Annotated in this window: 44 protein-coding genes and 1 pseudogene (2 of these 45 cut by a window edge); 14 read left to right on the top strand and 31 right to left on the bottom strand. The window is 40.9% G+C overall.

The window, feature by feature from the left end:
* From BVC89_RS01225 to BVC89_RS01215, 3 genes are all read left to right on the top strand, one after another.
* On the top strand, nt 1-1368 hold the 3' portion of the coding sequence (locus BVC89_RS01225) for an NAD(P)/FAD-dependent oxidoreductase (RefSeq protein ID WP_158657734.1). The gene continues 69 nt to the left of window position 1, outside the view; only the last 1368 of its 1437 coding nucleotides appear in the window; the start codon falls outside the window, past its left edge; it ends in the stop codon at nt 1366-1368.
* Complete coding sequence (locus BVC89_RS01220) at nt 1361-2629, top strand: NAD(P)/FAD-dependent oxidoreductase (protein WP_086929482.1); 1269 nt, start codon at nt 1361-1363, stop codon at nt 2627-2629. The genes BVC89_RS01225 and BVC89_RS01220 overlap by 8 nt, the downstream gene beginning before the upstream one ends.
* Before the next feature lie 477 nt (nt 2630-3106).
* Nucleotides 3107-3985: an AraC family transcriptional regulator gene (locus tag BVC89_RS01215; protein ID WP_086929481.1), complete on the top strand. Its 879-nt coding sequence runs from the start codon at nt 3107-3109 to the stop codon at nt 3983-3985.
* A 135-nt stretch (nt 3986-4120) separates the two neighbouring features.
* Here the strand turns inward: BVC89_RS01215 and BVC89_RS30665 are convergent, their stop codons facing one another.
* The 7 genes and pseudogenes from BVC89_RS30665 to BVC89_RS01180 all read right to left on the bottom strand — a co-directional run bounded on the left by BVC89_RS30665 (nt 4121) and on the right by BVC89_RS01180 (nt 9766).
* On the bottom strand, nt 4121-4348 hold the full coding sequence (locus BVC89_RS30665) for a diguanylate cyclase domain-containing protein (RefSeq protein ID WP_425428405.1): 228 nt from the start codon (nt 4346-4348) through the stop codon (nt 4121-4123).
* Nucleotides 4349-4509: 161 nt separating this feature from the next.
* Nucleotides 4510-4953: a MarR family winged helix-turn-helix transcriptional regulator gene (locus BVC89_RS01205; RefSeq protein WP_086929479.1), complete on the bottom strand. Its 444-nt coding sequence runs from the start codon at nt 4951-4953 to the stop codon at nt 4510-4512.
* Between the two features lie 96 nt (nt 4954-5049).
* Nucleotides 5050-5289: pseudogene (locus tag BVC89_RS01200) on the bottom strand (GNAT family N-acetyltransferase); the annotation flags it as partial.
* Between the two features lie 291 nt (nt 5290-5580).
* Nucleotides 5581-5865 (bottom strand): hypothetical protein, encoded by a 285-nt coding sequence (locus BVC89_RS01195; RefSeq protein ID WP_086929478.1) that lies wholly within the window; start codon nt 5863-5865, stop codon nt 5581-5583.
* A gap of 26 nt (nt 5866-5891) precedes the next feature.
* Nucleotides 5892-7007: a methyltransferase domain-containing protein gene (locus BVC89_RS01190; RefSeq protein WP_086929477.1), complete on the bottom strand. Its 1116-nt coding sequence runs from the start codon at nt 7005-7007 to the stop codon at nt 5892-5894.
* An 87-nt stretch (nt 7008-7094) separates the two neighbouring features.
* A complete protein-coding gene (locus BVC89_RS01185; protein ID WP_245929274.1) occupies nt 7095-9227 on the bottom strand; it encodes a vWA domain-containing protein in 2133 nt (710 codons plus the stop codon).
* Nucleotides 9224-9766, bottom strand: coding sequence for an RNA polymerase sigma factor (locus BVC89_RS01180; protein WP_086929476.1), 543 nt, complete (start codon nt 9764-9766; stop codon nt 9224-9226). Before BVC89_RS01180 ends, BVC89_RS01185 begins: the two co-directional genes overlap by 4 nt.
* Before the next feature lie 462 nt (nt 9767-10228).
* Between BVC89_RS01180 and BVC89_RS01175 the strand changes: the two genes are divergently transcribed.
* Complete coding sequence (locus BVC89_RS01175) at nt 10229-10765, top strand: outer membrane beta-barrel protein (protein WP_086929475.1); 537 nt, start codon at nt 10229-10231, stop codon at nt 10763-10765.
* A 95-nt stretch (nt 10766-10860) separates the two neighbouring features.
* Here BVC89_RS01175 and BVC89_RS01170 read toward each other — a convergent pair whose 3' ends face one another.
* A complete protein-coding gene (locus BVC89_RS01170) occupies nt 10861-12498 on the bottom strand; it encodes a S41 family peptidase (RefSeq protein ID WP_086929474.1) in 1638 nt (545 codons plus the stop codon).
* Between the two features lie 178 nt (nt 12499-12676).
* Nucleotides 12677-13159 carry a DUF4265 domain-containing protein gene (locus tag BVC89_RS01165; protein WP_086929473.1) on the bottom strand — a complete coding sequence of 161 codons (483 nt, stop codon included), beginning with the start codon at nt 13157-13159 and terminating at the stop codon, nt 12677-12679.
* Nucleotides 13160-13372: 213 nt separating this feature from the next.
* Here BVC89_RS01165 and BVC89_RS01160 point away from each other — a divergent pair, with 213 nt between their 5' ends.
* A complete protein-coding gene (locus BVC89_RS01160; RefSeq protein WP_086929472.1) occupies nt 13373-14653 on the top strand; it encodes a M48 family metalloprotease in 1281 nt (426 codons plus the stop codon).
* Between the two features lie 57 nt (nt 14654-14710).
* On the opposite strand, the gene BVC89_RS01155 is transcribed toward BVC89_RS01160, so the two are convergent.
* Nucleotides 14711-14932 carry a hypothetical protein gene (locus BVC89_RS01155; RefSeq protein WP_086929471.1) on the bottom strand — a complete coding sequence of 74 codons (222 nt, stop codon included), beginning with the start codon at nt 14930-14932 and terminating at the stop codon, nt 14711-14713.
* Nucleotides 14933-15873: 941 nt separating this feature from the next.
* Here BVC89_RS01155 and BVC89_RS01150 point away from each other — a divergent pair.
* Nucleotides 15874-23301 (top strand): filamentous hemagglutinin N-terminal domain-containing protein, encoded by a 7428-nt coding sequence (locus BVC89_RS01150; protein WP_086929470.1) that lies wholly within the window; start codon nt 15874-15876, stop codon nt 23299-23301.
* A 74-nt stretch (nt 23302-23375) separates the two neighbouring features.
* The gene (locus BVC89_RS01145; RefSeq protein WP_086929469.1) at nt 23376-25280 is read left to right on the top strand and encodes a ShlB/FhaC/HecB family hemolysin secretion/activation protein; all 1905 of its coding nucleotides are present in this window, start codon (nt 23376-23378) and stop codon (nt 25278-25280) included.
* A 33-nt stretch (nt 25281-25313) separates the two neighbouring features.
* On the opposite strand, the gene BVC89_RS01140 is transcribed toward BVC89_RS01145, so the two are convergent.
* The 6 genes from BVC89_RS01140 to BVC89_RS01115 all read right to left on the bottom strand — a co-directional run bounded on the left by BVC89_RS01140 (nt 25314) and on the right by BVC89_RS01115 (nt 31856).
* Nucleotides 25314-25874: an ECF-type sigma factor gene (locus BVC89_RS01140; protein WP_086929468.1), complete on the bottom strand. Its 561-nt coding sequence runs from the start codon at nt 25872-25874 to the stop codon at nt 25314-25316.
* 79 nt (nt 25875-25953) lie between these two features.
* Nucleotides 25954-26670: a phosphate signaling complex protein PhoU gene (gene phoU / locus BVC89_RS01135; protein ID WP_086934458.1), complete on the bottom strand. Its 717-nt coding sequence runs from the start codon at nt 26668-26670 to the stop codon at nt 25954-25956.
* A gap of 299 nt (nt 26671-26969) precedes the next feature.
* Complete coding sequence (gene pstB, locus BVC89_RS01130; protein WP_086929467.1) at nt 26970-27800, bottom strand: phosphate ABC transporter ATP-binding protein PstB; 831 nt, start codon at nt 27798-27800, stop codon at nt 26970-26972.
* A gap of 44 nt (nt 27801-27844) precedes the next feature.
* A complete protein-coding gene (gene pstA, locus BVC89_RS01125) occupies nt 27845-29152 on the bottom strand; it encodes a phosphate ABC transporter permease PstA (RefSeq protein WP_086929466.1) in 1308 nt (435 codons plus the stop codon).
* Between the two features lie 8 nt (nt 29153-29160).
* Nucleotides 29161-30558: a phosphate ABC transporter permease subunit PstC gene (gene pstC / locus BVC89_RS01120; RefSeq protein WP_086929465.1), complete on the bottom strand. Its 1398-nt coding sequence runs from the start codon at nt 30556-30558 to the stop codon at nt 29161-29163.
* A 251-nt stretch (nt 30559-30809) separates the two neighbouring features.
* Nucleotides 30810-31856 (bottom strand): substrate-binding domain-containing protein, encoded by a 1047-nt coding sequence (locus tag BVC89_RS01115; RefSeq protein ID WP_086929464.1) that lies wholly within the window; start codon nt 31854-31856, stop codon nt 30810-30812.
* Nucleotides 31857-32140: 284 nt separating this feature from the next.
* On the opposite strand from BVC89_RS01115, the gene BVC89_RS01105 reads away from it, so the two are divergent.
* From BVC89_RS01105 to BVC89_RS01095, 3 genes are read left to right on the top strand one after another with little or no spacing between them, the layout of a single operon-like run.
* Nucleotides 32141-32689: a TRAP transporter small permease subunit gene (locus BVC89_RS01105; RefSeq protein ID WP_086929462.1), complete on the top strand. Its 549-nt coding sequence runs from the start codon at nt 32141-32143 to the stop codon at nt 32687-32689.
* Nucleotides 32690-32747: 58 nt separating this feature from the next.
* Nucleotides 32748-34064: a TRAP transporter large permease gene (locus BVC89_RS01100; protein ID WP_245929451.1), complete on the top strand. Its 1317-nt coding sequence runs from the start codon at nt 32748-32750 to the stop codon at nt 34062-34064.
* Nucleotides 34065-34111: 47 nt separating this feature from the next.
* The gene (locus BVC89_RS01095; RefSeq protein ID WP_086929460.1) at nt 34112-34504 is read left to right on the top strand and encodes an acyl-CoA thioesterase; all 393 of its coding nucleotides are present in this window, start codon (nt 34112-34114) and stop codon (nt 34502-34504) included.
* Between the two features lie 111 nt (nt 34505-34615).
* On the opposite strand, the gene BVC89_RS01090 is transcribed toward BVC89_RS01095, so the two are convergent.
* On the bottom strand, nt 34616-35047 hold the full coding sequence (locus BVC89_RS01090; RefSeq protein ID WP_086929459.1) for a hypothetical protein: 432 nt from the start codon (nt 35045-35047) through the stop codon (nt 34616-34618).
* Between the two features lie 449 nt (nt 35048-35496).
* On the opposite strand from BVC89_RS01090, the gene BVC89_RS01085 reads away from it, so the two are divergent.
* Together BVC89_RS01085 and BVC89_RS01080 are read left to right on the top strand one after the other, a co-directional pair.
* Entirely contained in the window at nt 35497-36108 is a 612-nt protein-coding gene (locus BVC89_RS01085; RefSeq protein WP_086929458.1) for an AHH domain-containing protein, read from the top strand.
* Complete coding sequence (locus tag BVC89_RS01080) at nt 36108-36713, top strand: imm11 family protein (RefSeq protein ID WP_086929457.1); 606 nt, start codon at nt 36108-36110, stop codon at nt 36711-36713. Before BVC89_RS01085 ends, BVC89_RS01080 begins: the two co-directional genes overlap by 1 nt.
* Nucleotides 36714-36749: 36 nt before the next feature.
* Here BVC89_RS01080 and BVC89_RS01075 read toward each other — a convergent pair whose 3' ends face one another.
* The 8 genes from BVC89_RS01075 to BVC89_RS01040 all read right to left on the bottom strand — a co-directional run bounded on the left by BVC89_RS01075 (nt 36750) and on the right by BVC89_RS01040 (nt 47251).
* Nucleotides 36750-38024, bottom strand: a complete 1275-nt coding sequence (locus tag BVC89_RS01075; protein WP_086929456.1) for an inorganic phosphate transporter — start codon at nt 38022-38024, stop codon at nt 36750-36752.
* Nucleotides 38025-38070: 46 nt separating this feature from the next.
* Entirely contained in the window at nt 38071-38751 is a 681-nt protein-coding gene (locus tag BVC89_RS01070) for a TIGR00153 family protein (protein ID WP_216825144.1), read from the bottom strand.
* Between the two features lie 222 nt (nt 38752-38973).
* A complete protein-coding gene (locus BVC89_RS01065; RefSeq protein WP_086929454.1) occupies nt 38974-40128 on the bottom strand; it encodes a TRAP transporter substrate-binding protein in 1155 nt (384 codons plus the stop codon).
* Between the two features lie 232 nt (nt 40129-40360).
* Nucleotides 40361-42547: a DNA helicase II gene (gene uvrD / locus BVC89_RS01060; RefSeq protein ID WP_086929453.1), complete on the bottom strand. Its 2187-nt coding sequence runs from the start codon at nt 42545-42547 to the stop codon at nt 40361-40363.
* 129 nt (nt 42548-42676) lie between these two features.
* Nucleotides 42677-44404 carry a carbohydrate-binding protein gene (locus BVC89_RS01055; RefSeq protein WP_086929452.1) on the bottom strand — a complete coding sequence of 576 codons (1728 nt, stop codon included), beginning with the start codon at nt 44402-44404 and terminating at the stop codon, nt 42677-42679.
* Between the two features lie 193 nt (nt 44405-44597).
* Nucleotides 44598-45365: a TlyA family RNA methyltransferase gene (locus tag BVC89_RS01050; protein ID WP_086929451.1), complete on the bottom strand. Its 768-nt coding sequence runs from the start codon at nt 45363-45365 to the stop codon at nt 44598-44600.
* Between the two features lie 51 nt (nt 45366-45416).
* Nucleotides 45417-45989, bottom strand: a complete 573-nt coding sequence (locus BVC89_RS01045; protein WP_245929273.1) for a response regulator transcription factor — start codon at nt 45987-45989, stop codon at nt 45417-45419.
* Nucleotides 45989-47251 (bottom strand): sensor histidine kinase, encoded by a 1263-nt coding sequence (locus BVC89_RS01040; protein ID WP_086929450.1) that lies wholly within the window; start codon nt 47249-47251, stop codon nt 45989-45991. The genes BVC89_RS01045 and BVC89_RS01040 overlap by 1 nt, the downstream gene beginning before the upstream one ends.
* 253 nt (nt 47252-47504) lie before the next feature.
* Here BVC89_RS01040 and BVC89_RS01035 point away from each other — a divergent pair, with 253 nt between their 5' ends.
* A complete protein-coding gene (locus tag BVC89_RS01035; protein WP_086929449.1) occupies nt 47505-48410 on the top strand; it encodes an alpha/beta hydrolase in 906 nt (301 codons plus the stop codon).
* 111 nt (nt 48411-48521) lie between these two features.
* On the opposite strand, the gene BVC89_RS01030 is transcribed toward BVC89_RS01035, so the two are convergent.
* On the bottom strand, nt 48522-48971 hold the full coding sequence (locus tag BVC89_RS01030) for an acyl-CoA thioesterase (RefSeq protein ID WP_173780718.1): 450 nt from the start codon (nt 48969-48971) through the stop codon (nt 48522-48524).
* Between the two features lie 309 nt (nt 48972-49280).
* Nucleotides 49281-52118: an FAD-binding and (Fe-S)-binding domain-containing protein gene (locus tag BVC89_RS01025; protein WP_086929447.1), complete on the bottom strand. Its 2838-nt coding sequence runs from the start codon at nt 52116-52118 to the stop codon at nt 49281-49283.
* Nucleotides 52119-52449: 331 nt separating this feature from the next.
* Between BVC89_RS01025 and BVC89_RS01020 the strand changes: the two genes are divergently transcribed.
* Nucleotides 52450-53355, top strand: a complete 906-nt coding sequence (locus tag BVC89_RS01020) for a LysR family transcriptional regulator (RefSeq protein ID WP_086929446.1) — start codon at nt 52450-52452, stop codon at nt 53353-53355.
* A gap of 58 nt (nt 53356-53413) precedes the next feature.
* Here BVC89_RS01020 and BVC89_RS01015 read toward each other — a convergent pair whose 3' ends face one another.
* The 4 genes from BVC89_RS01015 to BVC89_RS01000 all read right to left on the bottom strand — a co-directional run.
* Nucleotides 53414-54541: a DcaP family trimeric outer membrane transporter gene (locus BVC89_RS01015; protein WP_086929445.1), complete on the bottom strand. Its 1128-nt coding sequence runs from the start codon at nt 54539-54541 to the stop codon at nt 53414-53416.
* A gap of 149 nt (nt 54542-54690) precedes the next feature.
* Nucleotides 54691-55971 (bottom strand): TRAP transporter large permease, encoded by a 1281-nt coding sequence (locus tag BVC89_RS01010; protein WP_086929444.1) that lies wholly within the window; start codon nt 55969-55971, stop codon nt 54691-54693.
* A 2-nt stretch (nt 55972-55973) separates the two neighbouring features.
* Complete coding sequence (locus BVC89_RS01005) at nt 55974-56495, bottom strand: TRAP transporter small permease subunit (RefSeq protein WP_173780717.1); 522 nt, start codon at nt 56493-56495, stop codon at nt 55974-55976.
* Nucleotides 56496-56598: 103 nt separating this feature from the next.
* Nucleotides 56599-57671 carry the 3' portion of a TRAP transporter substrate-binding protein gene (locus tag BVC89_RS01000; protein ID WP_086929443.1) on the bottom strand. The gene runs 13 nt beyond the window's last position, so the window shows 1073 of its 1086 coding nt (coding positions 14-1086); its start codon lies off the right edge, out of view; the stop codon is at nt 56599-56601.

Genomic DNA, 57671 nt, shown 5'->3' with positions numbered 1-57671 from the left:
TTAAATGCTGCTATTCAACTAGCAAGAAGAGGGGTTAGCTCTGCTATTGTGGATGAAAACCCAAAACTTGGTGGCGTCGTTTATCGAGGTGCACCGCGGCAATCAAATATCAACTATCAACATTTAGAGAAAACAACACACGACAAAATTTATCAATTTCAAGCACTATATAAACAGTATCAAGACTACATTAATTTATACAATCAAACACAAGTATTAGGCCCACTGCAAAAACATAATGAACTTGGTTTGCTTACCCGCAATGGCTTTTGCGAGCTGAACTATAAAAGGCTGATAGTAGCAACGGGTTGTTACGAAAGAGCTGTTCAATTCCCAGGCTGGACATTACCGGGTGTCATTACCATTGGTTGTGCTCAACTTCAAGTGAAAAGCGGCCTACTCAAGCCAGGAAAAAGCATTGTATTAGTAGGCACGGGGCCCCTATTGCCTATCGCAGCAAAGCAGTTACACCTTTCAGGTGTAAGGGTTTTAGGTGTTTACGAAGCTGGGCATTTTAGCACCCTAGCGAAAGAAGCCTATAAGCTCATGCATAATCCCAAGCTACTGTTGCAGGGCCTGCATTGTATGGCATTTTTGAAAATGGCTAAAATACCATTTCATTACGGATGGGGCATTGTGGAAGCCAAGGGCGATGATAAGGTTAACGATGTTACAGTGGCACCTTATGATGAACAGTGGAATGCAGATTTAAGCAGAGCTAAAACAATAAGCGTCGATAGTTTGGCAACAGGGTATGGTTTTATTCCAAGAACAGAATTAACACAACTTCTTGGACTTGAGCATAGAAATAATCCTTTCACCGGTTACCAAACTGCTGTGGATGAGAATTATCGAACCTCCGTTTCCAATATTTATGCTGCGGGTGATAGTACCGGATTTTACGGATCCCAAGTAGCAGCTGAGAGCGGCAAACTTGCCGCGATATCTTGCTTAGTAGATATGGGGAAAATGCTCACATCAGAAGCTGCAGAGCTTTCAAGCACAATAAAAGGGAAAATTAAGCGATATAAAACTTTTCAATCTTCCTTTCATAAGTTTTCCAGCATTAAAGAGGGTATTTTACAGTTGCCCAATAGTGATACTACGATTTGCCGCTGTGAAAATGTGAACAAAATGGCGGTAGATAAGGCATTAGCCGATGGCGTAAAAGATTGCACCTCATTAAAGATGAAAACTCGTATAGGTATGGGAGATTGCCAAGGCAAAATGTGCTCCGCATTTTGTTACGATTATTTGAAAAAAAACCTACAAAAGAAACCTACCGAAATTGGTCGCTTAAAACCTCGTTTTCCATTAGTACCTCTGCCATTTAGTGCCACTATTGAACAGGAAGAAACCCATGACTAAGAAAAATTACGACATTATTATTATTGGCGGTGGCGTTATTGGCTCATGTGTCGCTTATTACCTTTCTAAAGATAAAGACTTGTCAGTAGCATTGGTAGACTATAAAAAGCCCGGTAATGCAACTAGAGCTTCAGCGGGAGGACTTTGGGCGGTAGGTGAGTCCGTCGGTTTAGGGTGTGGCGTGATTTTTTTTCGTACACTTTCTCAAAAAATGGCTGAAAACAGTTCAGCTGAAGTACCTTTAGAAAATGCCCATCAACTGCCAGATCATTTTTTAAACTTTGCGCTAAAAAGTAAATACCTAATTGATGATTTATACCCACATTTTAAAAGTGATTACGGCGTAGATTTTAAGCATGAGAAAACCGGGCTAAAGTTTGTCATGTATGACAAATACGACAAAATATATGCTGAAGAAATCGCCAGAGGCATCCCTCAACTTTCTCATCAATTGGAATGGCTAGATAAAGAAGAGCTACTGAAGCAGGAGCCCTACATTACACCTGATAATATCGGGGCTCTAATGTTCAAAGATGATGATCAGGTGAACCCCTATCTTATTCAACAAGCCTATCTAGAAGTGGCAAAATGTAATGGTGTAGATACCTTTTTACAAACCACTGTTACTGATGTAATAAAACAGGGAGATAAAATAAGTGGCGTAGTGCTCGACAACAACAATACTTTGCATTGCAATACGGTAATTAATGCTGCCGGTGCCTGGGCATCGGATATTACATCGATGGCTCTAGGTTATGAAATACCAGTTTCACCTGTTAAAGGCCAAATTATATTGTCAGAGCGGCTACCAAAAATTTTGAAGTCTTGTATTAGCACAAGTGACTGCTATATTGCTCAAAAAGATAACGGTGAAATTCTGATAGGTAGTACAACCGAGGAAAAAGGTTTTAATATAGATTGTACATTCCCAGAGTTACAAACACTCAGCCGAGGTGCAAGTAAATGCATCCCTTACCTTAAAACATCTAATATTAAGCGTTCATGGGCTGGCTTAAGACCTGGCACACCAGACGAATTACCTATTCTAGGGCCAGTGGATGGTGTTGAAGGTTATCTCAATGCATGTGGACATTTTAGAACAGGAATTGTGACATCCGCCATTACTGGCCAAATACTCTACGACGTAGTTCATGGCAATACACCTCCTGTTGATATTACACCTTACTTACTCAGCCGCTTCGACAACAAAGGTGGGAAGAATTTATCGAAGAAATATTTGGGCGAAAAGGAGATTGCTTAAACTTTATTAGTTCAAACTAGAATAGACACTATTAATAGTGTCTATTCTAATATTCTGAATTACGATATTGCTTACTTTTCTTTTAACAAATCAATATTATGATTTTCTATTTTCGGTCATCAATTGTATTTTCTAAGTTCTTCTACCCAACCTAATATTTAATTCTTCATTTATTTTAATATCATACAAAAGCTATTGATAACGTGAACTATAAGTGATCTGGGGCTTGTTCACACTAATTGCTATATGGTGTTATTTAAATTTTATATTTATAAATGTGCCGAATTTAGTTTTTCTTTAATAAAAAACTAATGCAATAACCACTAGACTCGTTATTGAACCCTCATTATGAGCATCTCTTGACGTAGCCTCCCCGTGGATGGCCAACTCTTCCTTTGTGTGATTACAGGCTAGAATGGGCAAAAATGACAAACATTATCAAATAGAGCGGTCTACTATGGCGAAAGAGGTAGAGATATGAAAAAGAGCACCGGACTGAGTTATCGAAAAAGGCTTACTGCCGTGATCGACTATATATACAGTCATCTTGATGGCGACCTGGATGTCAATCGCTTGGCAGATGTGGCAACTATGTCACCCTACCACTTTCATCGCATTTACCGCGAGATAGCACAGGAGCCAGTAAACGTTACCGTCAGGCGTTTACGCCTACAGCACGCAGCTTCGGAGCTCATTCGTACTCAACTATCTCTCCAAACCATTGCACGAAATGTTGCTTATGGCAGCCTTGAAGCCTTCAGCCGAGCATTCACCAAACAGTTTGGTGAAACACCGAGTGAATATCGTCAAAGCCGCCACCTTTCCAAAATAAGGCTTGAGCCATTTGTTGCAATACTCCCAGAAACAGAAACGGAGACCGTTGCTATGTACGACGTCGAAGTAATAACAAACAATGAAATCAATTTAATCGGTTACGAACATGTCGGCGATTATATGGAAATTGGAAAAGAATTTGAGCGTATAGCTCACTACGCCTGCAGCCATAACTTGTTTAACCAGAATACACGCTCAATCGGTATTTATTATCATGACCCAAAGTCTATTGAAAAAGAAGATTTACGGTCAATAGCCGGATTGAGTGTCCCTAAAAGCCCACAGCTCGATGAAGAGGATGCGCCCAAATACTACACGATACCGTCGGGTAGATGCGCACGCTTAGTCTTTAAGGGTTCCTATGCCGAGTTAGAAAAACCCTACGACTGGCTGTTCGGCAAATGGCTCCCGGCAAGTGGATATGAAGCTGCAGATTTTCCCCCATTTGAAGAGTATCTTAATGACCCAAGAACAACACCTCCGAATGAGTTACTCACGCGTATACACTGTCTACTAGCATAGTCCACGGCATTATTGTTCCGACACTCACGGCTCACAATACGGAACAAGCGACTGTAAATTCTGCCCATTTGATCTTTCTCAATAGCAAAGGATTGTTTGGGGAAGAGTTCGACCTACGCGAGAATGCGATGTCCGCTAGTTTGATTGGGTGCGATAGCTACGCACCCTTAGCACCCTTATAATAAGACTAATACGACGGTTTCTTCTTATACATACGTTGATCAGCATCCTATCGCCATCATCATGGCCATGTTGATCATTTATTCTTTTCAGGCGCTTGACATCAATCACAAAAATACCAAAGTGACTACGATCTTCCAGATGTGAAAACTTGTTGATACTCTCTTGAAATTTTTGGTCGATTCGATAAATTATGTGTAGTATTTCGATTCTTTATTAACTTTTCATTGATAGCCAACAGAATAATTAGTGCTAACAGGCCCTAGCATCTTTATCAAAGATCGAATCATTTAGTAAAATAATACTATTAGTGATAGACAAATCGCCATAAATATATATCAGTATCAAATGGTATTTAGTAGATTCAAAAAAGTATTGGCCTTTTTACTATCAATGTTTTTGAGTAAGGTTTCCGATTTTGCATCCACAGTAATAGATGCATTTTTAAATAGTTCTTCACCTGCAGGCGTTACTTTAACAAGACTAACTCTTGCATCTCGTTGATTTATCTCTTTTTCAACAAGGCCAATTTTCTCCATAGGCATGAGTAGGCGGGTAATACCTGAAGCAGTGCGGGCTAGAGCATCTGCGATATCTATACGACGAAGAGCATGATTTGGCGCCTTCATTAGGTGGAGTAATACCATGTATTCCGTTAGCCCGATACCGTGAATTGCCCCTAAGCTGTTGTCTAAATGCTTAGAGATAATTGCCGTATTGAACCAAAGGCTTTTTGTGATCGCGCCGTATTTGGATTGTTGTGTGTCTTGTATGGATTCCTTGGTCATTGATGTATACCTGAATAATACTTGATTAATCAAGTATATATCAACAGGTACTCCTGTCAACAATCAATTAGAGGATGAGAGAAGCGTAAATAGTTGCTAGCTGGCAAAATCTTTAAGTGTTTGCCCTGACAATCGATAACCAATCCACTCCTTTAGAGGTTTGGCACCGATTGACTCATAAAACTCTATAGCAGGCTCATTCCAATCGAGAACACTCCATTCAAAGCGCCCGCAGCCCTTAGATACGGCAATTTGAGCCAGATGTTTTAATAAGGCCTTACCTGCACCAACACCTCTGTATTCTGGCGAAACATAAAGATCTTCAAGATATAATCCGTGTTTACTTAGGGCCTGTTGACACTAATTTAACCACTCCTGTTTGCACTCAACGGCGCCAATCACCAACAGTAGGCGCTTTAAGCGAGGCGCGAAGAGTGTAGTTTAGTTATTTTAAATGAGCGATGAGTAACGCAGAGTGGCGCCGTTGAGTGCAAACCCGAATAGCCACATGGATGTGGTGTATTAGGGCAGTGCAGGAGCAACTGCCAAGGGCTGGTAGCATTTTTCCGCCTAGCGTCGTTAACACGCACTGGTTTAGAATAACTAAACGGCGTTTGTGTTGCCTAGCTAGCCGAAAAAATGCTTACCAGCAGGTGTGATTCTATTGGTGTCAACAGGCCCTCTCCAAGTAGAGTAATTAGCAAAAAACACCGCAAACCCAATGGGCTGATTATCAATACAGGCAATAACTGCCTGTGTAGTAGAATTACCACTAAATAAAGAGGTTTCAATATCGCCAACTGAAGCAAGAACTTCATGCTCGGCTTTTTCATACTTGGCGAGATCTGTAATAAAATTATGGATTATTATAGAGTCCTCAACCTTTGCTGGACGGATATGCAAATTTGACACTGTCACCTCTTAAATATTTAATGATTTTATGTTTTTTGCGCAGCAATAAAAACTCCAGGGATTGGCTGCCCACCTTCATACCTATAGCCAATTGATTCGCAAGAGATTATTGAAATTTTATTTTTCTTTAGATACTTCTTAATATAATTTAGACGATGTTGAAAGCGTCCACTATCGTTGATAGACCAATTTTTAAGACTGTTAGTAAGCTCCTCAAAAGAAAAAATAAGCATTCCATTGCGTTTAAGAGCAATGCTTATTGAAGATAATAGTTCTTCTATATTGCCAAAGTAAGGAAATACGTCAGCTACGGAAATAAGATCAAATGCAGTTGTTTGTTTTTTTAAATATTCAACCGCATCGCTTTCAAATAACTCGTCATAAACGTTTAAAAGCTTGGCTTTTTCCAACATCTTTGCAGATAAATCCACACCACATAACCAATGAGAATAGGGCTTTAAGATAGATGCACACAATCCTGTGCCACATCCCAGATCGAGTACAGATAAACTGCTATTAGCTTGTGGAATATATGAAGCCAAAATTTTCGATACTTCCTGTGGCCCAATATAGTGTATTCTTTCTAGTGTGCGATCAAAAGTTTCTGCAAAATAATCAAATTCTTGGCGGACAAAACCTACTGGAAGTTGATCCGTTATTCTTTTTCCTAAAATATCCAAGAAGACTCTAGGAACAGGATTATTGGTTACTGCTTTAGCCCACTTTTGATAATAAGCTTTTGCTTCCTTTTTACAATTGGTCTGACGATATAAAGCTGTTATCTGTGCATAAGCAATGTCCATAAGATAAACATCATGCTCTTCCAATTCACAACATATTTTATAATGCTCAATGGCTTTTTCTATTCTATTTTGATACTTCAATGCTTTGCCCAAACAGTAATGCACACTAGCATCAGAATTATCTATATTACAGGCTTTAAGTAATATAGTTTCCGCTTCTACATAACGCTCTTTTTGATTGAGTAAGTTACCCAGATCAGCAAGTGCATCAAAATTATTAGGAGTTAAAGACACAACTAATTCAAGTTTTTTAATGGCACTGTCAATATTATTGCTATTTAAATATTCTACTGCTTGGTTATAGTAAGCATCTGCTTTTTGTGAATCATCTGGCTGCATAGTGCATTAAAATCTGAGATTTAATTATTTCTTATAAAAGCAGTAAACTAAACTGTTACATTTAGTCTATCACTCAACCATCTAGTATTATAACTCTTTTGCTATTTTAGCTTTTCTTACAAGCTGTACAAATTCGTTTCTATAACCGTAGGGATCATCACCGCGAGATTTTAATGCATTATTAATAATGTCATCATAACTCCATTGTTTAGTGTATTTTCCACCTTTGAGCAATTGCGCGAAGCCTGCTACAGCAGAAGAGAATTGGAACTCTCGCTGCTGCCAGGAGTTACCATTCTCATTAATAGTATTTTTATTTTCGATAATGTGCTCGATAAGCTTTGATTGTTTCTCTCCTGGCAATTTATAACGTAATTTTAATAGGGCATATTCATTACTTTTATTATTTTTTTCACCTGACTTTTCAGCATAGCGACTTTCATCGATAAGCGTAGACTTAGAGCCTTTTGGTGTAATTTCATAGATAGCGGTTACTGTATGTCCTGCACCTATATCGCCGGCATCAACTTTGTCATTATTAAAGTCCTCCCGTTTTAATGCTCTAGTTTCGTAACCTATCAGACGATATTCAGCGACAGTAGCTGGATTAAATTCCACTTGAATTTTTACATCTTGTGCGATTGGAAATAATGAAGAGGTTGCTTCATGAACTAAAACTTTTTGAGCTTCACTTAACGTGTCGATGTAAGCTGCAACACCATTACCATTTTGCGCAAGGGATTGCATCATATGATCGTTATAATTACCTTCACCAAAACCAAGCACTGATAGATAAATACCTTTTTCTCTTTTACGCTCGACAAACTCTTTCAGCCGATTTGGTTCATGGATACCCACATTAAAATCACCATCGGTGGCCAATATAATTCGATTTACGGCATCTTTATTGAAGTTTTGTTCAGCAAGCTGATAGGCAAGTTCAATACCGGCAGCGCCAGCAGTAGAACCACCTGCACGTAAGCGATTAAAGGCCTGGATAATCTTTTGTTTTTCTTTTACTTTAGTCGGCTCAAGAACAGTACCTGAAGACCCGGCATAAACAACAATGGCTACCGTATCGTCTTGGTTGAGTTGATCCAGCAATAAACTCATAGACTGTTTAACAAGAGGTAATTTATCTTCACTTGCCATAGAGCCCGAAACATCTAAAAGAAAAACAATATTTGATTTTCGTTGCTCACTAATTTCGTGTCCTTTGATACCAATATGCAATAGCTTATTGTTAGCGTTCCAAGGCGCATCTCCGACTATGACATGCGTAGCAAAAGGCTTGGATTTACTCTGGGTTGTAGGATAAGCATAATCAAAGTAATTCAGCATTTCCTCTGGCCGCACAGCATTTTTTTCAGGCAAAACACCACGGTTCAATTTTCGCCTAACAAAACTATAAGAAGACGTATCCACATCAATAGAAAAAGTCGAAACGGGCTCTTCACTGGTTTGTTTTACGGGATTGATTTCTTTTTTCTCAAAACGCTCACGGTTACCTTCCACCGAACGTGGCGGTTGTGGTTCATAATCATTAGGTACTGTTAATTTACTTCTTGGTACTATGCCTTGTGTGATATGTGGTTGCATGGCTAATTCAGATTTGGGCAAGGAGCTTCGCTCTTTTTTCATTTGCCCAGTAAAGCTTTGTAATCTAGGCCTAATCTCAGAAGAACTGACGGCAGCAATTTCCTGGCTTATATCTCCAGAAAGTACTTCAGCTTCTTCTAAGCTGCTATCATCACTAGAATCGATAACTATTTCTTCATCCTGTTTACGAAGTAGGTTTTCAGCAAGGGACTTGTTAGAAAGGTTTTTATCTTCATCGTTAATTGTTACTTGTACAGGAGCATCTGGCACAGAAAGATTATTTGGATGCAGGGCATGATCTATAGTACGCGAGCCAATAAACCCAGCAAAAACTACTACTGAAGCGGTCGCTACAGATCCATATAACCATGTGTTATTTCTTTTGTTCATGTCATTTTTCCTACTGAGTGAATTCTTATATTCACTTGGACGCAGTAGGTTGAGAAATCCTTGGAGCCAAGAAATATTTTTTTTGTCATCGACGATATTTGCATAGTGTGATACCGCATTATTTTTATCAAATTCTGCCATCGCCGCATTCATTGCTCGACGTTTAGCTGCCGGACTAATCACACTTTCGTCTGCTTTTTCAAATAGATTATCTAAATCACTGTTTTTCATCGTACGCTTCCTTCTTCATCTTCGAGAAGGCTAAGTTTTTTTCTGACATTATGAATACGCCAAGAGATGGTGCTTTCTTTTACTTCGAGTACTGCTGCTGCTTCACCGTGAGATAGACCTTCACCAAAAACAAGTACAAGTGTTTCCTTAAACTCTTCACCCAGCTGTTCCACCCACTGCAGTACCTGACGCAAGTAAATTGGCACATCACTTTTATCTTGCGTGCCACTATCATTGGCTGCTAACTGTATATCTAACTCCTCGTTTTCACTGTGCTTGCGCTGCTGTCTTTGCCAATCCTTCGCACAGTTAATAACGAGCCGATATAGCCAAGTAGAAAAACTTGACTCAAAATTAAATTGCTTGATGCCCCCAGCGAGTTTGACACAAGCTTGTTGAGCAATATCTTCTGCATCCGTAGGGTTACCAGACCATTTAATAGCAAAGCGATAGATACTGTCGTAGCGGCTTTCAAGCAACTGCTCAAAAGCGCTACGATCGCCAGCCTGAGCGGCTTTTATCAGCGTTGATTCGTCCATATATGGGTTCGATCTTATAAACGTTTATCCCTTAGACGTTATAGGAGAACAATTCCTTGGTCAAAGATATTATTTTTTTCATGTATCAGCTAATATTTGAGGCGCCACTTAGATAAAGTAAAGGCTTATGTCACCAATGAAAGTGCTGATCATGGGTATATTTCTTTAGGTAGATATAGATTTTAGCGACAAAGGCTCAGCCTGTGAATTATCAACGTGATACTAATGAGATGATATAAAACTACGCTCTAATGACACTGATAAAAATAACTCTCAAGCAAGTGGAGATCACGATAAATTGTTCAAATAGCAATCACCTTTTTAAAGATTGGACAAAAGATTATTAATTCCAAAAAAAATATGAAAAACTAATAAACACATTACAATTATAAAAATGTGCCTTGTTACCTACCGCTCTAATTTTAAAATATTTTCAAGAGCGTGCTTTTCGGAGATATTCAAATGAAAAAAGTAGTAGTAGCAGTAATTACTTTGTTATTTTCTGCATTCATTCATGCTGAAGGATGGTATACAGGCTTAACATATTCCATAGCCGATGTTGAACTCGACTTTGGAGACTTCAGAGAAGATCGAGAACCTGGTGGAGTAAACATTATTGCCGGCCACAGGTTTAATCAAAGTTTTGCTATTGAAGGCTTTGTCGGTACGGGAGTTATAGACGACAAGGTAGTAAGCGATGGTTTTGATTTTGAACTGAAATCCGTTGTTGGCATTACAGCCGTAGGCATATTTCCAACTATTGCAGATACCTTTAATATCTATGGCAAACTAGGCCTTGCAAAGGTTAAATATGATGATAGTGATGGTGATGCTTCAGCTGCTAGTGGCATAATGTTTGGCGTCGGCGCAGCGTTTGATATTACCCAAAGAATTGTTTTCACTATTGAGTATATTGAATATCCAAGTGGTGAGTACGATGATTTCTTTATAGATGTAGAAGCTAATGCTTTAAATGTCGGAGGCTACTTTAAATTTTAATAAGTTAGCAGTAGTTATGTAGCATTGACTGAAAGGCAGCTGAATAAGCACGGTTCTCGGCAATAAAATTACCGAGAACCTTAGCAGCATTACATTTATTGTGGAGGCAGCATGATAGTGTTATTTAATTCAGGATACTCCGTCAAAAAGATATCTTGGCCACCGCGAGTTTTTTGCAAGCCCGAAGCCACTGAAGGCTTAGAATTTTGCTGAGGGATGGGTGGACACTGACCTCCGGTAGCGCGGTGGCTAAGAGCAGCGGCAAACATCCCTTCTTCAGGATCGCCAAGTAAGCGGCTTAAATCATCTTCCACCCAACATCCATTAACAGTGACACCTCTCGGATTTGGCATATTAGAAGGTGAAAAGCCATCAGGGTATTCGCCAAAGCCTTTAGCATTGGCTCCCGAGAACTGAACAGTGAAGTAAGTGGTACCACAATTATCTTGAGGGTAAAAACCATAAGGCTTACCACAGGTAGTGCCACCAATTAGAACTACTTCAATATCAATACCTCGCAAGCCATTAATAATGGCCTCACTCGCAGAACAAGTGCGCTCGGTGGAAAGTATATACACGCGGTTTAAATTGAGCGTCGGTAACTGGCGATTTGCCGGCAATGCGTCAGAGAAACCCAAACTGCGACTAAAAAACGGAGTAGGTGTTAGAGGGTTTCCTGTAACTGGGTCACGCTCGGTATGTTTATCATTAAACACTAATTGATAGAAAGTTTCACCACCAGTGGCTGCGGCACCGGCAATCATGTAGCCCGCTTCTCCGGCAACAGCCAGCAAGCCACCGCCGTTGTAACGTAAATCAAGCACAAGATCATTCACACCTTCTGCCTCTAACTGCTCAAAAGCATTAACTAATGCTGCTTCTGAAGGTCTGGTGTGCGCATTAAAATGTATATAGCCCACATCACCCGTAGGAGTGCTCACCACTCTGGTATCTTTTACCGGGGTCGAAACCACATTTGCCGAGGACATAGTAAAATTTGTACTAGTAGTTTCACCAAACCTTTGCATAGAGAAAACATGGGATTCACCCACTGCTCTGGGACTAAGGCCAGCATTGAGTACATCTAGATTACCGCCGTTAATAAAGTCCTCCCCATCAATCGCAGTGATCAACATACCTCGCTGGATACCTGCTGTTGCAGCAGGTGAATTTGGTATAACATCTATCACTCTAAATTCACGGGGTGGCGAGTTGCTAGTAGATCTTAGGCTCATGCCGTAGCCAAAAGTGACACCGGCAGTAGTTCGCGTAAGATATTGTTCAGTGTTTTCTGAAAAGTGGAAATTATCTTTAGGCCGCTGAGCAGGCGTCAGTTCATTAGTTTTTAGTAATTCAAAGTAGTCGGCAGTGCTAAATAAATTAGGATCTTGATCCTCAACTTCATCGTACCAAAGATACAATTCATTAGTCCAAGAGCGCAAATAAAAGTTTTCTGCAGCAACTGAACCTTGGACATCAGGAAAAGGTTGATTATTGTTAAACCGATCCGGGCCTGTACGAGGACTCTCACATTGATTCTTGAACGTGTCGCTATTGACAAAGGTGCCGGCTTGAAACGTTAAATTGTCGTTAGGGGCAGAAGGAGAAGAGCCCGAAGGCCGTCCATCGATTAAGCTACCATCGGTATTATTATTACTACTGCCACCGCAAGCAACAAGAAATGTCGTAATGCTAAAACTTGCAACGGTTTTTAGTAATGCTGTTGTGTTCATGAATTAACTACCTCTTGATATATCTTTCCATGGTATCGGTGTATTACATTCAAATACTTCCACAATAGTGCGCTAGGTTTAAAAAGCTCATTAGCTCTAGCTTTTCTCCTTATCTACTTCATCTATTTATCTACTTCATCTATTTGCGCACTTTTTAATCAAAAATTAATGAGACTGACTATTGAGGCTTGAGTATATCAACCCACCAATTTAAAGGTGTCACGCCATCTTTTGGATCATAGACATTACCATAAAACCAAGCACTGTCTGTCTCTTCGCCCACATGATCGTTTAGCAATCTTTCAATTTGTGAAAAGCCACAACTTACGTGAATGCTAAATACTAATGTACGCTCATTTTCCACATCGAGTTGCCCTCCCATTTTTTCAAACAGAGGCGTTAGATCTTCAGCCAGCTGTTCGATATCTTCTTTGGCGAAAACTCGAATCGACAAGTTTCCTGAACGTTCCAGCAGTTCGAAGCTCTGGTCGCTCTTATTAAGCTTGATCTTGTCTCCTCGGGCGATGCCTTTTACAAACACAGGTGACCTGACTAAGATAAAGCTATCATCTTCCTGTGCAAGTACTTGCAAACGCTCCACTACAGAGCTGCCGTCAGCGCGTTGACCGGCGAATAACTCAATCACACTTAATTCATTCATCGATGTACTACCTATCCTCATGTGGTTCAATTAGTATTAGAGGCTGTTCTGGCTAACTTCGTAGCGGTTTTAGATAACAATTACGAAGCTGAACTAGCCTTTGGGGATAAATAACTCCATCCAACACCGCATGGTAGTTGCAGGTAGGCTTAAATTATCCCAGAAGAATTATACAAATATATCCCAAAAGATTACCAAATTAAGGAGTGGTGAATGCGACCCACCATATTGATACTTACGTTGTTAACAACATTTTATCTTACAGGATGCTCTGTTAACCCTGTGACCGGTAAGAATGAGCTATCGTTTATTTCAGCTTCAAGAGAGGTAGATATTGGCAAGAAGAACTATGTTCCTTACCAACAACAGCAAGGGGGCCGCTATTCAGTAGACCCGGATGTAAACCGCTATGTGGCTGATGTAGGCAACACGTTGGCAAGATTAAGCGGCAGACCTAATCTGCCCTATGAATTTGTTGTACTTAACAATGGTGTTCCCAATGCCTGGGCCTTGCCTGGAGGCAAGATTGCAATTAACCGTGGATTACTCATGGAATTAGAAGATGAAGCTCAGTTAGCCGCCGTGCTTGGCCATGAAATTGTTCACGCTGCAGGCAAACATAGCGTTCAAAAAATGCAGCAATCGATTCTGCTAGGTATCGGAGTACAAGCTACTGCTATCGCCGCCCAAGGGACAGAATACGGTCGCGCTGCAGCAGCGGGTGCTGGTTTAGGAGCAGGGCTATGGTCCGCGCGTTATGGCCGCGAACAAGAACTAGAATCCGACGCTTACGGAATCGATTACATGGTTAAAGCCGGCTACGACCCAATGGCGGCCGTCGAACTACAGGAGACGTTCTTGCGCCTATCGAAAAAAAATGGTGGCGGCAGCAACTGGCTTCAAGGGCTTTTTGCCAGCCACCCTCCATCGCAAGAAAGGGTCAATAAAAACAGGGCCAAAGCCCAAGCAATTGGCCCCGGCGGAGTGCGTAACCGTGAAGCCTTTCAACAGGCAATTGCACAGATGAAGAAAGACAAAAAAGCCTATGAAGATCACCAAAGTGCAATGAAAGCAGCAGCGGAAGGCAATAATAAGAAAGCATTAACTCTGATTGACAGCGCGATTAAGCGCCAGCCCGAAGATGCTTTATTCCATAGTACCAAAGGTCAGATTCTCCTAGCAGAAAAGCAAGACTCAGGAGCAGCGAAAGCCTTTACTAAGGCTCGTACTCTCGATCCAGACTATTATATGGGACATTTAGGACTTGGCTTGATACAGAAAAAACAAAAACGCCATTCACAAGCAAAACAGAGTCTAATAACGAGCACTAAACTATTGCCAACCCAAGTCGCTATCTATCATTTAGGTGAGATCGAACTTGGCCAAGGCAACAAGCAAGCTGCAATCCAGCATTTTTCAACTGCAGCGCAGCAGGGAGGGCCTTTAGGTGAGCAGGCCAGTGCAAGGTTGCAAAGCTTGCAATCGCCACAGTAATAGGTTTTTGGGTATCTCTGAGCATGAGATACCCCTTATTTAACTACTACTCCCATCTCAACAAGCAAAATTCCCTTCTTTTCTTCGACGGTTGCATTCTTTTTTAATATTTTCGCAAGCAGTAACCTTTCCTGGCGAAGTAGGGTTACGCTGAATACATTCGTCTTGCTTGCCTGCAAGTTCTTGGTTGCTCAACCCCTTAAGACCGCCATCACACCCCAATGAGAAGAGTATTAATAGGACGCTAGAAAAAAGAAATAGAGGTTTAACGGGGTTCATATAGTCATGCCGGTTTAGTGATATTAAGAAAAATACAGTATTTACTTTGAGTTTAGTTGATTGATTGAATATATGAAGGAGTTTTTTAATAACAAATTGAACCTAAATAAACGCAATTTATTAGCATTTATTTGCGCATATTGGCCGAGCGGACAAGAGTTGATGAATTCCAGTCTCAAGTGTATTGCGACATATTTATTTCAAAGTTGTTTTCTTCTTCGAGATCGACATAAAGAACATCATAAAATATTGTGAATGCAACGACATCTGCCAGCAAACTATAAGCTACCTCTTCTCATAAAAAGGCAAGCTCAAAACACTTAGAAATTACCAATACCTTTTTCCGCTCTATAAATTAAACTCTAAGTTGAAAAATTAATAGCCTCATCACTGCTAGAAATATCATCTTAAAACAGCTAAAAAATCCAGTGTTAATACTTTGTAGAGACTCCTATTGCAAATACAGTATTTACAAGTGGATACTTCACATTTTTTTGAACAAAATATCAGAATAAAACTTATAAGTTTTTTACTATTTGCGAGTTACATATATTCAACAGTATTGACTGTGCTTAACAATAAAAGCCAACCTTAGGCCATGCTTGATATCGAGTGAAAACAGGTAATATTAGGGGAAGTTAATATGGAGCTAGATATATTACTAGTGCTTTTTTAGCTTGAACACTATTCGGATGAAGTCTTTTATTGTCATCCAGACTAACAATGTAATGTATTAAATTCTAAATTCTTTGACATTCATTATGAAGCTAATTTAAAAAATTAATGGCGATGAATTATTGCAGCTCCTAGCAAATAGAATCACGTTTTTATTTGCCATGCGAAAATTAGCTCAGAAGGCGCTTTTAAATAAACAGTCTAATGAACTCTGAAAGTGAAAGCTAAGAAGAAGTCTAGGAAGACGACTAAATAGGTACGCATCTATGCGAATTAACAAAATGAAAAAACAAGCTGCGCAATCGAAAAACAATAATAAAAGCAAAAAGTTGCCTTTACGCGCAGCCATCGCTTTAATTGTGCCCACCTTTTGTGTCCAAGCAGTATTTGCCGGGCCAGAGGGAGGAAAAATAGTCGGTGGTCAAGGAAGTATTTCCCAGTCAGGTTCAGCAACAATTATCAATCAAAGTTCCCAGCGTATGGCGATTGATTGGAATAGCTATAATCTAAGCGCAGATGAACGTGTTCAGTATGTTCAACCCAATAGTTCTTCCCTTTCATTAAATCGCATATTAAGTCATCAAGGGTCACAAATTCACGGGCGTATTGATGCTAATGGCCAAGTCTTACTCGTTAATCCCAATGGCATCGTATTTGGTAATAATGCCCAAGTTAATGTAGGAGGCCTGCTGGCGACGGGATTAAATATCAATCCCGATGACTTTATTAATGGCCGTTTCACCTTTGAAGCTATTGCAGGCAAAGAGGGTGTGGTCATCAATTCAGGAACTCTCAATGCCGCTACCGGTGGTTCCATTTCTCTGTTGGGAAAACGAGTTGAAAATAATGGTTTAATCCAAGCTGACCTTGGGCGTATTAGCTTAGCATCTGGTAAAAAAGCTATTCTTTCTTTTGACGGTGGTTTGATGGGTATTCGCGTTAGCGAGGCTATGCTACAAGAAGAACTCGGCCTTGAACCTGGAGTGCTTAATAGTGGCGAATTAAATGCAAAAGATGGCCAAATTCTTCTAACAGGTGCCGCCAGCCACGATGTTTTTACCCAGGCTATGAATACAGGCGATATGCAGCAAGCCACTAGTGTGGTGGTTGATGAAGACGGTTCCTTTACTCTAAGTGCAGGTGGCAGCGACGTCATCAATACCGGTCGTATTACAAGCTCGGGGGAACGCGGCGGAAAAATTATTGCTCTGGGAGACAACATCACCAACAGTGGCGATATTCACGCCGATGCTTCTGCTACCACGAGTCGTGCAGGAGAAGTAGAACTTCACAGCATTGCCACCACAGAAGTCACCGAAGATAGCTTAACATCCGCTGTCGCCACCAGTAGTGGGCAGGGCGGCACCATTAAATTATTGGGCACAAACGTAGGCTTACTCGACAACGCAGAAGTTGATGCCTCTGGCGCCCAAGGTGGCGGTGAAATTCTTATCGGCGGCGATAAGACCGGCAGCAATAGTTATATCTCCAACGCGGATTTTATTTACCTCGGGCAAAACACACATGCCCGCGTTAATGGAATTGAAAATGGTGATGGGGGCAAACTTATTACCTTCGCTGCCAATACCGCGCGCATTTACGGGAAGCTATCTGCTCGTGGCGGAGACTTAGGCGGCGATGGGGGTTTTATTGAGACTTCAGGCTTAAAAAGTTTTCATATTGCTACAAGCCCCGATGTACACGCTGTTTTAGGAAATGGAGGGGAATGGTTAATTGATCCTTATGATATAAGGATTGTGAGTGGTACGACATGTAACAATATAAATTCATGCCCAATCCCAACACCTCCTACATATACACCTAGCGGACAGAACGCTCAGATAGGTTGGAACCTTATTGAAGACGTTCTAGATAATGGTAGTGGTACAACTGTTACTATATCTACGGCAAGTACCAACACACAGAATCGTCAAAATGGCGATATTACTTTTGATTTAAATAACGATGAAGACGCAATACTAGTCGCTGATTTAGGTTCTCCAGCACTTAACTCAACACTGGAGCTCATAGCAGATCGCAACGTGAATTTTGAAGGGCAAGATATTAGTGTTGCACGAAGCCAAGACAGCCTAAACCTAATTGTCAATGCGCAAGGCGGATCAATTAACATTACAGACAGAGCAAATATAAACCTCGGTGGCGGAAATTTAACTCTAACAGCTAATACACTTATCAATATTGATAATAACTCTCGAATCAATCTAGAAGGTGGAAACTTCACGGCGACAACTGGAAGCAATACAAGTTTTTTCCTTAATAATTCTGATATATCAACTACAGCCAATGGAACGATTACTATAAATTCTGCTAGAAATATTAATATACAAAATAACGCAGGTTTGCAGCTAGACGCAGGTAGCTTCACTGCTACTACAAATAGTGACGGAAGATTTTTTCTAGGTAACTTATCTAATATTAATACTTCAGCAGGCGGAAACCTTAGTATTAACTCTTCACGAAATATAGACATACAGGGACGATTAAATATTGGCGGCAATTCAACTTTTAGTACAGATAACTCACGAAACGTGACATTAAATAATGATCAAAATACTTTTGGCGGTTACATACATATAACTGGAGGCAACAATGTTGATATTGATGCTAATAGTCCCGTTTTATTTGGAAGTTCTAGCTCCGCATTCATAACGACCGGCACATTAAATATTACAACATCAAATCAAACTATTACTCAAAATGGTGCTATAAATTTAGGAAGTAACGTAGATATTCAAAGTAATGGTGGAGATATAAGCCTACAAACGGATATTTTGAGTCGCCAGGGAAGTATCAACGCTGGAAGTGGAACAATAACCCTAAACGGTAGCGATGGAATAGATAATTTTACATTTGATATTAGTAATGGTCCCAACTTAATAGCACGTGGTATTACCTTAGATGGAAGAGGGGGTAATGATAATTTTACTATCAACTCTAATTTACCCGATAATTCCATCATTACACTTAATGGTGGTGATGACAACGATACCTTTGTTATTGGTAGCAGTTTACCAGGTAATTCAAGGCTTACTATTAATGGAGGTACAGGTAACGACACCTTCAATATAGCTAATCAAAATTTAAATGCGATAATAAATGGGGGAGATGGTAATAGTGTTGATACTTTATCTCTTACATATAATGGTAATTCTACCTGGACAATAGACCCAACAGCCGGCAATACGGTAAATAACCTTAACTTTTCAGATATAGAAGTTGCTAATGGTAGCGATGGTGGTGAAGACACATTTAATATTTTATCCAACGATGTGCAAACAATAAATGGTAGAGGAGGTGATGATCGTTTCATATTATCTGCTACTGACTTACTAATTACTTTAAACGGTGGAGCAGGCGGTGGGGATATTGCAGACTATAATGCGGTAACTGAAGATTTAATTGTCAATATAGGTGGCGGGATAAATGCTGTTGCGGGAGTTGAACAATATATTGGCAATTATGATCCTAGTAATCCTTCTGGTCTAATGGCAACTTTAAGCAGAGAAGGGACTGAATTTAATCTATGGACTATCCAAGGTAGCAATGCAGGTACGCTGGCCGATGGCAATACGAACAATAACATTACCTTTAGTGGTTTTAATATACTTCAAGGTAGCACTACAGCAAGCCCAATGCTTCGAGCAGATGATCAATTTACAATTGAGAGTGGCGCGACTTTTAATGGCACAATACATGGCGGTATCGGCAATAATATAATAACAAATGAAAATACCAATGGTTTATGGCGCCTTGATCAAGGAATGTCGTTTGCAGGAACTTTAGAATTTTCTTCTTCAGACATCACACTCTTCGAAAGTATTCAAACGTTTAATGGTTCTGGTAGCGATACATTACAGGGCATTAACCAGGAAACTATTTGGACAATCAATACTATCGACAGTACAGTGGCATCACAAAGTGCCCCCTCTAACATTATAACATTTAATGGCATGATAACGATTCAAGGAGGAAGCGACGTCGATAGATTTGATATTAATAGTATTAGCCATAGTAACGCTTTACTATTTAATGGTGGTGACGGCAATGACATTTACACAATATTAGATACTAGTGATTCAACTTCAGGCAATACTTTAAGTTTTAATGGCGAAGGTGATACAGATCAGCTAAACGCTGGCGACCGAGATAATATATGGATAATCGAAAACGCTCTGGTTAACACCTTAAATAACACCATTAATTTCCAAGCCATTGAGCAACTCAATGGGAATGCGAGTAGAGATGAATTTACCTTTTTAGCCGATGCATCCATTCGCGAAATTGATGGCGATGGCGCTTCTACAAATAGGGCCTCTACAGATTCGCTTACTATTTTAAGTGATGCTGGAAATATTATTAACTGGAATATTACAGAAAATAATGTCGGCGTAATTACTAATGAAAGTAACACTACCACGCTCACAACATTTAGCGCTATTGCTAATCTTACAGGAGGTTTGGGAGATGACAACTTTACTATTAATGAAAATACTAGTGTGCTTGCAAGTGTGCGAAATATTGTTGGCGCCGCAGGCAACAATAGCCTTTCTACAGCGGGTAACCCCAATAACGTAACTCGATGGAATATCACAGGGGATAACCAGGGGGATATAACATCCGTCGTTAACTCTTTTAGCGATATACAAAACCTTACTGGCAGTACAGGCTCTGATAGATTTTTATTTACCAGCGAAGGCTCCAATATCACCGGTGTTATCGATGGGCAGGCTGGGATTACAGATTCTCTTAATTTAGAAGCCCTTGCTAATGGTATTACGGTAGCGCTGGGTGAAAATAATGTAGATGTATCCCGCCTTAATGTTGTAAGAGTGGAAAATATTATAGCTGCAGGCAATGACGCTGATCCCAGCGCTGAAAATATCAATCGTATAGAGATAGCTGATGATAGCGATTTAAATTGGACGATTGACAACACCAACGGCGGCATAATTAGGCCGCGTTCTAATGCTAGTGAAGAAAATAGTATTCGCTTCGATAACTTTGGCACACTGGTTGGCAGTGCAGGTTTAGATAGTTTCATATTAGCAGACATGGGAGATATTACAGGAAGCATTAATGGCAGCGATGTAAGCTCACCTTCAGTTCAAGATAATGTAGATATTAGTCAACAAGATAATACTGTTATTGATTTAGCTAATAACAATTATTTAAATATCGAACATTACATTGGTAATAATAGAAATAGCGGCATCGCTGCTGGTGATAACCCCGATAATATATGGATATTTGACGGTACTAGAAATAGCGGGCGTTTAAGCTCAGGAACAGAAAATATTACTTTTGAAGGTTTTGCTAATATTACAGGTGGCAATCAAATTGATACCTTCAATTTTGATGGCGGTTCAGTTAGTGGAGAAGTTCGGGGAGGAGAAGGTAACGATATACTTAATATTACACTTAGAGATAATCAAAATAGTTCATCAACAATTAATTTTATTGGTAATGGCGTTTCCTCTATAACCACAAATGAACAAAACCGTGTTAATATTTCTCAGGTACCTACGGACATAAATAGTTATCAAGCGAGCTATAATCCGCAACAAGATGACTCGGCTTCATTAATATATAATCGTGAAGAAAGCAACCAAAGGCTTGAAGTCTCTTTTCAACAAGTTAGCGAAGTCAACGATAGTATTAATGTCGATACTTTTACAATAAATGACATTAATGGCCAAAATGATACGATAAATATCTTAGATAATAACCGCTTCACATTTAATAATTTTACTCCGATTGCTATTAGCAATAACAAAACTAATATTGTAATTAATGGTGAAGATCTTGACACTGTTAATATTGATTCAATATTTAATGTCAATAATCGCTTTGAAGTACAACGCTCAGCTGTGGAAATGAATCAGAGTAGTAATGTTCCTGAAAGATACATTTCGGCGCAAACAATTCGCTTTATAGATAACACTCACATTGGCAGTGAAGCTAATCCCTTACAACTGCGAACTAATCAACTCCAGTTAGGCGCTATTAACGGCAATAGTTATATCAATAATTCCAATATTGCAGGCCCCCTTGAATTAATGGGGATTAACCGCCCAGCTGGAGAAGTTATCATAAATGCTGATAGCGATATTGTGGCTAGCGCTGAAATAGTTACTGAGAACGCTTTGAACTTAAGTAGTGAAGGCAATATTAATTTTACTGACATTCGTCACCAGCTATCTGGGGCACTCAGTCTTTCTGCCCAAGGTAATATACAGTTAAATACTTCAAGCCCGTTAAATTTAGCCAATATCGAGGCCAGCGCCCTTACGATTAATGCACAAGGAGATATTAGTAGTGATACTTCTAGTAATATCAGTGTGGGCGGACTTACTCAGCTTACAGCAGTAAGAGATGACACATCTAGCGCTGATATCCTGCTAGGCCAAGGATTAATTGCAATTGAGAATTTACAAATTAACGATGCTAATAATGTTGAGTTAAATACTACATCAAACTTAATTGTCGATAGGATTGATACCGATGGCAATATAACATTACAAAGCGCAGGACTGGTGATCAATAACGCGTTTGCTGGAGAAGACATCAGCTTAGTCGCTAACTCTGGTGATATTCAATTAAATGCTGGCGTCAATGCAAATTCAAGTTTGAATATCGAGGGTCAAAATATTACTCAAAGCCAAGGTGCAGCTCTAGAATCAAGTGGCGGTATTACCTTAAATGCCGAAGGTACAATTAACCAACAAGCATCTGTTAACAGCATCAACAGCGATATTAATTTAATCGCAGCGCAGAGTATTGAGATGGATGCAAGCAGCCAAATCTCCACTCAAGCTGGCAGTATTTCACTTAGCGCAGAAAATAACATCAATATAGCCGCTCTCACTGCGCAACAAGGCGGTGTTGCACTAACTAGCGCTCAAGGTGAAATAAGAGACATAAATAGCGATAATATTAATATTACGGCTCAACGCTTCGAAGCTCATGCTGCAAATGGGATAGGCACTAATGACGCGATTGAAATGACGGTTAATACTATAATGGCGGACAGCCAGAGCAACCAGATAAATATTTTTAATACACAAGCACTCAACGTTGAGCATATACGTACTAATGGCGATATTAATCTCACTGTGGCTGAGGGTAATATCGTACTAGACAACACCCCCGATATTGCTTTTGATCGCACAGTAGATGATGCCAATACACCTGGAGCCATTATTAATGCTGGCTATAATCAGGGCAGTATTAACATTACTTTGGGCACAGGCAGTTTATTTGCCCTCGGCACTCGCAATCCATCACAGCCGGATATCGTGGCAAGACAAGCAGCGATTATTAACTTCCCCCCAGGAGAAATAGGTAGTTCATCACGGCCGTTAGTAATGTACATTCGCGACAGCCTAACATTCGATGGTTTTCGAAGTTGGCAACCTGTATTTGCTTTTGGAGTACGCCCAGAGGAGTTTAATAATAACTCCACAATACAATTGGATATTAGACAACTATTACAATCTGGTGGCGATTTAATCAACGAAGTAGAAGCATTAGAAGATGTTAATCCCGCTGTTTTTACAGATGTAAAGAACTTCACTTATGAAACTCTTTCTATTCGAATGCCGCGAGATCAGGTATATGACGAGGATCTTCTTGAATCATACGATAAAGAAGAAGAGGAAGTCGACTATTACTAGTAGTTTTGTTTAGAAATACTACTAGTGCTAATTCAAAAATAATCCGATACCAACCTAATAATTTGACTTACTTTATGAACCCACAAAAAACGGGCCGTTATACTTTTTTTATTGTGTGTGCACTTACTTTATTTAGCACACAAGCTCATGCAAACTTTTTGGAGATGCCAGAAACTCAAGAAGTTCCGGCTTATGAAGAAGAAACGCTGTTGCTAGATATGGATATACCGAATGTGCGAGAACGCGATCCGGATCCTGAAGCGGGACCTCGATTAAATGTCACAGAATTTCGAGTACAGGGCATCGTTGAATATCCCGAACTGGGTATCACAAGAGAAGCTTTAATAAAACGTGTTGAAGCTTTACGTTTTAAATTTATGGGAGAAGATCAGGTTCTAGAATCAGGTTATCGTATTGATGAACTAAGTGAAATTGCCGATCTTCTCAAAGATATAGAAAAAGACACAAAAGACAGGCATGTCACCACTCAAGATTTACAGAAAATGGTATTTTTAATGCGCGACCAAATGCGAAAGCGCGGTGTCACGCTTGGTATGATAGAATCTATTTCAGATGTTATCTCTAATTTTTATCGTGAACGAGGCTTTATTCTAGCAAAAGCGTTTATCCCAGAACAAAAGGTTCGCGACGGCGTTGTTAATTTAACACTACTACTAGGAGAGCTTGGAGAAGTTAAAGCAGAGAATAATAAGCGCTATAAAGCTAGAACCCTTGAAGGTGTATTCGACGATGTTTTATATAAACCTGTCACAACAGAAGTGATCGAAGAGGGGCTATACCTTCTCAATGATTTGCCAGGGTTAAGTGTACAAGGTTACTTCGAGCCAGGACAGCAAGTTGGAGACACACGACTGCATCTTAATGTACAAGCTGAAAAAATGTTTTCGGGTAATATTCGATTAGACAATCATGGCTCTACCTCTACCGGAGAAAATCGCGCATATGCAGATTTTTTTATTAGTAATCCTTTCGGTTGGGCAGATCAAATTCAAATAGGAGTGCTAAATTCTTTCGATCCTGGTGATACTACCTATGGTTTATTCAATTATGACTCTTACATATTAGGCCCACGATGGCGTATTTCTGCTGGTATCTCCAGTAATGACTTTATATCCACATCAATTATCTCTGGTTCTATTCTTGAATCCACTGGCGAATCTTTAGTAAGAGATATATCGTTAGGCTACTTTTTTAAACGTAATCGAAAAACCAACTTATCTATTGATGTATCTTATTCCTCTATCGATACTGAACTAGCTATTTCAGGTTTCCAACAACCAGACACCACAGTAAATAATGCGCGCCTAGCCTTTAATTTTGATGTATTAAATGAAAAGAAGCGTGCATTGCATGTAGGTAGCATTGGGATAGTTCATAGTAATAGTACTGAAGACTTTATTATTGAAGATGGTGTAGAAGATATTAAAGACGATTTTTTATTTCTTACCTTTGATTACTCTATATTAAAGTTTATACCATTCCCCTTTACCAAAAAAGACACACGTTTGCTTGTTGAACTAAATGCTCAATATTCTGGCGAGCGACAACAGACCATTAATCAATTTGCGTTGACTGGACCAACTAGAGCAAGAGGCTTTAATGTTAATCGGTTTTTCAGTGATGATGGCGTACGCTTGGGTTTTGAATGGGTATTTAAATTTCCAAAAGTATTAGATTTTACTATTATGGGTGAAAATTTTAGTGATATTCTGCAACCTTATTTGCTTGCAGATATAGCTTATGGTGAATCACATGCCTTTGAAAGCCCAACAGCTTCATTAGAAAATAAAGTGAGTGCTACTTTCTCTAACATTGGTGTAGGCTTGAAATTTAATTTTACCCGTCACTGGAAAGGAGATTTCGCACTGTCATATCCATTAAATGAAAATATCGACACTCAGGATGAAGAACTGGCTGATAACTCTAATATATATTTCAGTTTACAATATGGTTTTTAGAGGCAGTTTTTATAGATAGCCAAATGCTCGTTATTAAATCCCTAATGCTTTCGCTAATAGCATTTTAGCTTTTGCCCAGTTACGGCGTAATGTTCTCTCATTGACGCCAAAAATTTCGGCAATTTCACTTTCGGTGAGACCAGCAAAAAAGCGAAGCTCAATTAACTCAGCAAGTCGAGTATCGATAGACCGTATCTGTTCAACCGCTTCGCTTACGGCAAGTAGAGTTTCTAGTTTATGTTGTGACTGTATTAAAGTTTCTTGATATGTAACTTGCAACCAGTCACCACCGCGCTTTTGTGCTTTTTTTTGTTCAGCATAATTAATCAAGATTTGCCTCATTGCAGTGGCAGCGATGGCAAAAAAATGGGCACGATTGGTTATCTCAAGTTTTTGCGACTTAATCAACTTTAAATAGGTTTCATTGACCAGTACCGTAGTACTTATTGTATTATTAGACCAACTCTGTTGTAGCTGTTTGCGAGCAAGAGCTTTTAGTTGGTCATATACCGCTGAATATATCTCGGCTATACCTTCATGTTGCCTATCGCTACGATCCTGTAATATCTGGGTAATATCCAAAGTGGTTGACATAAAAAACTCTTTAATTGGTTATCAATACAATATCGCCAATAATCCGTTGGCAAATTATCGAAAATTTTATTTGACGTGCTTACTTAGTTTCTAGCTGTTTTTCAATATCGCCTAGAGGCTGATGGCGGATGTCCATGCCATGAACTAAGTAGATAACTTGTTCGGCAATATTGCGGGCATGATCGCCAATGCGTTCAAGTGCCCTCAAAGTCCATAATATATTCATCACGCGAGTTATCTGGCGAGGGTCTTCCATCATATAAGTCATCATCTCACGCATTGCTGACTTATATTCTCTATCGATATCTTTGTCATCGCGCACAACTTTCATTGCGGCATTAACATCATAACGAGCAAAAGAATCTAATGAAACACGAACAATTTTGCGCACACTGCTGGCAAGGTGGCGCAACTCCACATAGCCTCGTGAAGCACCCCCTTGTTCATTTAAAGCGATAGCCATTTTAGCAATTTTCTTTGCCTCATCTCCCATACGCTCTAGGTCACGAATAGCTTTGCTCACCATCATCACCAGGCGTAAGTCGGAAGCTGCTGGTTGACGGCGAGCTAGTATAGCCATACATTCTTTATCAATGGTGACCTCTCGCTGATCTACATCATCTTCGGTCACTAAGACTTTTTCTGCTAATTCACCATCGGCAGTTTCAATTGCCAAAATTGCATCAGCCAGTTGCTCTTCCACTAGGCCGCCCATTTCCAGCAACTCGGTGCGAAGCTGTTCCAGATCCGCATTAAATTGTCGCGAGATATGTTGATCTAAGTTCAATGAATCCACGTGAATAGCCTCATTTTGTCTGTTTAGAGCTCGAGGACCTGGCATAAACATGCGCCAAACTAGAGCCCGCTCACACTAATTGAATCACGCCTACTGGCAATTCTTGAAGCCAGCGTAACAACTTACTGTATCACAAGATTTGTAAAGTAATGAGGGCGGCTCAACGCAAATTGCGATTTTGCGGGCAATTTTGACGCCTTTTGTGGCGTACATTGGTATTTACACCAAGCATCTACGCCCACTACCCTCGTGGTATCTAATATACCTATATCAAGAATAGTAGGCCCTAGAAGTCAGTGTTAACCAAAACGTCCTGTAATGTAGGCTTCGGTCAGATCATGATCGGGATTAGTAAACACTAGCTGCGTATCATTAACTTCGATTAGTCTGCCGAGGTGGAAGTAGGCAGTGCGGTTTGATACTCGTGCAGCTTGTTGCATCGAGTGGGTGACAATGGCGATAGTATAGTTCTGGCTTAAATCTGCAATTAACTCTTCAACTCTCGCCGTCGCAATAGGATCGAGAGCGGAACATGGCTCATCCATTAAAATAATTTCGGGGCTAACAGCAATTGTCCGAGCGATACACAAACGCTGTTGCTGCCCACCTGATAGTCCAGTTCCAGGCTGATGCAGGCGGTCTTTAACTTCGCTCCAAAGGCTGGCTTTACGCAGGCTGCTCTCAACAATTTCATCCATATCAGAGCGACGAGAAGCCAAGCCATGAATTTTTGGACCGTAAGCGACATTTTCATAAATCGATTTGGGGAAAGGGTTAGGCTTTTGAAACACCATGCCTACACGTGCGCGCAAAGGCACGACGTCGAGCTTGCTATCACAGACTTCCTCGTCATCAATAGTGATAGAGCCTTGCACATGACAATTATCAATGGTGTCGTTCATACGATTTATGCAACGCAAGAAAGTAGATTTACCACAGCCAGATGGGCCAATCATGGCAATCACTTCATTTTTGGCAATATCAATGTCAACATTAACAATGGCTGGTTTTACTCCATAGGATACATTGAGATTGCGAACCCTAATTTTAGGATCATCGTGCAGAGGGGTTCCGACTGTTGCATCGGGAACTTTTGCGCGGGAGGTACCACCTATGGACTGATCTACCATTACTATTGCTGCTCTTAGATTTTACACGCTACTGCTTTCAATAATTATCGTCGACGTTCTAATTTTTTGCGCATCAATACAGCTAGTGTATTCATCGCTAATAGGAATCCTAGCAGCACCATAATCGCTGCCGACGTGCGTTCAACAAATGCTCTCTCAGGGCTGTCCGACCATAAAAATATTTGCACAGGCAATACTGTTGAAGGGTCGTTAACGCTACCAGGTATATCAACAATAAAGGCAACCATACCTATCATCAACAAAGGTGCCGTCTCACCCAATGCTTGCGCCATACCAATAATTGTTCCGGTCATCATACCTGGCAAGGCTAAAGGCAATACATGATGCCATATTGTTTGCATTTTTGATGCCCCCATTCCAAGTGCCGCCTGTCGAATTGATGGCGGAACAGCTTTAATTGCAGCCCGACTGGAGATAATAATGGTAGGTAATGTCATTAAGGTTAAAACCAAACCACCAACTAGGGGAATAGAACGGGGCATTTCAAAGAAATTTAAGAAAATAGCGAGCCCCAATAAACCAAAAATAACTGAAGGCACAGCAGCTAGGTTATTGATATTAACTTCAATAAAATCTGTAAACCGATTCACCGGTGCATATTCTTCTAAATAAATCGCCGCTGCCACCCCAATAGGAAAAGACAGCACTAAGGTAACTACCAGAGTAAAAAAGCTACCTAATAAAGCGCCCAATATACCTGCTTGCTCAGGTTCGGCAGAGTCACCCGATGTAAAAAATGCCTTATTAAACTTGGTTTTAACATGACCCGTTGATATTAACTTCTCTATCCATGTAACTTGTGAATTACTCAAACGACCAGTAAAAGGCTGGTTACTTTCTCTACTCTTAAAATACGTATCTACATCATCATCAGCCAGCAGCCAGTAAGTCACTTCTCGACCTAAAAGCTCAGGATGCTGAGTTAGTTGCTTGTGTAGGTGAAAATTTGCACCCACGCTGACCAAATTATAGAGTTCTCGCCTCTGCTTTCTGTCTTGCGGTTTGTCGATATGAGTAAATAGTGCATTTTGGATAATTTTACCATAATCGCCAAGGCGTAATTGCTCTTCACTACTTGCATCTGTGATGCCTAAAGAGGCAGGATCAAACTCTAATTGCAACTGAATATAAGTTTGTTGAAAGGCACCAATGCCATTACTGATAACTTGGTAAAACAACCCGATCAGAGCAAACAAACCAATAGATACAGACATGATGCCGTACATACGGAAACGTTTTTCAGCACGGTAACGCTTTTTAAGGCTTAATTTCACCTTATCAACGTGAGAAGTGGTGGAAGTGTTATCTGGGCGTTTTTTTGATTCATGCATTTCTATAACTACTCATAGTGCTCACGATATTTTTTCACCACATGAAGAGAAATATAGTTGAGTGAGAGAGTGACGATAAAAAGCACCAAGCCCAAGGCAAACGCGGCTAAAGTTTTGGGGCTATCAAACTCCTGATCACCCACCAGAAGAGTGACAATTTGAACGGTGACAGTCGTCACAGAATCAAGTGGATTAGCAGTAATTTTTGCAGCTAATCCTGCCGCCATCATAACAATCATCGTTTCACCAATAGCGCGGGATACCGCCAGCAGAATACTACCGACAATGCCAGGTAAGGCAGCAGGTATAACAACAAGCTTTACCACTTCAGAGGTTGTCGCTCCTAAGGCAAGCGCACCATCACGTAAGGACTGCGGAACAGCATTGATCACATCATCAGAGAGAGAAGAGATAAAAGGAATTATCATCACCCCCATAACAAGCCCTGCAGCAAGTGCGCTATCAGAAGAAACACGAACCACGCTGTCCAAACCTAACACAATAGCTACATCCCTTATAAAAGGCGCCACAGTGAGAGCAGCAATAAAGCCATAGACAACTGTCGGGATACCCGCAAGCACTTCAAGTAGAGGTTTGATAATAGCCCTAGCCCTGCGCGGTGCATATTCGGATAAATAAATAGCAGACATCAAGCCTGTGGGCACAGCAATAAGCATTGCGATACTGGCGATAAGGAGGGTGCCAGCAAAAAGGGGAAGAGCACCGAAGCCACTGTTTTTACCTGGAACTTGTTCACCATCATGAGCTTGCGGCGCCCACTCGAGACCAAATAAAAATTCGAAAACCGACACTTGCTGAAAAAATCGCAGCGATTCAAATAAAACAGAAAAAACAATACCTATCGTCGTCAAAATAGCGATACAGGCACACGCTAAAAGCATATTTTTAAAAATAGCTTCAACTCTGACACGAGCTTTCATTTTTGGGTGAATTTTAAGCCAAATGATAGCAGCGATAATTGCCATAGACAGCAGAACTACGATAGATACTAACCATTGGCTATTACGCTCTAAGCCTAAAATAAACTCGGCAGATGCAATAACGAAGGGCGGTGTATCACCGACGTATTGACCGTAAGCAACATTGTAAATTTTGTTTAGAATGAGGTTAATTTCATCTTTTTCTAACCCACGAATATCCTCTGGTAGTTGCTGTACAACAAGCATCTCGATGATATCTGCTTGGAAAATTAACCAAACACCTAGCAGCAACGCTGCAGGTATTGCCGACCACAACACCGTCAACATACCATAGTAAAATGGCAGAGAATTGAGGCCGGGGACACCTCCCACAGTTTTTGCCAAACTCATAGAGCGGCCGTAGCCAAGCGCATATATGGCAACAAGCATCACGATTATAAATACCAGTAATATAGAGGTACTCATAAAGTAAGACTCAGGGCTTGCACAAACATAGCGGTGATGTTTCCATGAATAATGAACATCTGATAGTAATCAGAATAGTTATTGGCGAATGAGGAGAGAAAAAGAATGCGCTACATTGGCCCACAGACACCAAGTAACATTGCGATTTATTATCTTATTTAAAATAATTTTAATCATAAAATTTCTTTTTACGCTCCTATATAAACTTCGATAGTGTATAAATATCAATAAAGGCAAATCCTATAAATGGCTTATATTCCTTGAAGAGTTTGTGTTTGCGTCACCCGTTGACCCATCTTTCGACGCATCATTTTACCGAGCGGTATCATGCCTTTATCTGTTAAATAGCCTTCTTCTCCCCAAGCTTTTTCACTGGTAAATTCGGCCAAGTATTCAGCAATACCAGGTATTACACCGATGTGGCTTTTTTTCACATAAAAGTACAGTGGGCGAGAAACCGGGTACGCGCCTGTGGCAATCGTATCAAGCTCTGCTTTGGCACCATCAATAATAGATGCCTGTACCTTATCGTTATTTTGATCTAAAAAGCTAAAGCCAAAGATACCTAATATGTCAGGATTACCAACTAGCTTCTGCACAACTAAATTGTCATTTTCGCCAACACTAATAAAGTGACCATCTTCGCGCAGAATCCTACAAATATTAGTGTATTGATCTTGTTTATTTGCTTTAAGAGCTTTAACCCATGCAAACATTTGGCAGCCACCTTCCATTGCTAATTCTAGAAACGCATCCCGTGTTCCAGATGTAGAAGGGGGCCCCAATACTTCAATCCTAATATTTGGCAAAATTGGGTCTATATCCGCCCACATCACATAAGGGTTCTCAATCACCGTATGGCTGCCATCGGGATTGGGCACATACTTAGCCAAAGCTAAAAAAATATGCTTTGTGCTTAGGCTCATTTGCTTAGATCTCACAGAATTAGCGAGAACAATTCCATCGTAGCCAATGAGAACTTCCATTATGTTCTTAACTCCATGTTTTCGACAGTATGCAAATTCTGACGCCTTTATTCTGCGCGAGGCGTTGGTGATATCGGGATACTGTACACCCAGGCCTTTACAAAATTCTTTAAAACCACCGCCAGTACCTGTTGCTTCTACAGTAGGCGTTTTAAATTTGGTTATCCTACCAAAGCGCTCTGCCACCACTTTCGAAAAAGGAAATACTGTTGAAGAGCCAACAATGCTAATAGAATCTCGATTAGCTGCAAATGTGACCGCTGAAAGAAGAACAGCAATCGATGTTAGCGCTATGAATATTCTATTGTTCATACTTTTACTCCGGTATTCGATCGGATTCTTTCGTATGTTATCGCGCATCTTAGGACGCATTTATAACACTTTTGTTACAGTTAAACGAAATATTACGTTTTTTGGTCAGTTTTTTTACATAGGCCATAAAGGCGCAATAAACATAAGCGACAAAAATATCGTCATTTTCACTCTGGTTGCTACACTTTAACCTCAAATCATAGATATACTCACAGTAAGAAGCTGCAGGCGCTAGACCAGCGGCGCTTGTTTGCTCTAACAATACTAATAACAAAAATACTTATATGATCAACTTCTTGCATTCCTTCATCAATGCTGTTGAAACACTCAATAATGTTCTGGCTAAGTACCTGGCATGGCTCACAGGGGTGATGGCCATCGTTATTTTCCTAATTGTCGTGGGCCGCTCCGCTTTTGACATGGGCTCTATTGCTTTACAAGAGAGCATTACCTACATGCATACCTGCGTCTTTATGGTATGTCTTGCTTATACTGCGCAAGAGGGTGGTCATGTGCGAGTCGATATTTTTTATCGACGCCAAGACACTGCCAGCAAAGCCTGGGTCGATGTTGTCGGAGCGACTATTTTTTTACTGCCGTTCTCACTATTCATGTTCGCAATCAGTTGGAATTTCGTCATCAGCGCTTGGCACATCAAGGAAGGATCGATTGATCCCGGCGGTATCCCTGCACTATATCTTATGAAAACACTGATTCCTATTGCCGCATTTTTATTGGCTTTGCGTGCCATAACGGAAGTTATTAGCAACTTACTACACCTCACATTTTTGCCTGCTAGCTCAGCACAGGCCAACGAGCAACCTAAGGGATAAACAATACGTGATTGAATTTCTACCGGTTTTAATGTTTATCGCCGTTTGTGCGGCATTGATGTTAGGTTATCCCGTCGCCTTTACCTTGGCTGGTACAGCATTAATTTTTGCCGGGATCGGCATCTTATTTGGTAGTTTTCAGGCTGAATTTTTGCTCAATTATCCTGAGCGAGTATTTGGCACTATGACCAATACAACACTGATCGCCGTGCCCCTATTCGTTTTAATGGGTGTCATACTAGAACGATCAAAAATCGCCGAAGAGCTGCTGTTAAACATGGCGCAAGCCTGTGGGCGTCTACCCGCAGGTCTTGGTATATCTGTGGTGTTGGTGGGTGCATTAATGGCCGCAAGCACAGGCATTGTCGGTGCAACCGTGGTCACTATGGGTTTAATGTCATTGCCCACTATGATGAAAAATGGCTATTCACCTTCTCTTTCCTGCGGCACGATCTGCGCTACAGGAACGTTGGGACAGATTATCCCGCCATCCATTGCACTAGTGATGCTCGGCGATATTATTTCAAGTGCCTATCAAGAAGCTCAGCTTGCCCGTGGTATTTTTAATTCTGCGCCCGTATCGGTAGGCGATTTATTTGTCGGTGCAATAATACCCGGTCTGCTCTTAGTTGTGATGTATATTGCCTATTTATTAGGCATTGGTATTTTGCAGCCAAATTCTGCCCCCAAATTAGCACCATCCGAATCCTATAGCCTTACATCATTAATAAAGAGCATTGCTCCTCCCATAGTGCTTATCCTTCTTGTATTGGGCTCAATTATCTCAGGCCTAGCAACCCCCACTGAAGCCGCTGGCGTCGGCGCAATTGCCGCATCGATCTTGGCTCTGACGAAGGGGCAAATGAATAAAGCAATGCTTGATCAGGTGATGGAATCCACGTTGAAAGTAACAACCATGGTATTTGCAATATTGTTGGGAGCATCTTTATTCTCTTTAGTATTCAATGGGTTAGGTGGTGACAAACTTATCCACAGTTTCTTTGAACACCTTCCCGGTGGTGTTTTTGTTGCCGTATTAGTCGTGATGATCGTGATATTCGTCCTCGGCTTCATTCTCGATTTCATTGAGATCACCTTTGTTGTTGTACCATTGATTGGACCGGCATTGCTGACTATGGGGGTTGACCCTATTTGGCTGGGTATTATGATTGCTATCAATTTACAGACATCTTTTCTTACACCACCTTTTGGTTTTGCACTATTCTATTTACGTGGCGTAGCGCCAGAAACCATAAAAACATCATCGATTTATCGTGGCGTAATTCCTTTTATTATGATCCAATTAGTATTGCTTGCTGCACTTGCACAATGGCCAAGCTTAGTGACGTGGCTACCAGAGCAACTATCACCCTAAAGTAGAGCATTCGGCTAACAGCAGTCATTAAGAGAAGGAAAATAATAATGGTAGTAATTGATGAAGACCCAGTACCTAATGGGCAACTGGTTTTAAAGACTCACACCATGCCCCGTGATACTAACGCAGATGGTGATATTTATGGCGGCTGGCTGTTGTCGCAAATGGACATAGCCGGCGCGATCGCTGCTCGCGAAATCGCCAAAGGACGTGTTACTACTGTGGCCGTAGGGAGCCTAGCATTTCTCTGCCCGATTCCCGTAGGCTGTGCGGTAAGTTGCTATTGTGAGATCGTCGAGATAGGGCGCTCTTCTATTAAAGTACTTGTAGACGTCTGGATAAAATCCGACGACGACAACCTGCATAAGGTGACCGAAGGTGACTTTATATATGTCGCCATCGACGATCACGGCAGAACTCGCTGCTTACCTAAGGGCTAGCAGGAAGATACAACATAGAACGCCTACGTAGTAGGCATCCCATCATGATAAACTCGTTATGCATTTCGGTTTATCAACATTAATTTTCCGTTTGATGTGTTTGTTAGCTAACTAGAACGGGTTACCAGAATTCACTGGGATATTCATAAGAAAGTTACCGGACACCCAGTAAGCACTGGCGATGACGAAACTGTTGTGACCTATTGCTTGGGGGTCTGTTGGTTCACTCTTGATCTTTGCATAGCCGTGCTGAGAACTTCCGGGGACATTCTTTGCACAAAGTAAAGTTGTTTGATTAGGTTGCAATTTAAAAGGAGTGTTAAATTGGCTAGGTATTCCATTATTTACAGAAGAGCCAGTGTATAAAGCCCCAGTGCTAATATATGCACTTACCGTCACATCAACATTTATGTTACTTACGTTACTCACTGTAGTACACCAACTTCCAGTTGATGTATGAGTAAACTTAGGTACAAATACTTCCCCCGAGAAGGCGTTGAAACTTATGAGGTAAAACAATCCAGTTAATAATTTTTTAAACATTTTTTTATCCTTTTAATTGGTAAATGGTAGTAGCTGAAAAAATAGCTATTTGTTAATTTTTTAAAGTCCCAGTATATAAATGGTTAGGCATAAAAATGAACTCAGTATTTTGCCAGTCGCCCCATACTTCAATGACCAGTCTATTACGTCAATAAAAAGTAAGAAAAGTCATTCTATGCTTAAGCACCAATATACATAGCCACAATTTACAGCCTTTCATGTCTAAGCTATTTTGAGGTTGCCAGCCTCACCTTAACATCAATTTCTTTTCGCTGAGTATCCAATGTACTCCTATTTGTAGATACCTGCGTGAAAAATTTATACCGTTATTGAGCTTTGTGATACCTTAGTTTATTTAACTTTTTAAAATTTGTTTTAACTAGATTAAAATAAACAGCTTTAGTTCTTTCATTGAATTTTTTTGATCTAATTTTAGAGGAAAAAATTGTATGCCTGTACCAAGAAAAAATATTCCCTATGCACTGCAATCGAAGACAGAACGTAAGATTCATCAAATAATTAATAATGATAAAAAACTAAGTGAGAGCGATCTTTTAAACGTGTATGTTACAGCTCAAGTCGAAGAGCGAATTGAGCTGTATAGAGACGGTGCTGCTAGTATGTCAATAGCAGAATTAAAGGCAGAGCAACATGATTCTGCACTGCTAGGGCAATATATGGCAGCTATGGGTGACCCAAGGCCACATCCACTATGTCACGCCCATGCTATGATATCAGGGGGACATGCCAAAGCAGCAGTACTACGACTTGTAATGGCAAAGCGAGGGCGTCGCATAGATGATTTTGTTAATGGTTGTTGGCTACCAAAAAACACAGAGGCGGTACGAAAAATGCCGGGACGATTGAATAACGCTGTACCACATAGCAGAATACATCGCTTTCAGTACTATCGATGGCTTTCTACTAAAATTAACTTGGCAACAATCAAGACGACAAGAGATTTGGATTTAGCATTAGTCCGATCAGCTTTTGCGCTACAAAGCGGTTCGTATCCACCTGAAATAATGTTATCCGCTCATACTAAGCACGGAGCATTCTAATGCTATATGTTATACATTCTGACGAATATAGTTTTTTATCACTCGTGTTTGATGATGACGAAATCGACCAAAAGCTTGGTGACAATTACCTTATACAGGCTGACCCAACGCCAATAAGTTTAAAGCAAGTTTGGAAACCGTTGAACGTATCATTTGTTGACGTAATAAGTAACAGGAACAACAAACCTATTCCTGATATTCATCATAATTTTGGCCGTCTCTTTCTAAGTTCTGAGGCTGCAGAAATTTTAAGTCCTATACTTGAAAATAAAGGTGAACTTTTATCTGTGAACTATGGCAATAACAAAAATGGCTTTATCTTTAATCCATTAATATTAGCTGAGGATTCAGCAGGACTTAATAAGAAGTTGAGCATAAAAAATAACGTTGGCGATATCCAATCTTTATTTTTTCACGAGGATAAATTAGAGGGTTGCCATATTTTTAAAACTGAATTTGATAATTATATGGGCGTTTACTGTGATCAGGAGTTTAAAGAGCTTGTCGAAAAGCATTCTCTAACTGGCGTCACCTTTGGCAATGATCTTGGAAATATTTTCCCACCAGATCCAACAGGAAATACATCAAAACCAAAAGGACACTAGTTAGAGACATACAAGGACCTATTGACCCTAGCTAAATTAACTAAAAATACCTTTCAAAACAAAAAAGAAGACAATAGCTAGGCCTGCACCAGCAGGGAGGGTGACGAGCCAGGATAGGAAGATTGAGCCGATAACTTTAAGGTTCAAAGCTCCTATGCCTCGGGCCAAACCAACACCGAGCACAGCTCCCACAAGAGTGTGAGTTGTGGAAATCGGCAAACCGAAACCAGAAGCTAACACCACTGTGGCAGCCGCTCCTAGTTCTGCAGCAAACCCTCGGCTTGGGGTAAGTTCGGTTATCTTCTTGCCGATAGTGGCCATTACTTTAAAGCCATAGGTGGCAAGACCCACAACAATACCGATACCACCTACCAATAAAATCCAAGCTGGCATTGTAGTTTTTGAAGCTACAGCACCTGACTTTACAATACCGACGACAGCAGCCAGAGGGCCAACAGCGTTAGCAACATCATTGGATCCGTGTGCAAATGCCATAGCACAGGCAGTGAAAATCATTAAGATGGCGAATACTTTTTCAACGTTATCGAACTTGTTGGCAACTGCCGACTCATCTTCCATTTTGACTCGGCGCAGTAAAGCAATGCCAACACCGGCAACCACGCAGCCAATAACAACGGCAATAATTCCAGACTCAAAAAAACCTATGTTGATATGAGCATCCTTAAGTACATGTTTAAGTCCCTTTAACATGGTTACCATGGCAATTAGAAAGCCCACACTAAACATATAAAAGGGAATATAGCGCTTGGCATTCTCAAGAGGTGCATCAGTATCGAAGATCAACTTTTGTACACTGATAAAAAGGCCAAAAGATATAGAGCCCGCCAACACTGGCGAGACTACCCAACTGGCGACGATCTTGCCCACTTTAGCCCATTCGACAGCGTCCATAGAGATGCCTACGGCAGCAAAACCCACAATAGCGCCGACAATGGAGTGGGTAGTGGACACCGGCCACCCCATAATACTTGCTACTAATAACCAGGTTCCCGCTGCAAGCAGTGCAGCGAGCATTCCATAGACTAAATACTCCGGCGTATCCGCCATTAAAGCGGGATCAATAATCCCTTTGCGTATAGTAGAAGTAACTTCACCGCCAGCAAGGTAGGCGCCTAGAAATTCGAAGATCATGGCAATAAAAATTGCCTGGCGGATAGTAAGAGCTCCAGAACCAACAGATGTACCCATGGCATTTGCGACATCGTTGGCGCCCACTCCCCAAGCCATAAACAAGCCAAAAAGACAGGCCATAACAATTAAAATTGTGCCATAGTCGGCTAATACAGACATAAATTATCCTGATAAGATGTGTAAAAGATTATCTATAAAGTGCTTGTTAGCGTGCGAGTAATACCAGTAAACGACTGCCGACTTTTTGCGATCGATCAGCAAGATCTCCTATCGACTCAATAATGCGATAAATAAACATCACATCAACAGGAGGTAAGCTGCTCTCTAAGTCATAAAGTTGTGCACGTATAGATACTTCGTACTCATCAGCTTTACGTTCTAGTGCATTGAGTTCATCTACTAAGCGTTCAACCAGCTCCAGTTCATGGCCGCTAAAGCCAGATTCAAGTAGGGAATCTAGCTCTTCGATAGCCTTAAGAGCCTGATGAACATTGGCGATACAAATAGAAAGGAATTCAAGTAGCAGAGGCTGCATACTTTCGGGAAAGCGCATTTTTCTGCCAAGAGCCAAACCTGCAATATCTTTTGCCGTATTGGCAATTTTGTCCTGCTTAGTCAATAGATCGAGGAGATCACTCCTGGGCACAGGTAAAAATAGATTTTTGGGTAGGTGCAGGCGCAAGTCTTTTTTGAGATCATCTGCATTGTTTTCAATATTGCGAATATTATTATATATCGCGTCGGCTTTTTCCCAATCGCCTTTGATAACGGTTTTAAAAAAAAGCTCTAATTCATCGGCAGCAGATGCCGAAACTTCCATATGCTCTTGCAGAGGCTTTATTGGAGATTTGCCAAATAACTCAGCAAGGGGATTTTTGATCATAATAGAGTATTCCGCTATAACAAAGCTGATATTTATCTATTTCACGATACAAATGACGAATAAATGGTCACAGATCGCTACCGTTGCAAAATTGGCGGTAGCGTCACCCATTTTCACCTTATTGTCAAAGGAATCTTGAGCCATCTTTATCAACGGTTCGATTAAGGCTTAGGGCTTGCTAACCACAACAGACTCTAGCCTGAATATTTTATTATTTGCGGTGCTCTAATCGGGTGGGCTATTGCGCACACGATAATAGGCATCTTCACTAATACGATGGTAAAGCAAAGCGCCCTTCATATAGTTTTTGTAGGAGGTATATACCTTATTAAAAACGGGATCTTCCTGAGCTAGCTGAGCATACAACTCCCAGGCGAGCTTCTCTAAATGTGTCAATACATCTTCCGGGAACTGGCGCACCTCCACGTTGTGAGTGTTCACCAACTCATCTAGCGCACCATTGTTGCGAGCCGTATACTCGTCGAGCATATCTTGATTAACAGCCCTGGTCGCAACCTCCACTATTTTTTGTAAATCTTCTGGCAACGATGCATAAGCATCTTTATTAACGATGAATTCAAGCATTGGGCCTGGCTCGTGCCAACCAGGGTAATAGTAATATTTGGCAATTTCATGAAAGCCAAAAGCCAAGTCATTATATGGCCCTACCCACTCAGTGGCATCGATAACACCCGATTGCAAAGAGGTGTACAGCTCACCTCCAGGAATATTGACAGCAACACCACCCGCTTTGCTAAACACTTCGCCACCCAGGCCTGGTATACGCATTTTTAGGCCGCGTAAATCCTCAATGGAGCGAATCTCTTTATTAAACCAGCCCCCCATTTGCACCCCCGTATTACCACCAGCAAAGGGCACCAAATTGAAAGGCTCGTATATTTCACGCCACAGCGCCATGCCACCACCATAATGCAGCCAACCATTAAATTCTTGCACGTTCATACCGAAGGGGACAGATGTAAAAAAGGGCGCAGCAAGAATTTTCCCCTTCCAGTAGTAGGCAGCGCCATGGCCCATTTCCACACTACCCGAGGATACGGCACCAAAAACACCGAGTGCGGGAACAATTTCATTTGCCCCATGGACTTCAACCACTAAACGCCCATTACTCATATCCCGCACTAGCTCGGCAAAATTCTCTGGCGCCAGGCCTAAACCGGGGAATCGTTTGGGCCATGTGGTGACCAGCTTCCAACGAAAAGTCTGCTGATTTGATGCCTCACTAACAGTATTTCCTGAGGATGTATGAGTACTTGCCGATTTGAAAACTAGCAACGCAAATAAAATTGCGCACGCAGCAATAAGAAGCACAATAACGGTGGGCATCCACCAAGGGGTATAGCGTGTTTGCATTTTCATTTATCTTTATTATTAATAATGACACAGAGTAGTTAAGCACTCAGAGCTAAGCTACCCACCCGTATATGAATACACAATACTATCTATTAAACCAGCGAGTTAATAGGCTTAAGGTAAACTGTAAACGAGTTACATTGCATCTAGCAGTATAGTTATGGTAATTGCTTGTAGCCTATTGAGCATTATTTTTATGTAAATAAAAAATTCGAAGATACTGAACGGAGTACAAAAGTCAGCCCAACGCTTCCAGCTTGGCATATTTCAGCACCAACCATTTAATACCGCTTTCGCCAAAGTTAACCTGCACACGGGCACTGGGGCCCTGACCTTCAAACTGTAAAATAACACCTTCGCCAAAAATGCCATGATTGACACTTTGACCAAGTGCCATACCGGGATATTCATCACTGGGGTCTTCCTGCAATGAGCTTTGACCATAGTTTGTTGGACGCGAGATGGTCGATTTAATACGAACCTCTTGCACTAGCTCTTTTGGAATTTCCCTAACAAAACGCGATACTGTATTGAAGCGCTCATCGCCGTGCATACGCCGGCTTTCAGCGTAAGAGATAACAAGTTTTTCCATGGCGCGAGTAATGCCTACATAACACAAGCGCCGTTCTTCCTCTAAACGTTCTGGGTCTTCTTTAGACATTTTGTGAGGAAATAAATTTTCTTCGACCCCGGCCAGAAACACCAAAGGAAACTCCAAGCCTTTAGCACTGTGTAGAGTCATCATTTGCACAGCATCATCAAATTCATCAGCCTGACCATCACCAGCATCAAGGGCTGCAGTATCAAGGAATTCTTGCATTGGGCTAATATTATCGTCTTCCGCTTGAAAACCACGGCAGGCATTAACTAATTCTTGTAAGTTTTCGGCTCGCGCTTGTCCTCTTTCACCCTTTTCCATTTTATGAAATTCAAATAAGCCACTGTGGTGCATAACGTGATCTACAGCTTCCGGCAATGACATATCAACAATATCTTTTTCCAGTTGATCAATAAGATCAAAAAAGCCCTGTAGCGCATTACCCGCGCGCGCGGTAAATACAGAGTTTTTAACTGCAGCAATAGCAGCGTCATATAGGGAAGAGCCTTGCTCACGGGCAAATAGGCGAACTGTTTCTAAGGTCTTATTGCCAATGCCTCGGGTTGGCGTATTAACAATACGCTCAAAGGCAGCGTCGTCATTACGGCTGAGAATAATACGTAAGTACGCCAGTGCATTACGGATTTCCAAGCGCTCATAAAAGCGTACGCCACCGTAAATTCGGTAAGGAATGTTTTCTCTAAGAAGATCTTCTTCCAGTACCCGTGACTGAGCATTAGAGCGGTACAAAATAGCAGCATCACTGAGTTTATTACCGGAATCTAGCCAGTTTTTGATACGACCAACAATATAACGGGCTTCATCTTGTTCGTTAAACGCACAGTAGAGGTCTATCGGCTCGCCGTCTTCTCCAGCAGTCCAGAGGGATTTACCCATACGCCCAAAGTTATTGGCAATCACTGCGTTAGCAGCATTTAAGATGGAAGCAGTAGAGCGATAGTTTTGCTCGAGGCGGGTGACTTCTACATGATCAAAATCTTTTTCAAACTGTTGAATATTCTCTATCTTGGCACCACGCCAACCGTAAATGGACTGGTCGTCATCACCCACGGCTGTTACTCGGCAACGCTTGCCCGCTAGCACACGCAGCCAAGCATATTGCACGGTATTGGTATCCTGAAATTCGTCCACTAATAAAAACTTAAAGCGGTTTTGATAGTGTTCGAGTAAATCTTGATTTTTAAGCCAGAGCTCGTGAGAGCGAAACAGGAGTTCGGCAAAATCTACCATACCACCGCGCTCACACGCTTCTTCATAAGCGCTGTACACCATTTTCATAGTGGCGGTAAAAGGGTCGTGTCCCTCTTGGATATATTGTGGGCGAATTCCTTCATCCTTCTGCGCATTGATAAACCACTGTGCCTGTTTAAAAGGCCAACGTCCCTCATCCAAATTAAGCGCCTGATAAATACGTTTAATAAGCCGAAGTTGGTCATCACTATCAAGGATTTGAAAGTTCTGAGGTAGATTAGCTTCTTTCCAATGGGCCTTTAGTAGGCGGTGAGCAATACCGTGGAAGGTACCTACCCACATACCCCGCAAGTTACCAGTACCAAGATTTGAGCCGCCTTCAATAATATTGCTCAAACGCTCACGCATTTCGCGAGCAGATTTATTGGTAAAGGTAACCGCCATAATTTCGTGAGGAGAGTAACCCTCCACTTGAATTAACCAGGCAATGCGATGCACCAATACACGGGTCTTACCGCTGCCAGCACCAGCGAGAACCAATTGGTTAGAAGGAGAAGCGCATACGGCTTGACGTTGCGCATCGTTTAAGTCGTTGATAAGTTCTGAAACATCCATAGGCCCATTGTAGCAAACGTGCCTGTATAAATTGACAGTTTTTTTATTTCATTTTCCTTGCAAAAATTTCCGGCTTTTTATCGTCATGTTCAATAACATAATGGCAGTGCCTATTTATTAGACATTTTATTAAGCATTGGCAACTCTTATATCAAAGCAGGCCGAGCCGCCGCCATCATCACCGTCAACATTTAGCTCATCAAACACTTCAATAATATGTTCACCTGCACTCAGGCTTACATTACCCGCTTCTGAAGATGAAGTAGAATTGTTGAAAATACCAACAAAGTTACCGTTGCGTATAAGGCGCATAGTAGGATTACGATTGCCCGTGCCAACGGTTGTTTCAGCACTGAACCGATAGATGCCTGCTGATGGGATTTCCACTCGAATAAAGCGTCTTACATCGACACCGTTAAATTCATTTTGCCGATTATTAGTACACACGTTAATTGTGCTACCAACGGTCAATACGCTGTATATAGGCAGCACTAGCGACATAACACCAGGCCCATCATTGGTTTCATTGGTACCATAGCGATCCGTGCCAAAAATTTGTTCATTTTGAACTAAGGTATCGATTGCCGCCTGCACATTTGCGTCTGAATTACTTTTTAGAGTCTCGATAAATAAATAAATAGACGTCAAAGCAGAGTTATTAATATATTCCGAAGAGCTCAAAGCTTGATAAATTGGCCCAAAGCCCAGCGATAGAGAGTCTACACCGTCGTCATTGGCGTCGGCCAAATCAAAAACTATTTTGCCAATTGAATTCTCATTGAACCAGCCCGGAGGAGCGTTAGGGTTATTGTTAAAGGTATTTTCTTCAAGAGAGAATCTAAAGCCGAGCTGCTGACTGTTACCACGAGAATCTGAATAAAATTCCTGATTACTCACAATACCAGAAAAAGCATTAGCAAAACCTTCACCAAATACTAAGCGCATATCGAGGCTGTCGTTGAAGGTATGCATACCACCAATACTATCAGAGCGGGATAAATTATCCTCCAGGTAGTGTCCCCACTCATGTTGAATCACACTTTTATCATGCTCGTCGGTGTCATTATTCTCATCCCCCAAAATATACATACTATTGAGATTAGTGCTGTAAAAAGAGGTACCTATCAGACCTTGCTCTAAGTTACCAGACACAGCAATGTTATTGACACTCCAGCGCAATTCAGAGGCAACGAAATCGGTCTGGGGGGCAACGTCTAACACAGTTTGTACGGCTTCGTAGACAGCATCTAAAATCGCAAATGGTGCCGACACTCTTTCACCACTATAACTAGCACCATCCCAACCCGAACTAGCATGGAGATTTCGCGTCGAACCTGAGGTGCCACTAGATTGCAATCCGCCATCCATCGCATAGAGTGCATTTCCTTGAGTATTATCGGTTACTCGAAAATCCCACGAGGGCCCAGATCCGAACCTTTGTAAGGCGGCAAGAACCCTCACACGAACATTAGTGTTCATGGTCACACCCAAAGAATAGTTGCCCATCGCATCGGAGGAAGTCTGGGCGACAACAGTATTGTCGCTATTAAGCAGTTGCACAGTCGCACCTCGAATTGGACTAACGTTGATGTTGTTATAGTCCAGTCCTCCGTTACTCAAATGCGGGATCATATCGAACGTTATATTACCTGAGATAGTAAAATCGCCAGTGGGGTTTGGTATTGGTGTTCCGGTGATTGCTGGGGTTGGTGTAGGAGCAGATGCACCAGGGGTAGGGGTAGGATCGACAAGTGAGCCACCGCCTCCGCCACCACAGGCTTGAATGATAAAAGATAAAAAGAAGATATTGAGAGCCCGGCTTAACGATCGAACATTATTTGTACACACCATTACCATGAAAATACCTATCTATTTCGCCATCCAGCTTATTCAGCATTCAACCGTTTATCCTTCACACTCCCTAAATATCCATTTATAAATATATTTATTTTTATTAGTTGTATTTATACGACATTTTTATACTTTGTATCTACTGGCATGACAACAAAATACTAAAGGCGCCAACGCAAATTGATAATTACGTGATTAATTAGAGCTTGTTACCACTGCGAACCGCCCACATAAAAAATTCTCGGTTGCCATCGCCACCTTGTATAGCGCTTTCAAAGTATTTGATTACTGATAAGCCCAATTCCTCTGCCTTGGCACGCAAATTACTTTCAACTTGCTTGTATAGTGCAGTATTTCTAACTATTCCATTTTTACCAATGCCACTAGGACCGACTTCAAATTGCGGCTTAATCAAGCTTATAAGATTACCTTCAGGCGCTATCAGAGGTACCAGTCGAGGCAATATAAGTGTCTGAGAAATAAACGAAACATCCATCACCACCAAGTCAAACACCACTGGCGATAGGTATGGCTCAAATATATCGGCGCTTAAACGACGAGCATTGACGCCCTCTAAGCTGATGACACGAGTATCACCCTTTAACTTAGAGGATAGTTGATTATGACCAACATCGACACCAATGACTTTTTTCGCACCCGCTTGCAGTAGGCAGTCACTAAAGCCACCGGTAGATTGCCCCACATCAAGTGCTGTTTTATCCAGGGGGCGCACCCCTGTTTTTTGCAAAGCACCATTGAGCTTAAGACCGGCACGGGAAACAAAAGTTTGCTCGGCACTCTGGGCAACACGTAGCTCACATGTTTCATCAACTTTGGTTGAAGCTTTTGTCAGACACTGCCACTGACCGGCAATGTTGACCGACACTAGGCCATCACTGATCAATTTTTGACTTTGAGTGCGAGAGTCGGCAAGACCTTTTTGCACGACAAGTTGATCTAAGCGCAAGAGAAGATTCCCAACAAAGAAAAAGAGATGATAGAAAGCAAACGCAGCAAGTTATTCTTTCACTGGATATTTTTGTAACTTTCGTTGCAATGTTCGCCGATGCATATTTAGCTCACGAGCTGTGGCCGAAACATTACCATCATTTCTCAAAAGGGAGCGTTGAATATGCTCCCATTCTAAACGTTTAGTTGAAATTATAGACATATCTTCTTGCTTATTAGAATCTGCAACCTCCTGTTCTTCTAATGCAGCAAGAATTTCCTGCACAGTTGCAGGCTTTGGCAGGTAGTTATGTGCGCCACGCTTAACCGCTTCTACCGCTGTAGCAATGCTCGCATAAGCAGTGAGTACAAGTACTTTGATATGCTCATTGTGGCGTTTAAGTATGGGTAGCAAATCAAGTGAAGTCTCATCTTCAAGTTTAAGGTCAAGGATCGCCAGCCCATAGGGAGCTTTGTGTAACGTATTCTGAGCATCAAGGACAGTTTTAACATGACTGACACTATAGCCCTTCTTCTCCAACGCCAGCTTGGTGACATGGCCGAGTGTCTCGTCGTCTTCGACAAGTAATATATTTTTTGCCAATTGCTCACTATCACATTTACTAACGTTTGAACTGCTCACTAAGCTATATTTCCGGGTGTGTTATCAGGTTTATGGAAGGGAATCTCAACGGTGGTAATTGTACCACCAGCAGCATGATCTAACATACTGATCTGACCACCGAAACGCTCGATCGTAGAATTAGACAAATACACACCCAAGCCCCAGCCATTCTTGCTAGACGAAATAAAGCGTTTACCCAGTTTGTCACGCAGCTGCTGGCTTAGGCCCTCGCCATCATCAGTGATGATAATTGCCAATTTATCTTCAAATAACTCAAACTCAACACATGTTTTTTGGCAGCCAGACTCTAGGGCATTATCGATTAAATTAGCGACGGCAAGTAACAGAAATCGATTCTGTTTGATCTCACAAGAACGGCACCCTTCACCGAGAGAAAAAGTTAGGTTATCTGTAGGCCTCAAAATGTGAAAATGGTCGCGGAGGTCTACATAGAAAGCTTCCACTGTGGATGTAATCTGTTGGTTTGACGAAACACTTTTCGTGGCGCTACCAATAGTGCTTAAATGATTTTTACAAATCGATAATTGCTCCCTAAACATTGTCGCCTCACTTTTATCTACTTGCGCGTCTTCTTCCCAGTTCTCAAGCAATATAGACATAGTGGACAAAGGCGTTCCCAACGCGTGAGCAGTGGTCGCGGCAACAGTTGCAATTGCCACCAATTGCTCATCTCGCAGAATTTTTTCGCGTGCCTCTTGTAGCTCTGCTTCACGATTACGAACAGAGTCCATAGCATAGGTAACAAAAATAAATAAGATGAAGGCACTGATCAAAAAATTAATCCACATGCCATATAAATGCAGTGAAAAGTTAGAATGATCCATATGTTCCATATGACTTTCTTCGCCGCCGAAATTCCAATAGGCGTAAATAGCCACCGTTAGAATCACCACCGTTAGGCTATACGTTTTTCTCAGCAACGCGGCCGCGAGAGCTAAGGGCACCAACATAGAAGAAGTAAAAGGGTTAGCATTACCTCCTGAGTGCTCGATTAAAAACAATAATATGATGATATCCGAAACCAACAAGAGAAATATTTCCAACTCTGTCACCGGAAATGTAAATGAAATACGGGCCGCCCAAAGAAACAAAACAATAAAACCAGCAAAAAGTGTAATAACTAGTGAGGTATAGGGTAAATCCATATCGAAGGAAAAATAAACGGATACCACGATCAAAACAGAAATAACTAAAGTCACACATTTAAGTGCAATCAGTTTTTTTAATAGAGATTTATCATAGTCTAGGGTACTGATCATATGAGCATTCACTAAAGCTTGTTGGCAGAGTTATGGATATTATCGAATGACTTTAACAGAATAAGCATCAAGTAGGGAAATGGTAGTAAATGCTAGAGCCTATTAACAACAATTTGATCACTTCTGTTCGCTCTCAATAGCGGTAACTGCCAAAAGTAAGCACTTGAAGCGAGGCGCAAAAAGTGGAGTGGGATAAAATAGCCAGCGAGCACACTATAAAATCAAAATAGCTTATTGATAATAGAGGTGCGATATGATTTTTGTATTCTCAAATAGAAACGTTATAAACAATGAAAGCTGGTTAGGTGACAGTTTTAACACAGAGGGCAACGACAACATAAGAGTCGCTAAATATATCCCAAGTGCTCGACCGAAGCTTTCTTTTTACTCTGAACATGAAGCTGAGGCGCTACCATCGCTTAAAGTTATACAAGAGATTGAAAATGATGATAAACCTTGCTGCATCTTTATACATGGATTCAATCAATCGCTGACTAAAAATATGAACAAGTGTGAGGAAATAGAGTCTTATGGTGTTAATGTCATCGCTTTTTCATGGCCATCCAATCCAGGCCCACAAGCGTGGTATTGGAGAATAAGAGAATATAAACGAGCCGTTCAAAATGCGAGAAGATCTACTGTTGCCCTTGAACGTTTTTTTGACAAGTTTCACGAATATTTTACCGATGTGGGTAGAGTAAGCAATATCAAGTCAATGGTTATTCATAGTCTTGGTAATTTTTTACTGCAGTCCTTTGTTTCAAGTACTGGATTTAATAATCAGACATCATTTTTAAATAATATTCTATTGCATCAAGCTGATGTTAATAGTCAAGGCCACGAGAAATGGGCTGATCATATGACAATGAACTCTCGTGTAATGGTAACAATCAATGAAACCGACAACGTACTGGATGCTTCAGATATTATTAACCCAGATCGTTTAGGCAACACACTCAGAAACCTAAACTCTAAAACTATTAGTTATTTTAACTTCGGCCAATTAGATGTAGCAGAAGACAAACACAGGCTTTGGATAAAGCCTACAATCACAAATGAAAATGCAGCATCTTTTTTTGAAGAAGTATTTAAAGGGAAGAAAATCAAAACCAGCCATTTAGATTACAACAACAGAAATAATCACTTTAATATAAAATAATATAGCTATTAACGAATAAAGCGGTAATAAAGATAACACTTCAGTACAAGGATGTACTGAAAGTCTGTCAGGTAATAGCCTATGTTTTTCTATTAGGTAATCTTCAATCTATTACAGGTCAATAACAGCAGCCCCATATATACGTTTAAAATCTTCAGGCATTCTTTTTGGCCGGCCACTAGTAATTTCAATACAGACTAAGTCCCAACGCGCTCTTAAGAGCGTGGCGCCATCACTTTTGCGTAGCAGTTGAAAACGCCGCTCCATTGCTAACTTACCATCACTTGCCGTGAGCCAAGTAGCTACTAATAATTGATCATTGAGGTAGCCCGCTTGAAGGTAGTCAAACTCACTGTGGCGGATAGCCATTGCACGATTTAAATTATGATAATCATCAATGCCCAATCCTAACTCAATAGAATGTGCCCATCCTGCATCTTCACACCAACTAACATACACTGCATTGTTAACATGCTTTAAGCCGTCAATATGAGATGCATCAACACTAACATCTAATAAAAATGGCTCGGGATAGTCCCAGTTAATACTGCTAGACTCCATCAAATCACCTTTTTCACTTACCGCGCAATCATCATTACTATTAAGCTATTAACCTGGCGGCTAAATATATCATCCTAATATATTTAGCCCTCGTCCCTTAAAATACAGCGCCGTTGCGCGAAACAGCTTAACTTTAAGGGAATCTTGCGAGTCTATCGACATGCGGCGGTGTATCAATGCACCGCTATTAAGCCGACATATACTGCCGCCGGATTAATAATAATACAGAATCGGTGATACAAATAAAGTTAGAGCCTGTTAACAGGCTCTAGAATAGTTGAAGAAATCGTATGATCAATGATGGCGTATTCAAATTGCTGCACTTGCCACGCGATCGAGCAAATACATGAGCGATTGATATTCAATGCCACTGTGATGGGATAAGCCAATTTCACAGGTACGGCTATTACTGTAGCCTTTTGTACAGTTATTGGGTAATTGCTGCTTTAAGTTTTGCAGGGCACTGGCGTTAAGTTCTGGCACAAACATACCTTTATCCCCCGCAAAACCGCAGCAAGCAGTGTCTTCCGGCTCAATCACCTGCGTCGAACAACTGTGAGCAATTTGACGTAAATAAGGCGCCAACTGCATTTTTTGGCTGCTACAGGTAATATGCAATGCTATGGGTTCATCAATAGGTTGAATGTCTAAGCGCGCTAAAACGAATTGCGCTACAAACTCATTGATCTCATATATGGGTAGTTGATGGCTCCATTCTTGGAGCTGTAACTTACAGGGACTGGTATCAAATATAATGGCAATTTTTCCCTGCTCACTCACAACATCTAAGGCATTAAGCAACTCCTTGCCTTTTTTTTCGGCGTTTTGTGCAAAGCCCTTACTGTTATAAGGCATACCGCAACAAAGGCCAGCGATGTTTTCAGGTAAGATTAATTGATACCCCGCCTTTGCAAATACCGCCGATGTTACTTCAAGTTGGCTTCGATCTTCAGCTGAGTTGGCCGCAGGCCCCATATTGCGACTTGCACAACTGGGAAAGTAAATTAGTTTTTCCAAGTTATCCTGCGCATTGCCATTTGTTGCATATTTTTTCGCCCGAGTCGGCCACTCGCTATACCACAACGGCATTGCTTTGCCTGAGCCGTAATGCAGTGCTTTTCCTGCGATATCTGTCGCCTTACTGCCTATCACCTTACTCAAGGATGAGGATAGAGTAAGCCCTCCGGCAACGGCTTTGGTTAAGCCTGAAAAATGTTCTGCGCTAGAAGACGCGATGATTTCACCCATTTTACCTCGTCGCTCGGCACGCAGCTCACGCACAAGATCACCTGTATTAATCCCTATAGGACAGCGCTCTGCGCAGAGCCCAGTAGCTGCACATGTATCGATACCAAGATAGTCATATTGTTTTTCTAGTTCATTCAACTCCCTTAACTCCAGTGCATTGGAGTCATCTTTTTTACTGCGTAAATCATTGATACGACGCCATATTGCAATACGCTGCCTAGGTGTAAAGCTCAGGTTTTTTGACGGGCATACTGGCTCACAAAAACCACACTCGGTGCAAGCATCAACAATAGAATTTGCTTTCGGCAAACTTTTTAAATCTTGAATATGGGCTTCCTGATTGTTATTGAGAATAACTCCGGGATTCAAAATTTTCTTTGGATCAAGAAGTTCTTTAACACGCCACATAAGATCATAGGCCTTACTTCCCCACTCCAACTCAACAAAGGGAGCCATATTGCGTCCGGTGCCATGTTCAGCCTTCAAAGAGCCTTCAAATTCCACAGCCACTAGATGTGCAACCGCTTGCATAAACGCATGGTAGCGTTGTACTTCTTGTTCTTCATCAAATGACTGAGTAAATACAAAATGCAGGTTGCCAGCTAGGGCATGCCCAAAAATAATGGCATCGTGATAGCTATATTCATCAAATAGTTGATGTAAGCGATTGAGACCATCGGCTAACTTATCCAATGGGAATGCAATATCTTCAATAATAACGGTGCTACCCACAGGCCTAACCGCACCAACAGCTGGAAATGTCGCCTTCCTTATGGCCCACAATTCTGCGCTCACTTGCGGATCGCTTGTCATGGCAATTTTCTGTAGAGGTTGATTAGCATCCAATAAGCTAACAATTTCATCCATCTGGTTGAATAGCTCGCCCTCGTTAACCGCACGTGTTTCAATGAGCAACGCAGTACAACTATCATTATTATCGCAAAAACTATCGGGCAAGCCCGGCTTACCTTTTACAGAATCTAATGCTCGCTGATCCATCAACTCTACAGCATCCACATTCAGCCCACTTAAAGCGCCAACAATTTTACAGGCCTGCTCCGCAGTCGCAAAAAGATACAAACCACTCGCTTTATGTTGATGCTCAACAACGGTGTTATAGGTGATTTCAGAAATGAAACCTAAGGTACCTTCAGACCCAACCATTAGATGAATTAGGATATCCATGGGGTCATTAAAATCAATAAGGGAGTTGAGCGCGTAACCTGTCGTATTTTTAATTCTGTATTTGTGTCTAATCAGCTCTTCTAGGTGGCTGTCATTTTTAATTGTTCGCGCAAGCTCTTCTAATCCATCTAGTATTTTTTTGTGGGATTCTCTAAAAGCTCTAATACTATTTTCGTCATCACTCTTAAGAATAGTGCCGTCAGCCAACATAACTTCCATGGAATGAAGAGTGTGATAACTATTGTTAGCAACACCACAGCACATTCCCGACGCATTGTTAGCGACTATGCCACCTATTTTACAAGCGTTTATTGATGCAGGATCAGGGCCTATTTTACGGTTAAAAGGCGCGAGATAGCGGTTTGCATCTGCACCAATAACACCTGGTTGTAAACGAATACGATCACCATTATCTAGGATTTCGTGCCCGCGCCATTTGTTAGATAAAGTAAGTAGAACAGAGTCAGAAATGGCTTGCCCAGACAGGCTAGTCCCTGCCGCACGAAAAGTCAGAGGTATAGAAAATCGATAGCACATTTTTACCGCATATTGCACTTGATAAATATCGTCAAGCTGCAACACCAGCTTAGGAACCAAACTGTAAAAGCTCGCATCCACCCCCATGGCACGTCGCCGAGTTAAGTCTTCAATAATATGCTCACTACTTAGATCTTTACGCAGAGCATCTAAAAAATCAGACCAATTTGCAGCCATGGATTGCACCTATAATTATTAAAAAAGCTGTGATAAAACAAAAATCGATAGTTTAATTCAGCATTACAATTATATAACTAGCACTGCTTAACGATAGGTCAAAAACAGACACTAGTTGCACAACAAGGATGTAATACATAAAACCGACGACTTAAAGCTCTTTATTTTATATACCAATAAAATCGTATTTTTATTAATGAAGCCAAAATCGCGCGCTATACACGTTTCTGAACAGGTAGTTACTGTACCTTCTAGCTAATTATTGATATATCATCTTAAAAGATAATATTTATTTCCTTTTTTGACATAATACTATTTGGACATCAAGGCCATGGTTAAAGCAGACGATATTGTTTTATTCGCAAGAGTAGTAGAAAACGGATCTTTCTCCGCTGTCGCTGAACAACTGGAACTCACTAACTCTGTGGTAAGCAAAAGGATTAGCCGTTTAGAACAAGCCATGAATACCCAGTTACTTTATCGTACTACCCGTAAACTCAATCTGACCGATGCAGGAAAAGCCTTATACGGCAAAGCGCGCTTGGCAAAACTGGCCTTACAAGATGCCGAAGATGCGGTTGCAAGCTATGGTAATGCTATTCACGGAAAAATTAAGATTACCATGCCAGCTGTATCTGGACGCTTGGTATTAAGTCAGGCCATCGCACAGTTTTGCCAGCAATATCCCCAAGTTAATGTAGAGCTATTTATAGAAAATCGTTTTGTCGACATGATAGAAGAGGGTTTCGATCTCGCTATTCGTACAGCCTATCTTGAAGATTCTAGTTTCGTCGCTCGACGTTTAATAGACTCTGACTGGATAGTTTGCGCAAGTCCTAATTACCTGCGTGCACAAGGCCACCCACAAGACCCTTCCGACTTAGTCAACCACCACTGCCTAATTTATAAATACGAAGGCTCTGGACCCGATCATTGGTTATTCAAGAATAGCGAGCAAGAATATCAAATCCAAGTGCACGGACGTTTTCACACCAATAACTTGGACTCACTCAGACAGGCTGCTCTATGCGATTTTGGCATTGCTTACCTGCCCCGAGCTTTAGTACATGAAGATCTTATTAATAACAAATTAGTTTCCATACTGACCGAGCATTCGGCCAAACATATAGGTATCTATGCAGTGTATCCTCGCAGCCGACAGCCTGATCAAAAGCTCAAACTGTTGGTGGAACATTTACGTTTAGCTTACGATAAAAAGAAAGAGTATTTTTACTGAAAATATTCTTTCTTTTTATTTAGGGGGCTGTACGAAAATTATTTGACTTCAAAATTTTCTAAAACTTGAACATAGTTGAGATTTGAAAATAATTTGAATCGATATCATCAATGCCTTCATCACTGATCGAGTAGTTACCCACCTCGGCTCCTACGTCAAGTCTGTTGGTGATAGCGTTAATTAAATTAACTCCCCAGTGAGCTCTATCTCGTTCGAGAATATCTGTTTCAGCAGTGCCATAAAACGCTGTACTACGCAGCCCTGGTGCCCAAAAGTGACGATATGCAAGGGTGTAAGCCACTGTCGACTCCACCTCTAATTCATCGGTTTCAGGATTAGTGACAACATCTGGAGTCAAGCCGGCCGCAACGTAACGACCTGGATCACCTGCACTCACCTGAAAGCGAATATCATCCTTTTCAAAGACATAAATGCGCCCGGCAATATTGCCTGCAACAACCGTTTCATCTAATCCACCTTGGTCAATAATACGAGCCAATAAGCTAAAAGAGAGTTCGCCCCATTTGCCTTTCATATTGTATCGGCCAATAAGGTCTGGTGTCGCTTCATCTGGATCTGCTTGTTCACCAGACAAACCAACAGCACTCAGTGGAACACCTGTATCACCATCACCACTTGTTTCAGGGTTTTCGATAGCAAATTGCCAGGGGCCAGCAGTGTAACGAACCTGCGTTTGACGAACAAAGACTTCACCCACGTGTGGCCCACCAAAATCTAAAGCTTCAGGCAAAGCAGCTAAGGACATGAAAGTCGACCAGTTTTGACCTACCATCCAGTTTTTATAGTTAATATAAAAATGACGTAAACGAGGGTTAGATGAATTACTTACCACTTCGTTACCGCCACCACCATAATAGTCGACCTCTACTAAACCTGAAACTTCACCATGAGTAACTTTTATATTAAAACGGGATTCTCTGACATTGAACTCGGTATGAGAAGTCTCAATAGGACGACCACCGGGGAAATTCGCTACCCAATAATCTTGATGGGCAATATCACCGTTTACATGACGCAAATCTACTTTAGCATAGCCACCAATAGAAACTTTCGTCGTTCCTGTTTCTGTTTCGACATTCAATATTTCAACTGCTGAAGCAAATTGAAAAGGATTAAGACTGGCAATAACACAAACCAGAAAAGAAATGGATAATATATTTTTCATGATGCCTTCCGTTTTTTATTAGTATAGTTTGATCGAGTAAGACTTCAGCCCAATCGTGTTATTATCCGTCCGCACAGCTTCAGCAAAAAACCTCATAATAAAGGTATCCTCTAATAAATATTTTTTTATGCCTCATCGATATTTAACAACTAAAATACAATTAGGTATTTCGGAAATAAAACAACTAATGCAAGCACAACTATTTGTATAATGATGAAAGGTATAACACCTTTATATATAGTAGTCGTCTTCATCGATTTTGGCGCAACACCTTTGAGATAAAATAAACTAAAGCCGAATGGAGGGGTTAAAAAAGAAGATTGCAAATTCATTGCAATTAGAATTGCAAACCAAACCATGTCGATATTTAAAGATAGTGCGATAGGGGTCAGAATTGGTACAACAAGAAAAGCAATTTCAATAAAGTCTATAAAAAATCCTAAAATTAAAATGGCAACCATAGAGAGTAGAATAAAAGTCCATTTTTCTCCAGGTAATCCTAAAATAAATTCTTCCACTAAGTAATCACTGCCGGAGTAACTAAATACCATTGAAAAAGCTGTGGCACCTAATAATACAGCAAATATCATCGAGGTAACTTTTACAGTTTCAAGTGTAGAATCTTTTATCTTTTTAAAAGAGAATCCACCGTATAAGGTAGATAGTAAAATAGCTCCCATAGAACCAATGGAGGATGACTCGGTGGGCGTTGCTATACCGCCGAAAATAGATCCCAATACTGCGACTATTAGGATAAGTGGAGGTACCACATCTTTAATAGCTTGTATTATTAGCTCGGAACGATCTTCATTTTGAACAATAGGAGGACAGTAGTGAGGTTTTGCTTTACCAAGTAATAAAATATATAAAATATAGCAGACAATCAGTAAAACACCAGGCAACACCGCAGCTTTGAATAAATCACCTACGGATATCCCCATAACATCACCTAAGATTATCAAAATGATGGATGGTGGAATTATCTGCCCCAGAGTGCCTGATGCACAGATAACGCCTGCCGCAGTCGGCTGATGATAGTTGTTTTTTAGCATTACTGGCAGAGAGATAACTCCCATGGCAACGACACTTGCTCCTACAACTCCAGTGGAAGCAGCAAGTAAAGCACCAACTACAACGGTAGAAATCGCAACACCACCGGAAATACCACCAAATAATTTAGCAGATGACTCCAACATACGTTCTGCTAAGCCAGACTTTTGCAGTACAACCCCCATAAAAATAAACATGGGAATTGCCATTAAGGTTGTATTTTCCATTATGCTCATAATTCGATAGGGCATAAAAGAGAATAGATCCATGCCTAACATCGTCACGCCGACTAGCACAGAAACACCGGCAAAGGTATATGCCACAGAATAACCAAGAAAAAGCATTAACAATGCAACAACGAACAATACAATTCCAATCATTATTAAGCATCCTTCTCTGAATGGTTAACCTTACCCAACAATAATTGGATTTGGGTTAATACAACCTGCAGCAAACAAAGAACAACAAAAGCTGAAGAAATAGGAATTACTGAACGAATAATCCAACGATTAGGCAAGCCACCAGGGTCAGCACTACCTTCACCCATTTCATAAGATTCATAGGTATAGTCGATACCAAAATATAAAACCAACACAGATGCTGGCAAAGCTAGAAATAAAGATCCAAGTATATTAATACAAGCTTGTACTTTAACTGGCATTTGATCATAAAAAACGTCGACCCTCACATGCCCATCTTCCTTAAGGGTATAACCAATACCGAACATAAACATAGCGGAAAAAAAGTGCCACTCTAGTTCCTGCATGCCAATACTTACATCATTGAAAACGTATCTCGCTAATACATCGTAAAAAACATTAAGTAACATCAAAAACATCAAAATGCCACACAGCGCTCCGACGAAATCAATTACCTTATTTAAAGGAGTAATTATCAGTTGCATATTATTTCTAGCCAAATTAAATCTAAGCTACAGCGCAACTCCATTTAAGGCTTTACGCTGTTATTTAAGGATTTTAGGGGAGTAAAAAATTAGATGTTGGAAACTATTCGTCAGGAGAAGATACGGGGTCAAAACTATCGAGATAGGCTCGATCAGAAAAATTGGTCCAAGCGCGAACTTCTTCCCCGTACTGGTGGATAGAATCGAGAATACGTTTTGACATAGGATCGTCATTAGCAAACTGAGTTAGCAACTCATCGTTTGCTTTGCGTATCGCTTCCATAACAGGTTTAGGAAAAGTTTTTAGTTTTACGTTTGGGTAATTTTTTTGTAGCTCAGCCAAGTTAGTAGCACTCATATGCATAGCCTGTACATACATGTCATAGGCCGCCGTACGCATTGCAATAGTAAGAATTTTTTGTAAGTCTTCTGGTAGGCTATCAAATGCTTTTTTATTTACCATAAACTGCATTTCTGTTGCAGGCTCATGCCACCCGGTATAATAATATGGTGCAATCTTATGAAAACCCATGCGCAAATCGAGAGATGGACCAACCCACTCAAGAGCATCGATAGTCTTCCTTTCTAACGCAGTATAAAGTTCGCCAGAGGGAATATTTGTTGGCTTGGCACCTAGTTTTGCTAATACTTCACCAGCAAATCCAGGAATGCGCATTTTTAAACCTTTGAGATCTTCTAGACTATTAATTTCTTTACGAAACCAGCCTCCCATTTGATTGCCAGTGTTTCCGCCGGGAAATGAAAGAATGCCATACTTGTCATAAACTTCTTTCATTAGTTCCATACCACCACCATGGTAAAACCAAGCGTATTGCTCTGGAGTCGTCATGCCAAAGGGGAGGGTAGTGAAAAATAATGTATGAATATCTTTGCCTTTCCAATAATAGGATGCAGAATGACCCATTTGATATTGGCCATTTTTAACGAAATCAAAAATTCCCAAAGCTGATTTATGTCTGTTAGCAGAATCAATTCTAATTAACAAACGACCACCAGACATTTCTTTTACCATTTCTGCCATATTTTTGGTGGCATCACCAAACAGCGGAAAGTTAGGCCCCCAGGTCTCGGCCAAACGCCAGCGATATACCTTATCAGCAGCAGAACTTATATTTGAAAAAAATGCCAGACAGGCACAGACGATAGCGACCTTGA

This window comes from Agarilytica rhodophyticola (assembly GCF_002157225.2).
Taxonomy (GTDB): Bacteria; Pseudomonadota; Gammaproteobacteria; order Pseudomonadales; family Cellvibrionaceae; genus Agarilytica; species Agarilytica rhodophyticola.
The sequence above is the reverse complement of the archived record's forward strand: the minus strand, read 5'-3'. Positions and strand labels throughout refer to the sequence as shown.

What these genes read in the sequence shown, in the direction of transcription:
- uvrD (WP_086929453.1), bottom strand. Translation starts at nt 42,547, where the DNA reads ATGGATGTTTCAGAACTTATCAACGACTTAAACGATGCGCAACGTCAA.
- BVC89_RS01090 (WP_086929459.1), bottom strand. Translation starts at nt 35,047, where the DNA reads ATGTTTAAAAAATTATTAACTGGATTGTTTTACCTCATAAGTTTCAAC.
- BVC89_RS01040 (WP_086929450.1), bottom strand. Translation starts at nt 47,251, where the DNA reads ATGATCAGTACCCTAGACTATGATAAATCTCTATTAAAAAAACTGATT.
- BVC89_RS01205 (WP_086929479.1), bottom strand. Translation starts at nt 4,953, where the DNA reads ATGACCAAGGAATCCATACAAGACACACAACAATCCAAATACGGCGCG.
- pstC (WP_086929465.1), bottom strand. Translation starts at nt 30,558, where the DNA reads ATGAGTACCTCTATATTACTGGTATTTATAATCGTGATGCTTGTTGCC.
- BVC89_RS01035 (WP_086929449.1), top strand. Translation starts at nt 47,505, where the DNA reads ATGATTTTTGTATTCTCAAATAGAAACGTTATAAACAATGAAAGCTGG.
- pstB (WP_086929467.1), bottom strand. Translation starts at nt 27,800, where the DNA reads ATGGTAGATCAGTCCATAGGTGGTACCTCCCGCGCAAAAGTTCCCGAT.
- BVC89_RS01085 (WP_086929458.1), top strand. Translation starts at nt 35,497, where the DNA reads ATGCCTGTACCAAGAAAAAATATTCCCTATGCACTGCAATCGAAGACA.
- BVC89_RS01180 (WP_086929476.1), bottom strand. Translation starts at nt 9,766, where the DNA reads ATGGACGAATCAACGCTGATAAAAGCCGCTCAGGCTGGCGATCGTAGC.
- BVC89_RS01115 (WP_086929464.1), bottom strand. Translation starts at nt 31,856, where the DNA reads ATGAACAATAGAATATTCATAGCGCTAACATCGATTGCTGTTCTTCTT.
- BVC89_RS01055 (WP_086929452.1), bottom strand. Translation starts at nt 44,404, where the DNA reads ATGGTAATGGTGTGTACAAATAATGTTCGATCGTTAAGCCGGGCTCTC.
- BVC89_RS01030 (WP_173780718.1), bottom strand. Translation starts at nt 48,971, where the DNA reads ATGGAGTCTAGCAGTATTAACTGGGACTATCCCGAGCCATTTTTATTA.
- BVC89_RS01140 (WP_086929468.1), bottom strand. Translation starts at nt 25,874, where the DNA reads ATGTCAACCACTTTGGATATTACCCAGATATTACAGGATCGTAGCGAT.
- BVC89_RS01015 (WP_086929445.1), bottom strand. Translation starts at nt 54,541, where the DNA reads ATGAAAAATATATTATCCATTTCTTTTCTGGTTTGTGTTATTGCCAGT.
- BVC89_RS01025 (WP_086929447.1), bottom strand. Translation starts at nt 52,118, where the DNA reads ATGGCTGCAAATTGGTCTGATTTTTTAGATGCTCTGCGTAAAGATCTA.
- pstA (WP_086929466.1), bottom strand. Translation starts at nt 29,152, where the DNA reads ATGCATGAATCAAAAAAACGCCCAGATAACACTTCCACCACTTCTCAC.
- BVC89_RS01175 (WP_086929475.1), top strand. Translation starts at nt 10,229, where the DNA reads ATGAAAAAAGTAGTAGTAGCAGTAATTACTTTGTTATTTTCTGCATTC.
- BVC89_RS01220 (WP_086929482.1), top strand. Translation starts at nt 1,361, where the DNA reads ATGACTAAGAAAAATTACGACATTATTATTATTGGCGGTGGCGTTATT.
- BVC89_RS01215 (WP_086929481.1), top strand. Translation starts at nt 3,107, where the DNA reads ATGAAAAAGAGCACCGGACTGAGTTATCGAAAAAGGCTTACTGCCGTG.
- BVC89_RS01185 (WP_245929274.1), bottom strand. Translation starts at nt 9,227, where the DNA reads ATGAAAAACAGTGATTTAGATAATCTATTTGAAAAAGCAGACGAAAGT.
- BVC89_RS01020 (WP_086929446.1), top strand. Translation starts at nt 52,450, where the DNA reads ATGGTTAAAGCAGACGATATTGTTTTATTCGCAAGAGTAGTAGAAAAC.
- BVC89_RS01075 (WP_086929456.1), bottom strand. Translation starts at nt 38,024, where the DNA reads ATGTCTGTATTAGCCGACTATGGCACAATTTTAATTGTTATGGCCTGT.
- BVC89_RS01150 (WP_086929470.1), top strand. Translation starts at nt 15,874, where the DNA reads ATGCGAATTAACAAAATGAAAAAACAAGCTGCGCAATCGAAAAACAAT.
- BVC89_RS01170 (WP_086929474.1), bottom strand. Translation starts at nt 12,498, where the DNA reads ATGAACACAACAGCATTACTAAAAACCGTTGCAAGTTTTAGCATTACG.
- BVC89_RS01010 (WP_086929444.1), bottom strand. Translation starts at nt 55,971, where the DNA reads ATGATTGGAATTGTATTGTTCGTTGTTGCATTGTTAATGCTTTTTCTT.
- BVC89_RS01155 (WP_086929471.1), bottom strand. Translation starts at nt 14,932, where the DNA reads ATGAACCCCGTTAAACCTCTATTTCTTTTTTCTAGCGTCCTATTAATA.
- BVC89_RS01160 (WP_086929472.1), top strand. Translation starts at nt 13,373, where the DNA reads ATGCGACCCACCATATTGATACTTACGTTGTTAACAACATTTTATCTT.
- BVC89_RS01190 (WP_086929477.1), bottom strand. Translation starts at nt 7,007, where the DNA reads ATGCAGCCAGATGATTCACAAAAAGCAGATGCTTACTATAACCAAGCA.
- BVC89_RS01080 (WP_086929457.1), top strand. Translation starts at nt 36,108, where the DNA reads ATGCTATATGTTATACATTCTGACGAATATAGTTTTTTATCACTCGTG.
- BVC89_RS01165 (WP_086929473.1), bottom strand. Translation starts at nt 13,159, where the DNA reads ATGAATGAATTAAGTGTGATTGAGTTATTCGCCGGTCAACGCGCTGAC.
- BVC89_RS01105 (WP_086929462.1), top strand. Translation starts at nt 32,141, where the DNA reads ATGATCAACTTCTTGCATTCCTTCATCAATGCTGTTGAAACACTCAAT.
- BVC89_RS01095 (WP_086929460.1), top strand. Translation starts at nt 34,112, where the DNA reads ATGGTAGTAATTGATGAAGACCCAGTACCTAATGGGCAACTGGTTTTA.
- BVC89_RS01145 (WP_086929469.1), top strand. Translation starts at nt 23,376, where the DNA reads ATGAACCCACAAAAAACGGGCCGTTATACTTTTTTTATTGTGTGTGCA.
- BVC89_RS01100 (WP_245929451.1), top strand. Translation starts at nt 32,748, where the DNA reads ATGTTAGGTTATCCCGTCGCCTTTACCTTGGCTGGTACAGCATTAATT.
- BVC89_RS01065 (WP_086929454.1), bottom strand. Translation starts at nt 40,128, where the DNA reads ATGAAAATGCAAACACGCTATACCCCTTGGTGGATGCCCACCGTTATT.
- BVC89_RS01005 (WP_173780717.1), bottom strand. Translation starts at nt 56,495, where the DNA reads ATGCAACTGATAATTACTCCTTTAAATAAGGTAATTGATTTCGTCGGA.